Raw genomic sequence first — 53313 nt, 5'->3', positions numbered from 1 at the left:
GCGGCAATGGCTTTCCGATTCGGGGGAATCGATGTCCGCGACGGGGCCGCGCACCTGCGCCTGGCCCCGCCACTGAGGGGGAACACGTGGCCGTCCCAGGGGACGGCACGACGAGACCGACAGCGCCGGACGACCGAGCAGCGGTCCGCGAGCGCGGTCGACTGACCATCCTCCACAGGCCGGGCCCCGTGACGACGACCCCGTCCGGGCCCCGGCCCGCCGTCGCCGCCGAGCCGCAGCCGTCCCCCGCGGCCGGCTCGGCGGCGGCGCGCCTCCATACCACTGACTGCCGATTGGCCCGTGCTTCGCAGCGCCGCAGCAGTGAGGATGGTGGTCTCATCGACGCCGAGCTGGGGAGATCTGTGATGCAGGTGGCCGTGGTCACGTTCGACGGGTTCAACGAACTCGACAGCTTCATCGCTTCCGCGCTCGTCAACCGGTGCCGCAAGGACGGCTTGGAGGCCTTCATCACGACGCCGACGCCGCGCGTCACTTCGATGAGCGGCGTCGAGGTGGCCGGGCAGCGCCCCATGGAGTTCGTCGCCGAGGCCGACGTCGTACTGATCGGCAGCGGGGTGAAGACGCGGGACGTGGTCGCCGACGACCGGCTGATCTCCCGGCTGTCGCTGGACCCCGGGCGCCAGCTCATCGGCTCGCAGTGCTCCGGAGCGCTGGTGCTCGCCCGGCTCGGGCTGCTGGCAGGCATGCCGGCCTGTACCGACACGAAGTCCCGGCCCTTCGTCGAGGCCTGCGACGTCACCGTGCTGGACGCTCCGTTCCACGCCGAGGGGAACATCGCCACGGCGGGCGGCTGTCTGGCCTCCCAGTACCTCGCGACCTGGGTGATCACCCGAACGCTCGGGCAGGACGCCGCGCGTGCCGTCCTCGACTACGTGGCTCCGGTCGGCGAGAACCAGGAGACCGTCGAGCGTGGCCTGCGCGCGGTGCACATGGGCGGGCCCGTCTTGCGCTGACGCGCCAGCCGCGTACTGGCGAGTGGCACTCAGCCGCCCGGGCCAGGCGCGATCCGGCCGTCCGCCCTTCAGGAGAGTGGGGTGCTGCCGTCGGCCTCCCGCCAGAAGGTGTCGACCCGTGCGTTGAACGCTTCCGGGGACTCCTGGAACGGTTGGTGCGCCTCGAGCGGCAGGACCTCGAAGCGGGCGCCCGGCACGGCGTCGGCCACGATCCGCCCCAGTCGCGGTGGTGTGGCGATGTCCCGTTCACCGGCCAGGACGAGGGTCGGCGCCGTGATTCCGGGCAGCCGGTCGAGCGTGTCGTGCCGCATGAACGCCTCCAGTTGGCGCTGGAAGGCCTCGGCGGTCTGCGGGTGGGCGAAGGCGAGCGTTTCCTCGATGATCCGCTGCACCGTGCCGTCGGCGTGGGCGCGCGGCGAGTAGATCCACAGGAAGAACGCCTCCAGCAGGGCGCGCTCGTCGGGCGCCTCCGTCACCAGCCAGTGCCAGAAGCGGGTCATGGAGGTGACGTAGGCGTCGGGCCGCGCCCAGGTACTGACGAGGACGAGGCTGCGCACGGCCCCTGGGTGACGCAGCGCCAGTTCCTGTGCGACCGCGCTGCCGCCCGAGAAGCCGACGACGTGCGCCCTGTCGACGTGGAGCGCCCGCAGCAGTTCCGCGGCGTCGTCGGCCATCGCGGCCATGGTCAGGCGCTCCTCGGGCAACGGCGTCCGCCCGGCCCCCCGGTTGTCGAAGGCGATGACCCGGTAGCGGTCCGACAGCCCGTCGAGCTGCGCCTGCCACGCCTCCGCGGGGTCGCCGAGACCCGCGATCAGCAGCACGTCGGGCCCTTGGCCGCGGCTCTCGGTCCAGATCGTGGTCCCGTTGGCTTCGACGTACTCACCCATGGAATGCCCTCCGCCCCTCGCCTCCACCGCCGGTCCGCGATCGGATCCTGCCGTGCCGCACGCGCTCCTGAAAAGGGCCCGGTCGTACGACCGTCCAGAAGAGGTACTTCAGGGAGCAGGGCTCGTCCTCACTCCGCCCCGGCCGGAGGCGGGGCGGTGTTCTTCGCCGCGTCCGGATGGACGGCGTCGCGGATCGTCCGCAGGTGGGCGAGCAGATCGTCCAGCTGTTCCGGGGTGAACAGGCCGGTGAACCAGCGCTCGATGCCGTCGAGGTGATCGCCCAGCACTCCGCGCAGCCGCTCCGCGCCCTCCGGGGTCAGGACGGCGTAGGTGCTGCGCCGGTCGTCGGGGCTTGATTCGCGGCGGACGAGGCCGCCGCGTTGCAGACGGTCAACCGCCCGCGTGACGCCGCTGGTCGACAGGGAGAGCTGGGCGGCCAGGTCGGTCATCCGCAAGCGCCCGCCGGGGGTGCGGCTCAACCGCGTCAGGGCACCGAAGTCCAAGGGCGAAAGGCCTGCCTTCTCCAGGGTGGGCGCCAGCTTCGCGGCCAGCCCCTCCTGGGCTTCGAAGAGCAGACCGGACGCGGTCAGGCGGGGGTCGTCGAAGACGTCGGGATCCATGGTCCGCATCCTAGCCCCATGTACTTGCCTTGCGGATAGTTGACGTGCGGAATATCTCTACGGTAGACATCTGCTTGCTGCGCGGATATTCCTCGCAGCAACTACATGGGCTTGAGGCGGGGCCACCGACGCCACTGGACCACCCAGCCCTCCCAGCGCACCACGACGAGGAGTTCACCACCATGACCACCACCTGGGTCGCAGGCTTCCGCTCCGCCGTACTCAGCCCCCGCGAGGCCACGCAGCTCAAGCCGTCCCGCGGGTTCCACGACCACACGCTGCGCCAGATCCTCCACCTCGACGGCGGAGGCGAGGCGCTACGCGTCCTCCTCAGCAACGAATACGGCAGAGAACCCCTGGTCATCGCGGCGGCACGGCTCGCAGTCCGCACCACGGGCAGCGCCGTCGACCCCGCCACCGACACCGCGCTGCGCTTCGCAGGCGAGACACGGGTGGTCATCCCCGCAGGCGAGCGGCTCCACAGCGACCCGGTCGCGCTCGAGGTTCCCGCCGGGACCGATCTGGCGCTGACCCTCCACCTCCCCGAGGACACCGGCCTCGCGACCTACTCCCACACCCCGTCGCAGAACGCCTACCTGCTGCCCGGCGACGCGGTCGCCGCGGACTTCACCGACGCCGAGGAGATCGACGGGCGCTACTACGTCACCGGCGTCGACGTCCTCGCCCCCGAAGGCACCGCGATCGCCGTCGCGTTCGGAGACTCCTGGTTCGAGGGCGTCGGCACCTCCACCGGCACCAACACGCGCTTCCCCAACCAGCTCAACCGGCGGCTCGACCGCGGCTGGGTGGTCAACCAGGGCATCGGCGGCAACCGTCTGCTGACCGACGAGGTCGGCCTGCGCGGCAGCGCCCGCTTCGAGCGCGACGTCCTGGGCGTGCCCGGCGCCACCCACGTGCTCTTCCACTTCGGCCTCAACGACGTGGGCCTGCCCGGCACGGTCGGCGAGCCCCCGGCCACCGCCGAGGACCTGATCGAGGGCTTCACCGCGCTCGCAGGCCGCGCGCGCTCGCACGGCCTGCGCACCATCGGCATGACGATGGGCCCCTACGCCGGCACCATCTACCCCGGCGTCGACACCCCCGAGGGCCGCGCGGTGCGACGCGAGGTCAACGCGTGGATCCGTACCTCCACCGTCTTCGACGCCGTCGTCGACGTGGCCGCGGCCGTCCAGGACCCCCAGGCACCGGACGCCATCCGCGCCGACCTCGACAGCGGCGACCACCTCCACCTCAACGACGCGGGCACACACGCGATGGCCGAGGCCGTCGACCTCGCACAGCTGCGCCTGTGACTGATCGCCGTCGTACGGGCCTCCGGCGGCGGAGCGGGGCCCGTCGGGCCCGCGTGCTGCGGCACCGGCTTCTTGGTCAGCGGCTCCGTAGTTGGATCAGTTCGGCGATACCGGCCGCCGCGGGCGCTGTGGCGGCCGGGGAGAGCAGCGCGCGGATGGCGCGCGTGGTGAGGCCGACGAGATGTCGCGTGCCGGCGCGGGATCGTGCCTTGTGTGGGCTCCCGTGCTTCTTCGTCGGCACTGGTGTGCTTTGCATGGCATTGCCCCCTCGCATTCGCTCCGCATGGCGGCGGGCCGTCCGTTGCGGCAGCTGGCCTCGATCGTGCCGGGTACCAGCACCGGCCTGACCGTCGCCGAGACCGACCGCGCCGTGATCATGTGCGGGGTCCTCGGCGAGGTCGACGAGATCCTCTCCTGCGGCCCGGGCACACCGCTGCCGCCCGGCTCGGTAGCCGAACAGATCATGTCCATCGACACCCCCCGAACAGAGCCGCCATCGCCGTACTCCGCCCGCGAATGGGGACGTCTCCTCACCCGGGCCCGCGATCACGGCCTCGCCGTCGGCCACCTCGACGCGCTGGGGGTGCACACCGCGGCCGCACCCGTGCACGCACCCGACGGGATCATCATCGCCGCGGTCGGCGCCTCCGTGCTCGACGCCGCACGCATCACCGCCCTGGCCGACAACGTACGCCGTGCCGCGGACATGACCAGCGCCACGCTGCTGCAACTCCACCGCCGCACACCCGGAACACGCTCCACGCGGCTCCCGCGCCCACCGCTGCCCTGACCAGCGAAATCCACGCGAGGCGCTACATCACGACCTGATGCCCTCGCGCGCTCAGGCTCACCCCGGGGAAGGGTTCGTCACTCCCCCAGTCGATGCCCCGCAGCACCGACCAGGCGCCGTATCCCAGGGCGACGCACAGCAGTACGGCCACCACCGCCACGATCAGGACCCGCGAGCCACGCAGGCCGGGCGGTGGGCCGTGCGTGTCCCGGACCCATTCCTGTCGGCCGGGGTCCCACTGCGCCCGTCCGGCCGTCCCCTCCGGCCTCACCCGAGCAACCCGTTGACTGTCTGTGCCACGGCCGCCGCGGAGGCCAGCCCCGCCAGGGCCGTGGCACCGACGTTCAACCGTGCTGCCAGCAGTTCCAGATGGCCTCGCCCTGCCTTGCCCGTGCTTTCGAGGTCGTCTTCCAGGGTGGCCAGGGCCTCATCGACCGCGGCCGTCTCGTCGGTCGGGGTCAGTACGCGCAGGTGCTCGCGCAAGGTTCGTACCGTCGCCAGCAGCTCCGGCGGGGCGTCGAGGGTGTCGCTCGGCTGTCCCACCGCCGTCCGTGCCGAGATGTCGACGGCGCGGGCACCTTGCCCCGCGGCCACGGCGCCACCCGTCATCACCCCGATGGAAATGCTCCCTCGGCCACCTGATGCGCTGCCCGTGTCCGGACCGGTCGTCATGGCCTGTCCCCCTCCTCCCTCCGGGTTTCCGCCTTCGCCCCGCTGCCGACGGCAACGGCGCCGCCGCTCATCGCGCCGATGAAGACGCCGCCGCTGACATTGACGATCTGCTGCTCGAACTCACCCGTGTCGTAGCCTTCGGCACGCAGCGCGTCGAGCACCCCGCTGGCGATCCGGTCCTGCACCGTCTTCACGTAGCGGCTGACGTCCATCTCCTGGAACAGTGAAATCTCCCCCACGCTGCCCAGCTCCCGCACCGAGGTGACGGGCCCGTCCGGCAGCGCGCGTTGCGGATCGGCGAGCCAGGTCCGCAAGACCGCGACGGTCGTGCCCATCGCGGACACCCCCGAAGCGAAGGTGGCGGTGGGGCTGGTGAGCAGCGCCCGCAGAGCGTCGCGCAACACCAGGCGGGCGCGCGCCACGATCACGTCGACGGCCGTGAACTCCGGCCGGATCGGGGTGAGGACGTGCGGGGCCACTTCCAGCACGAGCATCCCGCCCTGGGTGTGCACCCGCACCATGAGGGTCACCACGATGTGCTCGTCCCATGCGCCGATCCGGATCCGCAGGAAGTGGCGGCGCGCCTCACCGCCCTCGTCGACAGCGTTACGGAGGTGCCACGCGACCGCGGCGGGGTCGTAGGACACACTCGTGCGGGGCACCACCCCGGCGGGCAGGTAGACGATCTCGTCGATCTCCAGGTCTCCCAGCCGGTCGCGGCTGGTGGTTTCCAGGGACTGCCGCAGCGCCTCCAGCCGGGGCCGGACCAGATCGACGATGGCGGCGGTGCCCAGGGGGCCGCCGCTGAACCCGACCCCGTGCTTCGGCTTCAGCTCGATCGCGAACGACCACGGCTGGTAAGGCTTTCCGGCGCCCACGAAGGGGCGGAAGGGTTCGTACAGGGCCAGCCCGGCATACTGCTCGCGCGTGATGGCTTCGCCGATGCGGCGATAGGTCCGGGTGTTCGGCAGCGGGGCGGGCGGCAGCAAGGGGAAGGTGCTCCGGCTCAGTTGATGGGTCATGATCCACGTCACCCGGGTGCGGTGCAGCCACACGAGACCTGCCATCAGCAGGGGGAAGACCATGGCGTACAGGTTCCGCCCCCTGGTGAACAGGACGAACAACACGGTGACCCAGTACGTGATCATGAGCATCCGCGGGAACAGCGGCAGCAGCATGTTGAGCCGCCTGAGCCCGTGCGTTGCCCTTCTCAGCGTGGCCCGGTCGAGGGTGTACACGGCGATGCTGCGTCCCGTGGCCACCCGCCCGGCCCACAGCAGCAGACACACCGCCCCGTACGCCGGAGCCCAGAGCACCGGCATGTCGAGCCACCTGCCGTCGGCGAAGTCGATGTGCAGGCCGCCGCTCTCCACTTCGATCGCGAAGAACGCACCCCAGGCGATCAGCATGACGCACGCGACCTGGACTTCCTGGGAGCGAGCGCGCACCGCGTGACTCAACACCGCGGTGGCGTCCACGCCCAAGGAGGGGGCGACCGGGCGCTCCTCGTGCTCGACCAGTTCCTCGATCACCCTGCGCCGGAAGTCGGTGTCGAGGTAGACGCCGGCACAGAGCAAGCGGGTGGCTTCAGTGTGGGAGCGGCTTGGCACGCGAAACCCCCGACCCTTCGAACTCCCATGCAACATATGGCGAGTTGGCAGGCTTTTTCCGGTCCAGTATGAGGTATTCGGCCAGTCACGCACCGTCGTTTGGCCAAGATTCTCGTACGCGGCTCGGGGTGCCCGCGGAGCGTCCGCGCACGTGACCTTCGCCGCCGCAAGGTCAATACTGCCGATGACGGCACTCGTACCGACCCTCATCCGACCGCTTCACAACAGCTGGAACGCTGGTTGAGGGCCCACGTTTCAGGCCCACAGGAGGTACCCGTGAAGATGCTCATCAACGTGGCGGAGAACGTGGTCGCGGACGCGCTCAGGGGGATGGCGGCCGCGCATCCGGAGCTGGCCGTGGACGTGGAGAACCGGGTGATCGTCCGTGGGGACGCGCCGGTCGCGGGGAAGGTCGCGCTCGTGTCCGGCGGCGGTTCGGGGCACGAGCCGTTGCACGGCGGGTTCGTGGGGCCGGGGATGCTCTCGGCCGCGTGCCCCGGTGAGGTGTTCACCTCGCCCGTGCCGGATCAGATGGTGCGGGCGGCGGCCGCGGTGGACAGTGGTGCGGGCGTGCTGTTCGTGGTCAAGAACTACACCGGTGACGTACTGAACTTCGACATGGCGGCCGAACTCGCCGAGGACGAGGGCGTGCAGGTCGCCAAGGTCCTCGTGAACGACGACGTGGCGGTCACCGACAGCCTCTACACCGCGGGGCGGCGCGGCACCGGCGCGACCCTGTTCGTGGAGAAGCTCGCGGGCGCGGCGGCCGAGGAGGGCATGCCGCTGGAGCGCGTCGAGGCGATCGCCCGGCGCGTCAACGACCACTCCCGCAGCTTCGGTGTCGCGCTCAGCGCCTGCTCCACGCCCGCGAAGGGCTCCCCCACCTTCGACCTGCCGGCCGGCGAGCTGGAGCTGGGCATCGGCATCCACGGCGAGCCGGGCCGTGAGCGGCGTTCGATGATGACGTCCGGCGAGATCGCCGACTTCGCCGTGCACACCGTGCTCGAAGACCTCAAGCCGCGCAACCCCGTGCTCGTCCTCGTCAACGGCATGGGCGCCACCCCGCTGCTCGAGCTGTACGGCTTCAACGCGGAGGTGCAGCGCGTGCTCCGCGAGCGCGGCGTGGCCGTGGCGCGCACCCTCGTCGGCAACTACGTGACCTCGCTCGACATGGCGGGCGCCTCAGTGACGCTATGTCAGATCGACGAGGAGCTGCTGCGCCTGTGGGACGCGCCGGTGCGCACGGCGGCGCTGCGCTGGGGCATGTGACTCCCCCGCGCCCGCAGTGGTCCGCGCCCTCACGAGAGCCCTTCAGGCACCCCCGACGCAAGGAGACCCCGTGCTCGACGCCGACTTCTTCTGCCGCTGGCTGGCCGCGGCCGCGGCCGCCGTGGACCGCGAGGCGGACCGGCTCACCGAGTTGGACTCGCCGATCGGCGACGCCGACCACGGCAGCAATCTGCGACGCGGCTTCACCGCCGTCGTCGCCCTGCTGGAGAAGGAGGCCCCCGACACCCCGGGCGCCGTCCTGACGCTCGCCGGACGGCAGCTGATCTCCACGGTGGGCGGCGCGTCCGGCCCCCTGTACGGCACGCTCCTGCGCGGCACGGGCAAGGCGCTCGGCCAGGCGCCGCAGGTCAGCGAGGCGGAGTTCGCCGACGCGCTGCGCGCGGGGGTGGACGCGGTGGCCGCGCTCGGCGGCGCCGCGCCCGGCGACAAGACGATGCTGGACGCGCTGGTGCCGGGCGCCGACGCGCTGCCCACGTCGTTCGCGGCGGCCCGGGAGGCGGCCCACCAGGGAGCCCTGGCGACGGTCCCGCTCCAGGCCCGCAAGGGCAGGGCGAGCTACCTGGGCGAGCGGAGCATCGGCCACCAGGACCCGGGGGCGACCTCGTCGGCCCTGCTGTTCGAGGCCCTCGCCGACACCGCGGAAGCCGCCGGGGAGGCGCTCGATGACGCGTCCGGTGAGGCGTCCGGGGCGGCCTCCGGTGAGTGACGGCAGCCAGCACGTCGGCATCGTGCTCGTCTCGCACAGCGCCACCGTCGCGGAGTCCGTCGCGGCCCTCGCCCGGGGCCTCGCGGGCGGCGGCACGGCCCCCGTCGCCCCGGCGGGCGGCACCGCGGACGGCGGCCTCGGCACCAGCTCCGAGCTCGTCGCGGCCGCCGCCCACCGGGTCGACCAGGGGGCGGGCGTGGCGATCCTCACCGACCTGGGCAGTGCCGTGCTCACCGTGAAGGCCCTTATCGCAGAGGGCGACGAACTCCCCGCCGGGACCCGCCTGGTGGACGCTCCCTTCGTCGAGGGCGCGGTAGCGGCGGTCGTCACGGCGGCGGCGGGCGCGGACCTCACCGCCGTGGTGGCGGCGGCCCAGGAGGCGTACTCCTACCGGAAGGTGTGAGGTGCGGCGGGCTCAGGTGACCGATGTGCGCACCACCTCCCGCGGCTGGGCGGAGAAGCCGTCGCGGGCGAGGAGCGCGGCGCCGACCCACCCCGCCTCCGGGCCGCAGCGGGTCAGCCTGAGGTCCGGCAGGGTGCGGTGGGCGCGCGCGGTGACGTACTCCTCGAAGCTCTCCCGCACCGGGGTGAGCAGGGGTTCGCCGGCACCGGCCACGCCGCCGCCGAGGACGATCAGCTCGACGTCGAAGAGGTTCACGAGGGTCGCGATGCCGATGCCGAGCCAGTGGCCGACGCGGGCCAGCTGCGCCCGCGCGGCGGGGTCCCCGGCCTGGGCTGCGGCGGTGACGTCCTCGCCCGTGACCCGGCGGCGGCCCGCGGTGCGGGCGCCCGGTCCGCCCGTCGGCCGCCCCGCCTCAGCCAGCGCGGCGTAGCGCGCCAGCGCCGGGCCGGAGGCCAGGGGTTCCAGACAGCCGACGGTGCCGCAGCCGCAGCGCTCCGTCCCGTGCGGGTCGACGATCATGTGCCCGATCTCCGTGCCGACGCCGCTGCTGCCCCGGAAGAGCCGGTCGTCGAGGACGAGGCCGCCGCCCACACCGGTGCCGACGGTGACGAAGGCCATGTACGAGGCGCTGTGCCCGAGGCGGTACTCGGCCCAGCACGCGGTGTTCGCGTCGTTGTCGACCACGGTGGGCAGGCCGGTGGCGTCCCGCAGCAGCCGACGCAGCGGAGCGTCGCGGAAGGCGCTGTTGGGGGCCGTGCGGATGCGTCCTTCGGGCCAGTCGACGAGCCCGGCCACCCCCACCCCGACGCCCGCGACATCGGGGTGACGGGACCGCAACGCCTGGATCAGGAGGACGGCCGCCTTCAGCATCGCTTCCTGATCGGCCGCGGGACACGGCACCGAGGGCATCTGTTCGACGATGTGCCCGTCCGCGTCGACGACTCCGGCGGCGATCTTCGTACCGCCGACGTCGAGCCCGAGGAAGCGGGGGGCGGAAGGGCCGAGGGAAGGGAGGGAGGGAAAGGGATCCATGCGGTCTTCTCCTGGTGGGATGGGAGCGGCGCTCAGTGGAGTGAGATCGACGGTCAGTGGAGCGAGAGCGACGGTCAGTGGGGTGGGAGCCGCACTCCGAAGCAGTGCTGGAGCGCGATGAGGGCCGCGCCGTGCGCGCCCCGGTCGGCGACGAGCGGCTTCGTGACGAGGTGGCAGTCGCGGTTGTCGTGGAAGGCGTACGAGCGGTACGTGCCGACCGCGCTCAGGAACGCGTTGGCCGCGCGGTGCCCGCGGCCGCTGATGAGCAGGCTGTCGGCGGCGTACAGGACGATGTGGCTCGGCCCGAACAGGGTCAGCAGATGGGCGAGTCCACGGGCGACCGAGGTGCCCGCCTTGCGGAAGGCGGCGACCGCGGCCAGGGCGTGGGGGTCGTCGCCGTCGGCGAGGTCCACCGCCGCTTCCAGGCCGTCCAGTTCGCGTCCGGTGATGTCCTTGATCGCCCCGGTCAGCGCCCGGTTGCCCACCTGGCTCTCGATGCAGCCGCGCATGCCGCAGTCGCAGACGCGCCCTTGCGGCCACACCCGCAGATGCCCGAACTCCATGGGTACGCTGAGGCGTTGGCGCCGCACCACCATGCCGGCGCCCACGCCGTCGCGGACGAGCACGACGCCGAAGGTGTCCGCGTGGCGTCCCGCCCCCAGCGTCTGTTCGTACGCGGCGAAGGCGTGCGCGTCGTTCTCGACGACGGTGTCCCAGCCGGTGGCGGCCCTGAGTCTGGGGCCGAGCGGGAACTCCACCCACTCGTAGGGCGGCGGCTTCTCCTTCCCGTGGTCGTCGGGCCCGTTGACCAGGTGGCGCACCAGGCCCGTGTCCGCGTCCACGGGCCCGCCGACCTGGACGCCCACGCACACCCGGTTCCTGGGGAAGGAGCGCCCCAGCTTGCTGTCGGCGAGGGAGCGGATCAGGGCCGCCGCGCGCTGGACGACCGCCTCGGGCTCCATGTCGGACAGGTCCGTCCGGGACCGGGCGGTCACCATGCCCTCGCTGGTCACGATGACACCGGCGAGTTTGTAGGGGAGTACCTCTATCCCTATCGCGTAGTGTCCGTGGTCGAGTTCGTACGACCGCCGAAGGACGCGCCGCACCTTCGCGTCGTATCCGTCCATGTTCCGGTCCCCCCGGGTGGTCTCTCCGTGTGCGGTCGGATCACGGCGGGAAGCCGGGACCGACGATGTCGGGGTAGCGCTGGACCGCGGTGCGGACCGCGCGCCGGGTCAGCTCGACCACCTCGTCCAGGTCGTACTCCTCGACGCCTCCGACACGGCGCAGTCGCGCTCCGTCCTCGGCGGTCGCGGACGCCCCCACCCGCTCGACGAGGCGCGGCTCGCCCGCCTCCTGGAAGGCGTCGTCCGGCGCCCCGATGTCGACGAGCCGGCTCGCCCGGTAGGCGTAGGGCAGATGGCGTACGCACTCGGTGAGGAACGCGGCCCTCGCCTCCGCCCCCGCGGCGCTGGGCCGGGGCGCGCTCTCCGGCCGCTCCAGCTGGTCGCGGAAGGTGTTGACCGCCCGCGCCACCGTCTCCACGACGAGGTCGTCGACCTCGTCACGGCGCGGACCCGCCTCCGTGTACCCCGTCGTCGCGATCGCCGTCAGCCACAGCTGGACGACTTGCAGGCCGTAGACCACCCAGTCGGCGCGGGTGCCGAAGTCGGACGTGTAGGCCTCCAACTCCCCCGCGCCGCCGCGGCCCCGCGCGTGCGCGTCGAGCACCGTCCGCAGTCTGGCCTCCACTTCGTCCGCCGTGAGGTCCGTGTCGACCTCGGACCGGACCGCCCGGAGATACCGCTCGAACGCCGGATGCACCTTCAGTTCGGCGCCCGTCCTGGGCGGCGGGCTGACCCGGATCGACGTGGGATTCCGGCTGTCCCCCATGGTCATGTGAGCCTTCTCCTTCTCGTCCCTCGCGGGCACACTGGTCCCTCGCGGACACACTGGTCCCTCGTGGACACGCTCGTTCCTCGTGGACACGTCGTTCCTCGTGGGCACGGCGGTCACGGTCCGGCTTCCGGCTGATCGCCCTCCAGGCTGTGCCGCAGCGCGATGCGGGCGTGCCGCAAGTTGCTGCGCACCGTGCTCACTTCCGTCTTGAGCAGCTCGGCGATCTCGTCCGTGGAGTACCCGTCCACGTACAGGGCCATCACGGCCCGCTGCCGCGGCGGCAGTTCGAGGAGCCGCTGCCGCACCCAGGCCTTCTCGTCCGGGTCGTCGCAGTCCTGTACGACCTGGGGGTGCAGGCAGGCCTGCCACTCGCCGTTGGTCCGTTTCCGGTCGCGTTCGGCGATCTTCAGGTACTTGTGCCAGGCCACCTTGCGGACCCAGCCGTAGGGGCGGCGGCAGTTCGGCCAGATGCCCGCGAGTTCGAGCATGGCTTCCTGCGCGACGTCCTTGGCCTCCTCCACTGTGGCCCCGGCCGCGGCGAGGCCACGGACGAGGCGGGGGTATTCCGCTCTGAAGAACTCGGAGAACTCCGGTGTGACGGCCCCGTGGACACCTAGAGGGCTCACGCAGCCACCTCCTTGGGTCGGTCTCCCTATAGGTCCCTCCGGAGGCCGTTCGCGTGCAAGGGCGGCGGCACTTTTCCCCGCCGGGGCGGGAGTTGCACGCCGACGGCTCGAAAACGCCCCCTTCGTACGAGCACGAAGGAGGCAGAGCACTCATGAAGCGGAAGATCGGTACACGGCGTGAGGACGACACGGGGGAGCGGCGGTTCCACCGCCCCTCCCCCGCCGAGGTCGTCAAGCTCGTCAACGGGACGGCGATGGGCGTGGGCGGGGCCTACGTCCTGACGTCGTCGGCGCTGATCGCGGTCCTGGCGGGCGTGCTGGCCGTGGTGTTGGCCACGCTGTACTTCCTCTAGGCCTCAAGGGTCCGGGCCCGCTCCGGCCAAGGGTCCGTGGGAGCCGCGCCCTAGGCGTCCCGGTAGCGGTCCCGGACCTCGGGCAGCGGCCGGAATCCGCCCGACGTATAGGTGGCGACGGCTCCGACGTTGGAGCTCGGGGTGAGGACGAGCGCGCTCGACGAGCCGAGCCGCCGGAGCGCGGCCGCCGCGGCCACGGTGATCGCCTTGCCGTGGCCGTGGCCGCGGTGGTCCCGGTGCACGCCCATCGGCTCAAGGATCCCGGGCCTGCCCGGTCCCGCCGACCACACCGTCACCGTCGCCACCGCACTGCCCCGGTCGTCGTACGCGACCAGGCAGCGGGCGGCGGCGTACGGCGATCCGGCCGCCATCGCGTGCCAGCGCTCGGCCGCGAACGTCGACCCTTCGAACGCCGCCCGCAGGACGGCGGCGTACACGTGCGCCCGCTCAGGGCCGATCTCCTCGATCCGCACGGCCGGTTCCTCGACCGGCTGCGTGAGGTCGCGGCGCAGTGGCGTCCACGGCTCGTCGGTGCCCCAGCCGTGCTCGCCCAGCAGGTCGTGGAAGAGCGCGTCCATCGGCGCTTCGATGTTGGCCTTCCCTGCGGGCAGCACGCCGCGCTCCGGCGCGGTCACGTCCTCGACCAGCTGCCGCGCCAGTTCCTCGTCCCTGCGGGCGTCGGGCGCGGTGGTCAGGCGGAGCAGCCCGGGGCCGTCGAGGAGCCCGACGGCGAGGACGCGGCCGTCCCGGCTCCACGTCCGGACCGCCGCGGCCGTCGCCTGCGCGCCTGACCGCCAGAACCAGCCGATGTCCCCCGGGTGCAGCTGCGCCGGCACCCCCTCGTGCTGCCACTCCCGCAGCGCACCCACGGCTTCGCCGAGGCCGTCGACTTCCGGTTTGCCCATCACGATTGCCATGCCCTTGATCACACACCGCCGAGCGGGCCTCGCGCACCTGGTTTTCGCCGGGCCACGGCCTGGCTCTCCAGGGCTACGAACCGGGTTGGCTCTCCGGCGTGATTCCTTTCGGTTTCGGCCTTTCTACGGTGGTTTCACCGAGGCCGGAGTCGCCGGACGCGGTCACCGAGAGAAAGGTCGTGGACATGTCCTCACGTCGTCGTGGAGCCGTTGCGGTCCTGCTGGCCGGAGCGGTCGCCGGGGGCGCGGTCACGCTGACCGCCTGCGGTTCCGGGGAGGCGGCCGCCGCGTCCCGGGAGCCGGAGAGGCTCGCGCTCCCCGCACCCACCGGTGCGCACGCGGTGGGCCGGGACTCGCTGCACCTCGTCGACATGGACCGCCGTGACCCCTGGGTGCCGAAGGCGGGCGCCCGGGAGCTGATGGTGTCGATGTACTACCCGGCGTACCACCCGGCGCGGAAGGCGTCCCGCGCACCGGCCCCGTACATGAGCACCGAGGGCGCCCGGGCCTTCCTGAAGGAGATGAAGCTGGAGCTCCCCGCCGAGGTGCTCGGCTCCACCCGCACCCACACGTATGAGGGCGCGAAGGCCAGGCACGGGAAGTTCCCGCTGGTCGTCCTCTCGCCGGGGTTCCGGACGCCGGGGGCGACCCTCACCGGCCTGGCCGAGGACCTGACGAGCCGCGGCTACGTCGTCGCGGTGGTCGACCACGCCTACGAGGCCGCGGGCGTCGCGTTCCCGGGCCGGGGCATCCTGCCGTGCACGGCGTGCGGGAAGGTCGGCCCCACCACGTTCGGGCCCGCCGCGAAGGGCCGGGCCAAGGACCTCCGCTTCGTCCTGGACCGGCTGGTCGGCAGGAAGTCGCCCTGGAAGCACGCGGACCTGATCGACAAGAGCAGGGTCGGCACCGGCGGGCACTCCCTGGGCGGCGCCGCGGCCGCGGCCACCATGGCGGAGGACCCGCGCGTACGGGCCGGGGTGAACATGGACGGCCCCTTCGTCGACAGCGGCGACAAGTCGGGCCTGTCCGGCCGCCCCTTCCTGATGATGGGCACCGAGGCCGACCACAGCCCCGGCGGCGAGGACGCCAGCTGGGACGCGACCTGGAAGCGGCTCGAAGGCTGGAAGCGCTGGCTCACCCTGTCCGGCGCGGACCACTTCGCCTTCACCGATCTGGCACCGCTGGCCGGGCAGTTGGGCGAGGACGACCCCGAGGGCCTGCCGGGCAGGCGGGCCGCGGAGATCACGCGTGACTACGCGGGGGCGTTCTTCGACGAGCAGCTGCGCCACCGGCACACGCCGCTGTTCGACGGCCCGAGCAAGGCCAACCCGGAGGTCATTTTCCAGCACGGCCCGCGCTGAGACCCACGCACCGCCGGTCCCGCTCACCCTCGACCATGGCGGAGAAGGAGGCGCGGGCGACGTCACCGAAGTCGAGGCTCTCGGCCAGGAGCCGCAGGAGCGCCGGTTCCGCCAGATCCACGCGCCCCGCTTCGATCAGCGCCGTGACGAACGGCCCCGTCACGAAGTCCTCCCTTCACCTCACTGCGGTACGTACGGCAGCAGCTCGACAGCCTCGCGAGTGCCTCGGCCCGGCGTGCGACAGGCCGTCCCCGCGCAAGGGCGGCCTCGCAGAGCGGGACACCTTCGGTGCGGTGGAGCACCCCCGCACCGTCACTTCGGTGACGGCGCCCAGGCCCCCGCCCGTGCCGCGGTGGTCGCCGCGCGTGCGGCCGCGTCCGCGTCCGCTTCGGTCAGGGTGCGCCCCCTGTTGAGGAGGGCGTAGTACAGCGGTGCCGAGACGGCGGCGACGACGGCGTGCGGGTCGGTGCCGGTGGGGAGTTCGCCGCGCGCGATCGCGTCGCGGACACAGCCCGCCCACTCCTCGATGCGCACCTCGTAGAAGCGGTGCAGGGCCCGCGCGGCCTGGTCGTCGCAGAGGGAGGCGGCGATCAGCGCCTTGAAGAGGCGGCCCTGCCGGGAGTCGGTGAGGGTCTTCACGACCAGGCGCGCGTTCGCCCGGAGGTCGTCGTCCAGGCTGCCGGTGTCGGCGCGCCGCAGCGACTGCTCGGCCATGTCGGCCAGCAGGTCGGCGGCGAGTGCGCCGGGGGTGCCCCAGCGGCGGTAGACCGTGGTCTTGCCGACGCCCGCGCGGGCCGCGATCTCGGTGAGGTCGAGCGCGTCGAACCCGTCGGCGGCCAGCGCGTCACCGGCCGCCCGCAGGACGGCCTCACGGACGCGGGCGGTGCGTCCGCCGGGACGGACGGTGCCGGGGGCCGGGGTGCCGGGCATGGGTCCCCTCCTAGGGGTGTCGGACTACGGATGTCGGATTACGGGCGTCGGACCACGGGCCTCTGGCTACGGGCGTCGAGCGGTTCGAGCCGAGTAGTTCGAGCCGAGTAGTTCGAGCCGAGTCAAGCGGTACGAGTCGAGCGGTTCGAGCGGTGCTTCATGGTGCGCACACCATCGTATCGGGACTCCAGTTCCCTTACCGCCTTCCGCGTGCTAACTTCTCAGCCGTAACGGAACGACAGACCCATTAGGGAAGATCGCTCCGGGGCTTCTCCGTCCTGCCCCGGCGCCCGGCGCCCCTGGCACGTCCCGCACCACCGCTTCCCGCGCCACCGCGGCGAAGCCGAAAGGAAGCCCTCCCATGTCCGCAACCGAGCTCGCGGCCCGCCCGGCCCCGCGCCACCCCGACGCCGCCGCTCCCCCGGCCCGACCGCAGCGGCTCACCGGCGAGTTGAAGCTGGTCCTGGCCGTCCTGCTGGTCGCCCAGTTCATGCTGGCCGTCGACTTCTCGATCCTGAACGTCGCCCTGCCCGCCATCGGCGACGGCCTCGGCTTCTCGCTCTCCAACCTCCAGTGGATCGCCACCACGTTCGCCCTGAGCGCGGCCGGCTTCACCCTCTTCTTCGGCCGCATCGGCGACCTCATCGGCCGCAAGAAGATCTTCATCGGCAGCCTCGCCCTGCTGGGCGTCGCCTCACTCGTCGGCGGCCTGGCCACGAGCCCCGAGGTGCTGCTCGCCGCCCGCGTCGCCCAGGGCCTCGCGACGGCCGCCGCCACCCCGGCCGGGCTCTCGCTGCTCACTACCTCCTTCCCCGAAGGGCCGCTGCGGCAGAAGGCGCTGGGCATCAACGGCGCCCTGATGTCCGCCGGGTTCACCACGGGCGCGATCCTCGGCGGCGTCCTGACCGATCTGCTCTCCTGGCGCTGGGCCTTCTTCATCAACGTCCCCGTCGCCCTGGCCGTGATCCTGATCGCGCCGAGGGTCATCAAGGAGTCCAAGCCCGCCGTCCGGCCGAGACTGGACCTGCCCGGCGCCCTCACCGTCACCCTCGGCCTGCTCGCCCTCGTCTACGGCCTCACCCAGGCCGGTGAACACGGCTGGACGAACGCCCACGCCCTGACCGGCCTCGCCGCGGGTGTCGTCCTGCTCGCCGTGTTCTTCGTCGTCGAGCGCACGGTCGCCGAGCCGCTCGTCCCGCTCAGGACGCTGGGCCGCCGCACCGTCGCCTGGGGCAATGTGCTCGGGCTGCTCGCCTTCGTCACCGAGACCTCGCTGGTCTACCTCCTCACCCTCTACCTGCAGAAGACCCTCGGCTTCACCCCGCTCACCGCAGGCATCTCCTTCGGCGTCCTGGGCGTCGGCACCGTCGTCGGCGGGCTCCTCGCCCCCAAGGTGATCGCCCGCTACTCGACGCTGACGGCCCTGGTCGCGGGCGGCGTCGTCCAGACGGTGTTCACCGCCGCGCTCCTCTTCCTCGGTACGACGACGGGGGCGTCCCTGGCCCTGCTGCTGCCCGCCACCTTCTTCGGCGGCATCGGCAACATGCTCGTCATCGTCGGCTTCATGGTGACCGCCACCAGCGGGCTCCCCGACGCCGAACAGGGCCTGGCCACCGGGCTCGCCTCGATGTCCCAGCAGGTCGGCATCACCATGGGCACCCCGATCATGTCCGCGGTCGTCACCGCGAGCGGCGCGGGCGCGGCCACCGCCTCCGCCGTCCACCACGGCGTGACCGTCGCCATCGCCGTCAACGCGGCGCTCGTACTCCTCGGGGTCGTGTTCGCGGCCGTGTTCCTCCGGCCGAAGCGGGGCGCCGACGCCCCGGCGACGGCCTGACTCCCGGGCCCCGCAACCCGCCCACGCAGCCCTGCTCACCACCCGCCAGCCACCACCCCGCATCCCCCAAGGAGTAGATCCATGGACCTCCAGCTCACCGACAAGGTCATCGTCGTCACCGGCGCCACCAGCGGCATCGGCCACGCCACCGCCCACCTGCTCGCCGACGAGGGCGCCCACGTCATCGCCGTGGCCCGCGACACCTCCGGTTCCGGCGCCGACGCCCTGCCCGCCAAGGCCGACCTCGTCGCCGCCGACCTCACCGACCCGGCGGCCGCCGAGCGGATCGCCGACCACGTACGCACCGCCCACGGCCGCCTGGACGGCCTGGTCAACAACGCCGCGGCGCTGATCTCCCAGCCGTCCTTCGCCGCCATCGACGACGACCAGTGGCACACCACCTTCGAACTCAACCTGCACGCCGTGGTCCGCCTCACCCGCGCCGCGCTGCCCCTGCTCCAGGCCAACCCGCACGGCGCGGGCATCGTGCACGTCGCCAGCGAGGCCGCCCGGCTGCCCGACGCCACCATCGCCGACTACGCCGCCTCCAAGGCCGCCCTGCTCTCCGTCTCCAAGTCCCTCGCCAGCAGCCTCGGCGACTCCGGCGTCCGCTCCAACGTCGTCTCGCCCGGCCCCACCCGCACCGCCCTCTTCGACGCACCGGGCGGCTTCGCCGAGCAGCTCGCCGAGCGCTTCTCCCTCCCCGCCGACGAAGCCGTCGACCACTTCATCCGCCACGAGCGCCGCCTGCCCACGGGCCGCATCGGCGCCCCCGAGCAGGTCGCCGACCTCATCGCCTACCTCCTGTCGCCCCGCGCCGCGCAGGTCACCGGGGCCGAATGGAGCGTCGACGGCGGGGCCCTGCGCCAGCTGTGACCGCGTCCGCCGCACACCGGTACGGGCACCGAGCCGCACACCGAGAGGATCCCCCGCCATGGTCACGAGCAGCGCCGCCGTCCGCACCGACGAGGTCACCTGGCGACCCCTGACCGTCCCGGCGCCGAGCCCCGTCCCCGTCCGCGTGTACGAGCCCGGCGCGGGCACCGGCACCGGCACCGGCGGCTGGCTCGTCTGGGCGCACGGCGGGAGCTGGCAGTACGGGTCCGCCGCCGACTGGCACCCGGTCACCCGCCGCCTGGCCGCCCTGACCGGCTGGAACGTGGTCAGCGTCGACTACCGCCTCGCTCCCGCCCACCGCCACCCGGCCGCGCTCGAAGACGTCCTGGCCGTACTGGACTGGGCCGGCGAACGCGTCGGCGCCGGGGCCGGGATCGCCGTCGGCGGGGACAGCGCGGGCGCCACCCTGGCCGCGAGCGCCGCCCTCGCGCAACGCGACCGCGGCCGCCGTCTGGACGCCCAGCTCCTTGCCTACCCGCCTCTCAACCCGGCCTGCGCCGCCCCCAGTTACCAGCGGGACCCGGCCGCCTTCCCCGAGGCCGCCGCGCTGCGCCGGGCCTGGCGCACCTGGCGCGGCACCGGGCCCGCCACGGCCGTCGCGCCCGACGGCACGGCCCTGCACAGCACCCCGTTCGACGCCGCCGACCTACGCGGCCTCGCACCCGCCGTGCTCGCCGTGGGCACCTCGGACCCCGTGGCCGACGACGTCCTCGCCTACGCCGGACTCCTCAAGGCCGCCGCCGTCCCCACCCGCCTCATCCACACGCCCGACACGGCCCACGCCGACCTCCTGGACCCCCACAGCCGCCTCCTGCCCCGCCTGGCCACCGCCCTGCACGACCTGCCCTGACCACCACGCCCGGGAACGGACACCCCGCCATGACCACCACGCCGCCCGCCCCCATCGAGGCCCTGCTCCGCCACTTCACCGACCTGCGCGAAGGCACGCACGCCGGGCACGCCGAACGCCCCGCGAAGGAGGCCGTGTTCGCCAAGACCACCGACCTGCTCGACGCCCCCGCCCGCCAGGCCCTCACCGAGTTCGACACCCACCTGCTGCGCGGCACCGGCACCCTCCAGGCCACGGGCCTGCGCCGCGACGAGCACGGCGGCAGCTTCGCCACCTGGCGCCTGACCTGGCCCGAGCAGCGCCGCTCCGGCATCCCCGCCCTCTCCCTCCACGCCTACTACGGCGCCGGGTTCCTCCACCCCCACCTGCGCGGCACCACGGTCGCCGACTGGCCCCTCAACGTCTTCACCCCGGCCCAGGCCGCCGAACTCCTCCCCACCTTCCGCGCCATCATCGCCGCCGACCTGCACAACCTCGTCTTCCAACGGGACTGGCGCATCGTCCCCGCCCTCCGCACCACCACCCGATGACAGCCGCGACAGCCACGGCAACCGCAAGCTACGCGGCCCGGATCGCGTCCGCCGGGACCTCGAAGACGAGGCTGCCCCCCTCGCTCTCGTCCCCCTTCTCCCCGACCCGCGTGAAACCGAAGCCCGCGATGGTGGCCAGGGAGGCCTCGTTGTCGGACCGGATGGTGGCCCGCACGGTCCTGACCCCGGGCTCGGCGGCGGCCCTGACGAGCAACTCCCGCAGCATCGCGCGGGCGTAGCCCTGGCGGCGGAATCCGGCCACGACGGTGTAGCCGACCTCGACCGCACCGGCCTCGCCCGGCGGCCCGTGGAACCCGGCGTCGCCGACGACGGCCCCGTCCGGCACGGACACCGCGGCCCGTGTCGTCCAGGGCGCGACGGACGGGTCCTCGGCGAGCTGTTCCGCGCGATAGCCGAAGATCCAGCGGGCCCGTTCGGAGAGGAGGGCCCTCAGCCCTTCAGTTCCCCGGGTGGTTCGGGCAGCCAGTCGCGGGTCGGGTCGTACTCCAGCCATCGGCTCCGCCCGGCTTCCTCAGCGCAGGCGGCGGCGAGGCCGGTCAGGCCCGGGCGTCCGTCGCCGGTGCGCCAGAGCAGCGACCAGGCGTACAGCGGAGTGGGATCGACCAGGGGGACGGAGCGCAGCCCGGGGACCTCCGGCAGGGGCACGTCGGCGGGCAGCAGCGAGAAGCGCCGCGGCTCCCGCGCCACCTCGGCGAGGAAGTGGGCGAGCCCCAGATTGACGCTCGTGGCCGTGTTCCGGATGCCGAACCGGTCGGCGAACCGGTGGAGGAAGTCGAGCCGGTTCAGCGCACCGGGTGCCCACAGCACGCTGTCGCGCAACCGGTCCGGCCGCAGCGCCGGTTCGGCCGCGAGCGGATGGTCCGCGCTCAGGACGGCGTCCACCGGTTCGAGGCGGACGAGGCGGTGGGCGAGCCCGGCGGGCAGCGGCGGGTGGGCCCGGCCGAAGGCCGCGTCGATGTCACCGTGCAGCAGTGCCGTCGTCACCGACGGCAGATCGCGCCCGTGCCCCAACGCCAGCTCTCCGGCCCGCCCGGCGATCCGGGCCAGCGTCCGCATCGGCGCGTAGAGGTGCCCCCAGACGTCCACGCGCAGCGGACGGTCCTCGCCGACCGCCGCCGCGACCGCGGCGTCGGCGGCGGCCACGGTCTGCCGGGCCGGCGGCAGGAAGCGCCGACCGGCATCGGTGAGCCGTACGCCGTTGCCGCCGCGGTGGAACAGCGCGGTGCCGAGCAGGGATTCCAGCCGCGCGATCCTCTTGGACAGCGCCTGCTGGGAGATGGCGAGCGTCCCGGCCGCCCGCCCGAAGTGCAGTTCCTCGGCGGTGCGCACGAAGGCGCGTACCTGCGCCACGTCGAGATCCATGGCTCTCACCATAGGTGACAACCAAAGGTTGTCGGCTTCGCTCGTTCGTTGTTGGATCGCGGGGCGGCCGGGAGGGTTGCATCCTCTCCATGCACAGACTGATTCCCACGGGGGAGGCGGCGCGCCCGGTCGTCTTCGCCGAGTTCCCCCAGCCCGCGCCGGAGCCCGGTGAGGCACTGATCAAGGTCGAGGCGTTCGCCCCGAACCGGGGAGAGACGTTCCTTCTGGAGAACCCCCGGCCGGGGGCTCTGCCCGGCAAGGACGTCGCGGGGCTCGTCGTACAGGCGGCGGCCGACGGGTCAGGACCCGGCATCGGCACCCGCGTGGTCGGGCATCCGGCGCAGGGCGGCTGGGCCGAGTACGCCACCGTGCCCACGCACTCGCTCGCGGTACTCCCGGACAGCGTCGACAGCGTACGGGCGGCCGCCCTCCCCCTGGCCGGGATCACTGCCCTGCGGCTGCTGCGTACCGCCGGTTCCCTGGCGGGCCGGCGGGTGCTGCTGACCGGCGCCTCGGGCGGCGTCGGCCACTACGTCACCGAGCTGGCCGTCGGCGCGGGCGCCGAGCTGACCGCGGTGACCGCCACGCCGGCGCGCGGTGAACGGCTCGCGGAGCTGGGTGCGCACGTGGTGCACGAGGTCGAGGCGGCACAGGGGCCGTTCGACGTCGTGCTGGAGTCCACCGGCGGGCCGGATCTGCCCCTCGCCCTGTCGAAGGTGCGCCCGGGCGGCACGCTCGTCTGGTTCGGCCAGGCGAGCCGCACCCCGGTGACCCTCGACTTCTTCCAGCTCCTCGGCGGGCCCGAGCGCGTCACGATCCAGCACTTCCACTACGCCGGCGCCCCGTACGGCTCCGATCTCGCAGCGCTGGTGAGCCTCATGGAGCAGGGGCGGCTGCATCCGGAGATCGGCCGCGTCACCGACTGGGCACACACCGCCGACACCCTCGTCGACCTCCGGGAGCGCCGGATACGCGGCAAGGCCGTCCTGCTGACCGGAGGAACACGATGAACACCACCGACTTCGCCGCCGCCCAGTGGACCCGCGCCACCGGCGCGGGCGTGGACCCGCACGAGTACCGGCGCGTCACCGACGGCCTCACCTCCGTCGCCGACTGGGGCCCGTCCTTCCTGCGCACGGGACACGGCTACCTCCAGCGCGCCCAGGACGCGGGCTCGTCCCTCTCGGCGGGTGAGCACCTGCTGACGGCGGCCCGGTGGTTCCACCTGGCCACCCTGGCGCCGTACGCGGACGCACATCAGGCAGCCGCAGCGGCGGACCACGCCCTGGGCAGGGCGCTCGCGGTGCTGGAACCCGGTGCGCGGCGGGTGAGCGGCGAGGGGTTCACCGGCTGGCTGCGCGGCCCCTCCGACGCGCCGGGGACCGTGGTCGTCGTCCCCGGCCTTGACTCGGCCAAGGAGGAATTCCTCGATCTGGTCTCCGCGCTCCTCGCCAGAGGCCTCGCGGTGTTCGCGATGGACGGCCCCGGACAGGGCGTGCTCGCGGCCACCACGACGTTCGTGCCGGACTACGAGCGGGTCGTGGGCCGGGTCGTCGACGCCCTCGGCGCCGCCCGCGTCGGACTCGTCGGCCTGAGCCTGGGCGGCTACTTCGCGGCCCGGGCCGCGGCCCTCGAGCCGCGCGTGGCGGCCGTCGCCACCGTCAGCGGTCCCTTCCGCCTCGACTGGGAGGAACTGCCCCCGCCGGTAAGAGAGATCATGGCCCGCCGCGCGGGAGGCACCGATGCCGCCCACGCGTTCGTACGGCACGTGGACCTCGCCGCCCTGGCACCCCGCATCGCGGCACCGCTGCTGGTCGTGGACGGAGAACAGGACGTCATCCCCGGCGTGACGAACGGCGAGGCCCTGGCCCGCCTCGCGCCGCACGGCAGCTACCTGTCCGTCCCGCACGGCGACCACCTCCTCGGCAACGCACGACCCGACTGGCTCCCCCACCTCACCGACCACCTGACGCACGCCCTGACGGGCCCACCGGCGTGAACCGTTTCACCGGCGAGACCGTCCTTGACCCCCGGCGGCCCACCCCGGGTCTCGACGAGGTGGACGGGGGAGAGACTCAGCCAATCCTCCGCCGAGCGCACATGGCCGGGCCCGGTGCGGGCACACTGGAGGCCGGGCCCGCCGCGCTCCCCCGTCGCGGCGGGCCCACCTGGCAGCGGGCCGTGCCGGGGCGGCCTCAGCCCACCAGGTCGGGCGCGAAGTAGTCGCGCAGTCGAGCGATCTTGCCGTCGCGGACGCGGAAGATCTGCACCAGGGAGACGGCCACGCCGTCCCCGCTCCCGTCCCCGTCGAAGACCGTGTCGATCTCGGCGATGAAGACGTCGGGATCCGAGGTGGTGTGCAGCACGTAGCCGGACTTCTCGAGGTTCGGCGAGCGGTCGTCCCGCGTCTGCTGCTCGTAGTACGCCGCCATCGCGGTGCGGATCTCCTCGCGGCCCACCAGTCTCCGGGGGAAGGCGGCGCCGGGAGGCACGAGCGGTGCCTCGAAGACGCCGTCCTCGGTGAAACTCTCGGCTACAGCGTCGGCGTTCCGGGTCATGGTTCCGGCGTGGACGTACCGCTCGAAGATCTCCTGCGGCGTTCGGGGCATGGGGCCTCCCTGGGCTCGGACGCGGACGCGGCCGGTGTCGTCGGATCGGACGCTTCCCGCTCGTCGTCGCCGGTATGCGCGATCGCCGCCCGCCCGCGCAGGCGTGCGCCGGTCCCACCCCCGCGCCGTAACCCGCCGCGCTCGGCGAGGCGTCCTGACGGAGACTGTTCGGGACCTGGTAGATCAGTGCACGACGGCCCGTCCCCCGCACATCCGGACCGGAGGAGAGAGCACTCCATGAAGATTCACCTGACCAGTGTCTTCGTCGACGACCAGGCGAAGGCCGAGCACTTCTACACCGAGATCCTCGGCTTCGTGAAGAAGCACGACGTGCCGGTGGGCGAGACGGACCGGTGGCTGACCGTCGTCTCGCCCGACGAGCCCGGCGTGCAGCTCCTCCTGGAGCCCGCCGCCCACCCGGCCGTCAAGCCGTACCGCGACGCGCTCGTCAAGGACGGCATCCCGCTCGCCCAGTTCGCCGTCGACGACGTGCGCGCGGAGTACGAGCGACTGCGCGGCCTCGGCGTCCGCTTCACCCAGGAGCCCCTGGACATGGACGAGGTCACCTTCGCCGTCTTCGACGACACCTGCGGCAATCTGATCCAGATCGCGACGGAGCCGCAGTAGGCGGTCCGCCTCGCGCGAGGCAAGGAGAACGCCGCTGTGTCCACCTTCGTGATGTTCGACCTGGAGTTCACGTCGTGGCCGGGAGCGCTCGAGGCGGACTGGTCGGGCCCCGGGCAGCTGCGCGAGATCGTGCAGATCGGGGCCTTGCGCCTGGATGCGGACCTGTCGGTCGTGGAGGAGTACGAGGCGCTGGTGCGGCCGGTGGTCAATCCGCGCCTCTCCGCGTTCTTCACCGAGCTCACCGGCATCGAGCAGGCAGAGGTCGACCGGGAAGGGCTCGCTCCCGCCCGGGCACTCGGTGACTTCCTGGGGTTCTGCAAGGGCCGGACCGTGCTCTCCTACGGCAACGACATGGTCGTCCTCGGGGAGAACGTGGGCTGGGCGCGAGCGCGCGGCGAGCGGATCGAAAGCAGCTACCTGGACGCCCACTTCCTGAACGTGCGGCCCTGGCTCAACACGCTGGCGCCCACGACGACCGGCGTGAACGTGGGGCGCCTGTGGCAGGTGCTCGGTCTGCCCAAACCCGCCGCAGGGCAGGAGCATTCTGCCCTCTTCGACTGTTACTCCTTCGCTGCGGCCGTCAAGCACCTCCGTGCCTCCGGGGCCGCCTTGCCGGAAGGGTGTCTCTGAGCCTTCGGCCCGCACCTGATCCGCCGCACCTCTTGATGTGCCCCGGTCACGCCTGACAAATTGGTCCGGACCAATTGCCGTCGAGTGGAAGGCACACCCGTGCGACGGACCCCCCACACACGTCACCTGCCGCCCGTCTGCCTCACCGTCACCGTCGCCTGTCTGCTGAGCGCCTGCGCCTGGGGCGGTGAGGAGGGCGGCGGCGCGGCGCCGCCCGACGCGCCGCGCGGGGTGACCGTGCAGGCGGGCAGTGCCACGTCGGTGCACGTGATGTGGAACCGGTCCACCAGCCGCACCGGCATCGACGGGTACGAGGTGTACCGGGGTGCCACCCGGGTCAAGCGCGTCCCGGCCGCCCAGCACATGGTCGACATCACCGGGCTCGAGCCGTCCGCCACGTACACCTTCTCCGTCCGGGCCCGCGACGCCGACGGGAACCTCAGCGCCGACAGCAAGAAGCTGACGGTCACCACGCCCGCCGCGGCCGCGGCCGACACCCGGGCCCCCTCGCGCCCGCGCGAGCTGCGCGGCGAGGCCGAGGGCGGGCACGCCGCGACCCTGTCGTGGGGCGCGTCGAAGGACGACCGGAGCGTGGCCTCGTACGAGATCTACCAGGGCACGACGAAGATCCACAGCGTGGGCGGCGGCACCACCGACACGCTCATCACGGGGCTGCGGCCGGGCAGGACGTACACGTTCACGGTGAAGGCGCGGGACGCCGCCGACAACTTCTCGCCCGCCAGCCCCGCCGCGCGCGTGCGGACCTCGGGCAGCAAGGACAGCGGGCGCGGCACCGCGCCCGCCGACCTCCGCGCGACGTCGCGCCAGAAGGACGGGGCGTACTACGTCGACCTGTCCTGGAAACCGCCGCACACCGGTGGCGCGGTGACGGAGTATCAGATCCATCTGGACGGCGAGAGCGCCACCTCGCTCGTCTTCGGCGGCACGGTTCCGCAGGGCCGGATGAAGCACAGCTTCTACGTGGGCAAGGAGCCCGGCGTCACCCACCGGGTGCGGCTGCGCGCCAAGCTGCCCGACGGCACGTGGGGCGGCTACTCGGCCGAGCGCACGGTCACCACGCGGTGAGGAGCGCGCGGTCGCCACACGTGGGGTGGCGACAGCACGGTCAGCGGTCTCAGCGGGTGCTGCCGGTGCCGGTCGTCGGCAGGTAGCGCGGGGCTCGCCAGGCCTGCAGGCGCTGCTCCACCGCGGCGCCCAGGGACAGCAGTTCGGCGTCCTGGTGGTGTCCGGCCGTCAGGAGCACGCCGACGGGCAGCTCCCGCACGGACCCGGCGGGCACCGAGAGGGACGGGTAGCCGGCGACGGCCGCCGGGGTGGAGGACGGGATGACGTCGTTGTCGCCCCGCTTGCAGTCGGTGGTCCAGGCGGGCGGGTTCGTCGGCGCGGCGATGGCGTCGAGGCGGTGGGCGGCCATGGTCTCGTCGATGGAGCGCCGCGAGAGGTCCTTCAGCTCGGCGCGCATGGCCTTGTAGGCGGGGTCGGTGGTGGACGGCGCCTCGAGCGCCTGCTCGAACAGCTCCTGCCCGGCGAAGCAGGTCTGCTCCTCGGGGTGCGTACGGTTGAACTCGATCAGCGCGGCGAGGTCCCGCGGGCCCTTGCGGGTGGCGAGGTACGCGTCGATGTCGCGGTGGAACTCGCTGAGCAGCGCCGGGAATTCGAGTTCCGCGAGGCGCTTCTGGTAGGGCGGCGTCACCTCGACGACCTCGGCCCCGGCCGTCCGCAGCTTCCGGGCGGTGCGCGTCATCACGGCGTCCACGTCCGGGCCGAGCTCGGGCAGCCGCCACAGGCCGATGCGCTTGCCGCGCAGGCTGCCCGGGCGCGGCTTCGCCTCAGCGCCGGGGTGCGTGCCCTCGCCGCCGCTGAGGACCGCGAGCGTGAGCGCGGTGTCGACGACGTTGCGCGCCATCGGCCCCGCGGTGTCCTGCTCGGCGGAGATCGGGACCACGCCGTCCTGGCTGACCACGCCGAGGCTGGGCTTGAGGCCGACCACGCCGTTCATCCCGGCGGGGCACACGATGGAGCCGTCCGTCTCGGTGCCGATGGCCACCTGTGCGAGGGACGCGGCGAGCGCGGCGCCCGATCCCGCGGACGACCCGCACGGGTTGCGGTCCAGGACATACGGGTTGTGGGTCTGGCCGCCCACCGCCGACCACCCCGATGTCGGCTTGGCGCCGCGGAAGTTGGCCCACTCGGAGAGGTTGGTCTTGCCGAGGATCACCGCCCCGGCCTGCCGCAGCCGCTTGACGAGCAGGGCGTCCGCGTCCGGCGGGCTCCCGGCGAGCGCGAGCGACCCGGCCGTGGTCGGCATGGAGCGCGTGTTCACGTTGTCCTTGATGAGCACGGGGATGCCGTCGAGCGGGCCGCGGGCGCGGCCCTCGCGGTGCCTCTCGTCGCTCGCGGCCGCCTGGCGCAGAGCCGTCGGGTCCGTCAGGAGGACCGCGTTGATCTTGGAGTCGACCGTGTCGATCCGCCGCAGATAGGCGGAGGTCAGCGCCTTCGAGGTGAGTGAGCCCTTCGCCATCCTGGCTTGCAGTTGCGGGATCGTCACCGTGTCGAGGTCGACGCCCAGGCCCGCGGCCGCCGCCGGTGCGCCGGTGCCGTCCTCGGCGCGCACGTCGGGCGTCCCCGCCCAGAGCGCGCCCGCGACGAGAGCGGCGGCCACCGCGGCAACGCCGCTCCTGCGCACGGTTCTTGAGCTCACCGCCGTCACTGCGGCCCGCGCGCTTCTCGTACTCCTCGTGCTTCGCATGGTCCTCATGCGCCCTAGCCGACTACAGGGCTACGGACCCGCGCAAGGGCATCGCGGGCCGGATGCACGCCCTCTCGGGCAGGGGCCGCGCGCCGCGAGGGAAACCCGGGCAGGGCTCCTGCGGGCGGCTCCTCACGCCTCGGCCCGGCCGCTCCCCCGCCGCACGGCCCCGTCGCGCCGCGCCGCCAGCAGGTCCGCCGCCCGCTCGCACCACTCACGCGTCTCCCGCTCGAAGGCGAGCCCGCGCAGACACGTCAGATACGGCCCGATCCGCTGGCCCGTGCGCAGGAACTCCGCCTCGTCCAGGTCGCCGCGCAGCCGTCGCAGGAGCGCGCCGAGGACCTCGGTCTTGGCCGCGGCGACCTGCGCGCGCTCCCTCAGCTGCGCGATCACCGGTGTCGCGTCGACGCCGTCCACGGCCTGCACCTTGACCAGCAGGTCGTCACGGATGAACGAGGGCTTGGCGGTCTCGGCCGCGAACCGCTCCAGCTCGGCGACGCCCGCGTCCGTCACCGTGAAGAGCCGCTTGTTCGGCCGCCCTTCCTGCACCACCTCGCGCCCGGCGACCAGGCCTTCGCCCTCCAGGCGCGACAGTTCGGCGTACAGCTGCTGCGGCAGCGCGTGCCAGAAGTTGGCGACGCCGATGTCGAACCCCTTGGCGAGCTGATAGCCGCTGAACTCGCCGTCCAGCAGCGCCGCGAGCACCGCGTGCCGCAAGGCCATGAGCCACCGCCTCCCCTTCTCCTCGCCGCCTCTTCCCTTTGCCGACCGGTTCCCCCATCATAGTCATCGATCTGACTAGTCAGATTCTTGACTATGGATCCGATGAACCCTCGGCTCCCGCGCCACTGGCTCACAGCCGACACCGCAGCCCCTCAGGAGGTTCCCCCGTGACCGCGATCCGTCTCGCCGCCGCCGACCGCTTCCGTGCCGCCGTCGAGAAGGGTGAACTCGCCTCCCTGGAAGAGCTGTTCACCCCCGACATCCGCTTCTACAGCCCGGTGAAGTTCCGGCCCTTCGAGGGCCGGGAGATGGTGCTCGGCCTGTTCGGCGTGCTGCTGCGCACCTTCGAGGACTTCCGGTACGTGGGGTCCTACGACGGCTCCTGCGAGACGAGCGCCGACGGGACTGAGGCCCCGTCGGCCGTGCTGGTCTTCCGGGCGACCGTCGGCGGCAAGGAGATCCACGGCATCGACCTGCTGCACGTCGACGAGGACGGCCGGATCAAGGAGTTCACGGTGATGGTGCGGCCGCAGTCCGCCGTGGAGCACCTCGGGAAGGCGGTGTACGCGGGGCTCGTCGCCGACGGACTCGTACCGCCGCTGCCCGAGGGGCGCTGAGCCCCCCCGGCAGCGGGCCTCAGGAGCCGAGCGGGACGTCCAGGCGCGCCTTGCGGTGGCTGAAGACCGCGATCGAGTGCGGGCCGTGGTAGGCGCCCATGCCGCTCTCGCCGACCCCGCCGAACGGCAGCTCGGGGACCGAGAGATGGGCCATCGGCAGGCCGAAGCCGAGGCCGCCCGACGACGTCTGCGCGGCGATGCGCTCGCGCGTGGCCGCCGATTCGGTGAAGGCGTACAGGGCCAGCGGCTTGTCCCGGTCGTTGATGAACGCGATCGCCTCGTCCAGGTCCGCCACCTCGACGATCGGCAGGACGGGCCCGAAGATCTCCTCCCGCATGACTGGCTCGTCGGGCCGCACCCCGGCGAGCACGGTCGGCGCGATGTACTTCGCGGCCCGGTCGGTCTGCCCGCCGGTGACGACGCGGCCCGAGCCGAGCAGCCCGGACAGCCGGTCGAAGTGCCGCTCGTTGACGATGCGCCCGTACGCGTCCGACTTCGCCGGGTCGGCTCCGTACAGTTCCTCGACCGCCTGGGCCAGGTCGGCCGCCAGGGCGCGGGCGGTGTCCGGGTCGGTGAGGACGTAGTCGGGCGCCACGCAGGTCTGGCCCGCGTTCGCGAACTTGGCGCGGGCCAGGCGCCGCGCGGTCTCGGCGGTGTCGACGCCCGCGTCCACGAACACCGGTGACTTGCCGCCGAGTTCGAGCGTGACCGGTGTGAGGTGCTCGGCGGCGGCCCGCATGACGATGCGGCCCACGGTGCCGTTGCCGGTGTAGAAGATGTGGTCGAAGCGCTGCGCGAGCAGGGCCGTGGTCTCCGGCACCCCGCCCTCGACGACGGCCACGGCGTCGGTGTCCAGATAGCGCGGCAGCAGGTCGGCGACCAGCGCGGAGGTGGCGGGGGCCAGCTCGCTGGGCTTGACGACGACCGCGTTGCCCGCGGCGAGCGCCCCGGCGACGGGGACGAGGAGGAGCTGGGCGGGGTAGTTCCAGGGCGCGATCACCAGGACGACGCCGAGCGGGTCGTACTGCGTACCGGCGCTCGCCGCGTCGCCGAAGACGCCGCGCACGTCGACGTGGTGCGGGCGCAGCCACTCCTCCAGGTGCTCCAGGGTGTGGTCGATCTCGCGGATCGAGAAGTCCACCTCGGAGCGGTAGGCCTCGGCCCGGGGCTTGCCCAGGTCCGCGTGGAGCGCGTCGGCCAGGTCGTCGCGGTGCTCGCCGAGCAGCGCACGCAACTGGGTGAGCTGCCGCTTCCGCCAGTCGAGAGGGCGGGTGCGGCCCGTGCGGAAGGTCGCGCGCAGCCGGGCGACGAGGGCCGCGGGATCGGTGGGGGCGAGGTCGTTCATGAGGTCCTCTGAAGAGTTCGCGAGGGGGTGGTGTGAGGGGGCAGCAGCCCCGTGAGCAGGGCGTCCGTGGCGGGCCGCAGCAGGCGGGCCGCGTCGGGCGCGGTTTCGAGGCCGATGACGAGGGCGAGGCAGATGTCGGCGCACTGCGCGGGCGTGGGCCCCGCGGCGGCCGGGCCGGGCCCGCCCGGCTCCGTTCGGGCGCTGTCAGGCTCCGGCTCGGTCCGAGCGCCGCCAGGCTCCGGATCCGGACGGGCGCCGTCAGGCTCCGGATCCGTCCGAGCGCCGTCAGGCCCCGGATCCGTCCGAGCGCCGTCAGGCCCCGGATCCGGACGGTCCGCCGCGCGGTCCGCCGCCGTGAACTGCTCCGTCAGGAGCGTCCGCAGCCGGGCCGTGAACGCGTCGCAGATGTCGCCGGAGAGCCGGGCGCTCGGATCGAGGAGTTCCACCGCGTGCGGGGAGCGCCCTGTGAGGTCGAGGACCAGGTCCAGCTTCGCGGCGAGGATGCCGTGGACGCGCTCGGCGGGCGGAGCTCCGGCGACTGCGGCGGCCTCCGCCCGTGCCAGCGCCCGGTCGTGCAGCCGCAGGGCGAGCCTGCGGACCGCGTCCTCCTTGCCGCGCACGTACTGGTAGACCGCCGACCGCGACACCCCCATTTCGCGGGCTATGTCGTCCATCGTGGTGCGCCGCACGCCGTACCTGCTCAGGCACGCGTACGTGGCGTCGAGGACTTCGGAGAGACGGTCGGCGGCCACGGTCAGCCCAGCGCCTTCACGATGTCGGCGGCGAGCGGCGCGGCGGACGCCGGGTTCTGGCCGGTGTACAGATTGCGGTCGGCCACCACGTACGGGGCCCACGGCTGCCCCTCCTGGAAGTCGACGCCGAGCGCCACGAGCCGGTCCTGGAGCAGCCACGGGGCGCGGTCCGCGAAGCCGGACTGGGTCTCCTCGGCGTTCGTGAAGGCCGTCACGCGGTAGCCCGCGAAGGGCGATCCGCCCCCGGCCTCGGTGGCGAGCAGCGCGGCGGGGCCGTGGCAGACGATGCCGAGCGGCCTGCCGGAGGCGAGGGCGGCGCCGAGCAGGGCGCCGGACGCGGCGTTCACCGCCAGGTCCTCCATCGGGCCGTGGCCGCCCGGGTAGAAGACGGCGGCGTACTCGTCGAGGCGCACTTCCTCAAGGGCGACGGGCTGCCGCAGGGCGGTGACGCGCTCCAGGTCGGCGGCGATCGCGTCGGCGTTCTCCTGGCCGCCGTTCAGCTCGGGCGCGAGGCTCGCGGGGTCCATCGTCGGCACGACGCCGCCGGGCGTGGCGACCACCACCTCGTGGCCCGCCCCGGTGAAGGCCAGGTAGGGGGCCGAGACCTCCTCGGCCCAGTAGCCGCTCGGGTGCGCGGTGCCGTCCGCCAGCGTCCATACGGCGGAGCCGGTGACCACCATCAGGATCTTCGCCATGTCTGTCTCCTCCACTGCCGGGCTTCCTGGCATGCGCTGCTGCACGTACTGACGTTTCGTACGCGAACTGTCAGCGCGTCTCGCCCTCGACGGTAGACCCGCCTCCCATAGAGATCCAATAGGATCTCCGGCATGCCCCATAGGGAATCCAATGGCTCGGACGTCGTGGGCGCGGGTGCCGCGCAGGGCCCCCGCGCGCCGCTCGACCTGTCCCTGCTGCGCACCTTCCTCGCGGTGCACCGCTCTGGTTCGTTCACCGCGGCCGCGCGGCTGCTCGGTCTGTCACAGCCGACGGTGACGACGCAGGTCAGGTCCCTGGAACAGCAGTTGGGCCGGGAGCTGTTCGAGCGGCGGCCGCGCGGGGCCGTGCCCACGTCGGTCGCCGACGAGCTGGCCACCCAGGTGGCGGGCCCCCTGGACGCCCTCGCCGAGGTGGCCGACCGCGGCCCGCTGGCCACCGAGCGGACGCCGGACCCGGTGCACCTCGCGGGCCCCGCCGAGCTGGTGTGCACCCGCGTCCTGCCCGCGCTCGCCCCGCTCACCGACCAGGGGGTGCGGCTCCGGGTCACCATGGGCCTCACCGACGAGCTCCTGGACGGGCTGCGCGGCGGCCGCTTCGACCTGGTGATCTCCACGATGCGGCTGCGCGGCCGCACGCTCAGCGCGGTGCCGCTCGCCGACGAGGAGTTCGTGCTCGTCGCCTCGCCCGCCTGGGCGCGGCGGATCGGCCCGGAGCGGGTCGCCACCGAGGGTGCCGCCGCGCTGCGCGGGGTGCCGCTCGTCGCGTACGCCGACGACCTGCCGATCGCCCGCCGCTACTGGTGGCACGTCTTCGGCGAGCGCCTGACCGCCCGGCCCGCGCTCACGGTGCCGGATCTGCGCGGGGTGCGCTCGGCGGTCGCGGCCGGGGCGGGGATCGCGGTCCTGCCGCGCTATCTGTGCCTGGCGGACCTCGCGTCGGGCGCCCTGGTGCCGCTGCTGCTGCCGGAGGACCCGCCGATCAACACCGGCTATCTCGCACAGCGCCCGGGCACGCCGCGGAACCCGCACGTCCTGCTCGTGCGCGACCGGCTCCTGCAGGCGGCCCCGTCCTGGTGACGCCCGGTCAGCCGTCGGCCGGACGAAGGATCCCGTCACCTGCCCGGAGGCCGTCCGCATGCGGTGCGGCCTGACGGCACGTTGGCTCGACGTCAGGCAGCACGGGCGATCCCCCCTTTCGGCGGCGCATGGGACGTACCGCCTCCCGTGCCGCCGGAGGGCAGATTCATGCGTATTACCCAGATATCTCTCCGCTCCGGCCTGACCGTCGCCGCCATCGCGCTTCCCCTGGCCCTGAGCGCCCCCGTGGCGCTCGCGGCACCGGGGATCACCGTGACCGTCAACGGCACCACTGTGCAGGCCACCACGACCGCCTGCCCCAACGGCGGCAAGGCCGCGCTGCTCAGCAACGGCGCGGCCAACTTCGCCCAGGGCCGGCAGGTGACCCTGGCGGGCGGCAGCGCCTCCTGGCAGAACGTGACGGCCGGCACCCATACGGTCGTGGTGATCTGTCAGGACGGTTCGGCGGCGGGCACGCAGACCGTGACGGTCGCGGGTGCGCCGACGACCTCGTCGACGACGGCTCCCGCGCGCGGTGTGCGCGGCGGCTTCGGCGGCGCGGTCGAGGACTACGGCACGCTGACGCTCGCCGCGGGCGGCGCCCTGGTGGTGACCGCCGTGGGCGGCGGCGCGTGGTACTTGCGCCGCCGCACCGTCCGCGGTCACCTCTGACACCCCTTCCTCCCCCGGAGCCGGACAGCCGGTCCTGCTCCCCGAACCAGGCCGGGCCCTCGGGCCCGGCCTCCCGTCGTTCCGGGCCGCGGCGGTCCCGCCCGTGCCCGCCCCTTGTTCCCTTCGCCCGCGCGCCTTACCGTCCTCCCAGCCGACTGGGAGGGCCCGCCATGCCACGACCGCTCAGCGTCCAGCTGTACTCCGTGCGCGACGAGCTGGCCGCCGACCGTGCGGGCACCCTGGAGCGCCTAGCGGCGATGGGGTACGGCGCGGTGGAGGCCTTCGACGTGACCGACGACGCGCCGGGGCTCGCCCGGCTCGCCGACGGCCTGGACCTCGCCGTCTCGGGCGCGCACGTCGCGCACGCCCTCGCCGGGGACCCGGGCCCCGTCTTCGACGCGGTCGCCGCGCTCGGCACCGGGCTCGCCATCGTGCCCGCGGGCTTCCCGCACGAGGACTTCACGACGCGCGACGGCCTCGCCCGGGTCGCCGAACGCCTCAACTCCCTCGCCCTGCGGGCCGCCCGGCACGGGCTGCGGCTCGGCTACCACAACCACTGGTGGGAGGTGGAGCCACGACTCGGAGGGCGGCACGCCCTCGACGTGCTCGCCGGGCTCCTCGACCCGGACGTGTTCCTGGAGGTCGACACCTATTGGGCGGCGGTCGGCGGCGCGGACGTGCCCGCACTGCTCGGCCGCCTCGGCGACCGCGTGGAGGCCCTGCACCTCAAGGACGGCCCCGGCACCAAGGACGATCCGAACGTCGCCGTCGGCGGCGGCACCATGCCGGTGCCCGAGGTCCTCGCGGCGGCGCCGGACGCCTGGCGGGTCGTCGAGTTCGACGCGTGCGCGGACGACCTGCTCGGCGAGCTGGCCGCGAGCCGCCGCTACGTCAGCGCCCTGGAGGCGACGTGAGCGGCGTGGGCGCGGGCCCGGTGGGTGTCGCGGTCGTCGGCGCGGGCGTCATCAGCGCGGAGTACCTGCGGACCCTGGGCCGCTTCCCCGACGTGCGGCTCCTGGCCGTCGCGGACCTCGACCGGGAGCGGGCGGCCACCGCGGCGCGCGCCCACGGCATACCGCTGCACGGGGACGTGCCCACCGTGCTCGCCGAGCCGGACGTCGAGCTGGTGGTGAACCTGACGGTGCCCGCGGCGCACGCCGCGGTCGCGGCCGCGGCGCTGCGCGCGGGCAAGCACGTGTACGGCGAGAAGCCCCTCACGCCGACGCCCGCGGAGGCGGAGAAGCTGATCGCCGACGCGTCCGAGCGCGGGCTGCTGCTGGGCGGAGCGCCCGACACGTTCCTCGGCGCGGGCCTCCAGTCGGCGCTCCGCGCCGTCCGGGCGGGACACATCGGCGCCCCGGTGGCGGCGACGACGGCGGTGCAGAGCCTGGGCCCCGAGTCCTGGCACCCGGACCCGGCGATCTTCTACAAGCCGGGCGCGGGGCCCCTGTTCGACCTCGGCCCGTACTATCTGACGGCCCTGGTGGCGCTGTTCGGCCCCGTGTCGAGGGTGGCGGCCACGGCGGCGCGGGCCCGCGCGCGGCGCACGGTCGGCTCGGGCGCCAAGGCCGGGCAGTCGTTCCCCGTCGACGTGCCGACGCACGTGAGCGCGCTGCTCGCGTTCTCCTCGGGCGCGAGCGCCAACGCGACGTTCAGCTTCGACAGCGCGCTGCCGCGCATCCGCTTCGAGGTCACCGGCACGGAGGGCACCCTGGCCGTGCCGGACCCGAACACCTTCGGCGGCCCACTGCGGCTGCGGCCGAACGGCTCCGACGACTGGCACGAACTGCCCGTCCACGGGCGTACGGACGGCCGCGGCCTCGGCGTCCTGGACATGGCCCGCGCGATCCGCGCCGGGGCCGGGCGGATCACTCCCGACACCCAGAGCACGCACCGCGCTTCGGGCGCCCTGGCCCTGCACGTCCTGCAGACCATGACGGCGATCACCGAGTCCGCCGCCCGGTCCGCGTTCATCCCGCTCGCCACCCAGGTCGTGCCGCCGGCGCCGCTGCCCGACGGCTGGGACCCGACGGCGGCGACCCTCACCGGGGCCTGAAGGCCGGTGGGACCTGACGGGGTCAGGCCTCACCCGCGCGGTCGTGGACCTCGACCGCGAGGGCTTCGCCGCCCTCGGGCCGGGGCGCGGCCAGTTCGTCGAGCGCGCGGGCCAGCCAGCGCGTCCAGAACGTCTCCAGGTCGATCCCGGCCCGCAGCACCACGTGCCGCAGCCGGTCCTCGATCGCGTCGCTGCCGGGCGGGAAGTCGCGGCGCTCGATCTCCTCGTACTCCGCCAGCCGGCGCCGGTGGAGCGCGAGGTGGCGGTGCAGGTCCTCCTCGATGCCGTCGGTGCCGACGACGGCGGCCGCCCGCAGCCGCAGGAGCAGCGCGTCGCGCATCGGCTTGGGGTCCTGGCCCGCCGCGGTCCAGCGCGACAGCTCGGCGCGGCCCTCGGGCAGCACCTCGTACTGCTTCTTCTGGCCGCGGCTCGCGGTCGCGGACGGCAGGGCGCGGATCAGTCCGTCGCGTTCCAGTCTGCCCAGCTCGCGGTAGATCTGCTGGTGCGTGGCCGACCAGAAGTAGCCGATCGACCGGTCGAAGCGCCGGGTCAGCTCCAGGCCCGACGACGGCTTCTCGAGCAGGGCGGTGAGGATCGCGTGCGGCAGTGACATGCGGGCATCCTAGGGACGCGGCGCGGCCGGGCGTCCGGCCGCGCCGTGGCCGCTCACAGCGCGGCGGCCAGTTCCGTGCCCTGCTTGATGGCGCGCTTGGCGTCCAGCTCGGCCGCGACGTCGGCGCCGCCGATGAGGTGCGCGGCCACGCCCGCGGCGAGCAGGCCGTCGTACAGGTCGCGCCGGGGTTCCTGGCCGGTGCACAGCACCACCGTGTCGACGGGGATCGTGCGCGCGGTGCCGTCGACGGTGAGGTGCAGGCCCTCGTCGTCGATGCGGTCGTAGCGGGCGCCCGCGACCATCTCGACGCCCCGGTGGCGCAGTTCGGCGCGGTGGATCCAGCCGGTGGTCTTGCCGAGGCCGCTGCCGACCTTGGACGTCTTGCGCTGGACGAGGTGGACGGTGCGCGGCGACAGCGGCCGCTCGGGCGCGGCGAGCCCGCCGCGCTCCCGGTAGTCCATGTCGACGCCCCAGTGCTTGAAGTACGTCGCCGGGTCGAGGCTGGCCTTGTCGCCGCTGTCGGTGAGGTACTCGGCGACGTCGAAGCCGATGCCGCCCGCGCCGACGATCGCGACCCGCTCGCCGACGGGCGCGCCGTCGCGCAGCACGTCCAGGTAGCCGACGACGCTCGGGTGGTCGACGCCCGGGATGTCCGGGGTGCGGGGCGTGACGCCGGTGGCCACCACCACGTCGTCGTACCCGGCCTCTGCCAGGCGGTCCACCGTCACGCGGGTGTTCAACCGCACGTCCACGCCGTGCAGTTCGAGCTGGGTGCGGTAGTAGCGCAGCGTCTCGTCGAACTCCTGCTTGCCGGGGACCTTGCGGGCCACGTTCAGCTGGCCGCCGATCTCGGCCGCGGCGTCGTAGAGCGTCACGTCGTGGCCGCGCTCGGCCGCGGAGACGGCGCAGGCGAGTCCGGCGGGGCCCGCGCCGACCACGGCGACGCGCTTGACGCGGCGGGTCGGCGCGAGGACGAGCTCCGTCTCGTGGCAGGCGCGCGGGTTCACCAGGCAGGAGGTGATCTGGAGGTTGAAGGTGTGGTCGAGGCAGGCCTGGTTGCAGCCGATGCAGGTGTTGATCGCGTCGGGCTGCCCCTGCCGCGCCTTGGCGACGAAGTCCGGGTCGGCGAGCAGCGGGCGGGCGAGGGACACCATGTCGGCGGCGCCGTCCGCGAGCAACTGCTCGGCGAGCTCGGGGGTGTTGATGCGGTTGGTCGTCACCAGGGGCACGGACACCTCGCCCATGACCTTCTTGGTGACGAAGGTGTAGGCGCCGCGCGGCACCGACGTCGCGATGGTGGGCACGCGGGCCTCGTGCCAGCCGATGCCGGTGTTGATGATGCTGGCGCCCGCGGCCTCGATCTCCTTGGCCAGGTGGACGACCTCGTCGAGCGTGGAGCCGCCGGGCACCAGGTCCAGCATGGACAGGCGGTAGACGATGATGAAGTCGTCGCCGAGGCGCTCGCGCGTGCGGCGCACGATCTCGACGGGGAAGCGGACGCGGTTCTCGTAGGCGCCGCCCCAGCGGTCGGTCCGCCGGTTGGTGGGGGCCGCGATGAACTCGTTGATCAGATAGCCCTCGGAGCCCATGATCTCGACGCCGTCGTAGCCCGCGTGCCGGGCGAGTTCGGCGGTGCGGACGAAGTCCTCGATGGTCCGCTCGACCTCGTCCTCGGTGAGCGCGCGGGGCGGGAACGGGCTGATCGGCGCCTGGATCGCGCTCGGCGCGACCAGGTCCGCGTGGTAGGCGTACCGGCCGAAGTGCAGGATCTGCATCGCGATCCGGCCGCCCTCGCGGTGCACGGCGGCGGTGATCGGCGCGTGCTGCTCGGCCTCCGCCTCGGTGGTCAGCTTGGCGCCGCCCTCCCAGGGGCGCCCCTCCTCGTTCGGCGCGATGCCGCCGGTGACGATGAGGCCGACGCCGCCGCGCGCCCGGGTCGCGTAGAACTCGGCCATGCGCGCGAACCCGCCCGGCGCCTCTTCGAGGCCGACGTGCATGGAGCCCATGAGGACCCGGTTGGGCAGCGTGGTGAAGCCCAGGTCGAGCGGGCTGAGCAGGTGCGGATAGCGGCGCGGGGAGTCCATGCGGCCTCTTTCGTACGCGGGGCGCGAAGTCGTCAGGACAGTTGTAGGCCAGCCCCACCCCTTATGCAACTAGTTGCACAATGGGCGGGACGTAGCTCACACCGGCCGGACAGGCGTGGGGCGCGTGGGGCGCGCCCCACGCCGTCACTCCCCCTGCGCCTTGTCCTGGAGGAACCGCTCCACCTCGCTGGCCACCCCCGTCTTCGCCGTCGACGCCCTGGCGCCCACGCGCGTCGACGCCTCGTGCACTCCGAGGCCGCCCACCCACACGTAGCCGAACGACGGTTCGCCGTCGAGCCGGGGACTGACCTGCACGTCGACCTGCTTGAGCTTGGCCACGGGCGCCGCCGCGTAGAGGGTCGCCGTCACGCGGCGCTGCGGGTAGAGGTTGAAGTCCCGGATGACGACCGAGCCGTACTCGTCGACGAACGCGCCGTGCCCGTCCCGGCCCACGCGCACGTCGAAGTGCCACGGATGGTCGTGCAGGTCGATGGTGACGAACTCGGAACCGCGGTTCTCGAAGGTGACGTCGAAGGCGATGTAGGTCAGGCCCTTGGCGTCCTCGTCCCGGCCGCGCTTGGGAGTGGCCCGCTTGAGGCCGTGCACCCGCACGCGCAGCCCTGCCAGTTCGTCGGACTGGTACTCCTGCCAGTCCCCGACGACGTTCGGTACGTCCATCTTCCCCACCCTTCGGTCGGCACAAGGCTAGAACGAGCTGCCTCTCTGACCTTTCCCCACTTGATCACTACCGGCCGGAGCGGCTAGTTATCCCCGGGCGCACGCGTGACCGATGACTTCTCGCCGCCGCGCGGGGCCGCCGCGACCCCCGCGGCCGCCCGCGCCGAGCGGGTCCCGGGCACCGCGTTCGGCCGCCGGCCCGCCGACGTGCGCGGGACGCCGTCAGAGCCATGTCCGAAAACCGCCAGCCGCGCCCTCGCGCGCGACGCAGACTGATCAGGAAGACACGCTCCCCCGATCCCCCGCCGGGACCGGGAGGGAATCCGGAACCCTCGGAGAGGACAGGCGCGATGACCGTCTACACCACCCTCGACAGCCCGCTGGGCGACCTGCTGCTCGTCGGCGAGCCCTCGGCCACCGCCAAGGGCGGCACAGCGCTCGCGTCGCTCTCGATGCCCGGGCAGAAGGGCGCGGCGGCCGTCCAGGACGGCTGGGTCCGCGACGACGAGGCGTTCACGGCGATCGCCGACCAGCTGCGGGCGTACTTCGCGGGCGCGCTGACCGGGTTCGACATCGAGTACGCCACCGGGTCCGGCACGGACTTCCAGCGCAAGGTCTGGGACGCCCTTGACTCCGTGCCGTACGGCACCACCACCACGTACGGGGCGCTCGCCGCGCGGCTCGGCCTGTCCCGCGCCGCCGTACGCGCCCTGGGCACCGCCATCGGCCGCAATCCGCTGCTCGTGGTGCGCCCCTGCCACCGCGTGATCGGCGCGGACGGCTCGCTGACGGGCTACGCGGGCGGCCTGGACCGCAAGCGGCAGCTCCTGGACCTGGAGGCGGCATGACCACGACCGCGCCCGCCGACCGGGTGGCCGCCGCCGACTGGCCCGGCGTCGCCGCCGAGCTCGACACCCACGGCTGCGCCCTGACCCCACCCCTGCTCGACCCCGACGCGTGCCGGGCGATCGCCGCCCTGTACGACGAGGCGGACCTGTTCCGGAAGACGGTCGACATGGCCCGGCACCGCTACGGCTCCGGTCAGTACCGCTACTTCGGCCACGAGCTGCCCCGCCCCGTCGCCGAGCTGCGCGCCGCCCTCTACCCCCGGCTGCTGCCGGTCGCCCGGGACTGGGCGGCCCGCCTCGGCCGCCCCGCCCCGTGGCCCGACGGCCTCGACGAGTGGCTCGACCGGTGCCGCGCGGCGGGCCAGACCCGGTCCTCGCAGATCCTGCTGCGGTACGAGGCCGGCGACTGGAACGCGCTGCACCGCGACCTGTTCGGCGACCTGGTCTTCCCGCTCCAGGTCGTCATCGGCCTCGACGTCCAGGGCGAGGACTACACCGGCGGCGAGTTCCTGCTCGTCGAACAGCGCCCCCGGGCCCAGTCCCGCGGCACCGTCACCGTGCTTCCGCAGGGGCACGGCCTGGTGTTCACCACCCGCGACCGCCCGGTGCGCTCCGCCCGCGGCTGGTCGGCGGCCCCGGTCCGGCACGGCGTGAGCACGGTCCGCTCGGGCCTGCGGCGCTCCCTCGGCCTGGTGTTCCACAACGCGTAGTCACCGCCCCGGCCGCGCCTGATCACCGCGTTCGGCTGCGCGCGGCTCCGGTTCGTCCCGCGCGTCCGGGACCCGGGGCGCGCCGTCCTGCCGCTGCCAGGCGGCGTACAGGCTGGAGAGTCCGATCGCGACGGTCGACACCGTCTCGGCCTTCACCCCGCACAGGATGAGGACGACTCCGGTCACCAGGACCGCGAGGAACGCGGCGAGGTCGGTTCGCCGCCGTGGAAAGTGCATCGTTCGGCCTCTCTGCATCTCTTGCTGCATCTCTTGCTCTGCCTGCCGCCTGATGTCTTGTCAGGCGGCAATCAGACTGATGAAGGTGCGAAGTGTTGCGGTAGGCGGCACAGTTGCCACGTGTCGCAACACCGAGCGGCAGGAGCGGACAAGGAGTGGACATGGGCAGCCTGGTGCCGCTGGGCGGGGAGCTTCCCGACGAGTCACGGGCGCTCGCCGAGGCGCTGCGCGGTCTCTTCGACGGGCTCGGGCTCAGCGTCCGCCGGTACGCGGCCCGACGGAGCTGGGACGCCGGGTCGCTGTCCCGCTTCCTCAACGGCACCCGCATCCCGACCTGGGAGTTCGTCAACTCCCTCTGCCACGACGTGGCCGAGCGGCAGGGCAGGCCGCCCACCCCCGAGGCCATGGAGCTGCTGCGCCGGCTGCACCGCGAGGCGCTGGCCCGCAGCGGCTCCCCGCTCCACCGGATGCAGCTCCTCGAAGACGAACTGGCCGAGGCCGACCGGCAGTCGACCCGCTCGGCGGCGCTGGTCCGGGCGCTCGAAGGGGCGTTGGTCGACGCGCAACACCGCGCGGCGGACCTAGAGGTGCAGATCGGACAACTGCGGGCGCACCAGGGCCGCGAGCACGCCGACGCGGACAAGGTGCTCCAGCTGTACGAGGACCAGCTGGCCGGGCTCCGCAGGGAGCGGCAGTCCCTCATGGAACAGGTGGAGGCGCTCGGCGGGGAACTCCGCGACGCCCACGCCCGCCGCATCGAGGCGGAGCGGCGCTGCGAGGAGCTGGAGCGCCAGCTGATCGCGGCCGAGGAGCACTGGCGGGACGACTACGCAGAAGACGACTACGCAGAGGACGGCACGGCAGACGGCACACCGGACAGCCCAGGCGACGGCGCTGCCCTCCGGCCCGAGGACGGCGGCCCCCGAGGCACCGCCCCGGCCGGGCCCTCCGCGACCGCGCCCCGCCCCTCACCACCCCGGGCACGCCCCGGTCCACCCGGCGGGCACCCGCACGCGGAAGTGCTCAACCCCGGCTACGTCTTCGACGCCTTCATCGTCGGCGAGTCCAACCGCTTCGCGAACGCGGCCGCCTTCGCCGCCGCCAAGCGGCCCGGCCGGGCGTACAACCCCCTGTTCATCTACGGGATTTCGGGGATCGGCAAGACGCACCTGCTGCACGCCACCGCGCACTGCGCGCGCGACCTCCACCCCGGCCTCCACATCCGGTACGTGCACGCGGAGGACTTCTCCAAGTCCCAGGGGGCCTACCGGAAGGCCGACCTCCTGCTGGTCGACGACCTCCACTTCCTGGCGCACAACAGGTCGACGCAGGAGGAGTTCTTCCACACCTTCAACGCGCTCCACGAGGCCGGGAAGCAGATCGTCCTGTCCTCGGACCGGCCGCCCAAGCAGCTGACGAACCTCGAGGAGGGGCTGCGCAGCCGCCTGGAGTGGGGCCTGATCACCCACATCCAGCCGCCCGAGCTGGAGACGCGCGTCGCGCTCCTGCGGCGCAAGGCCGCCGCGGACGGGCTCGACACCCCGCCGGAGGTGCTCGAATTCATCGCCACCCGCACCTCGCGCACCATCCGCGAGCTGGAAGGCGCGCTGAACCGGGTGACCGCGCTCGCCAACCTCAACCGGCAGCCGGTGGACCTCGGCCTGACGGAGATCGTCCTCAAGGACCTGGTCCCCGACCGCGGGCCGTCGCGCGGGGAGCGGGTCGGGCAGCTGATCATCGCCGAGACCTCCGACTACTTCGGCTTGGCGGACGGCGAGCTGAGCGGCACGTCCCGGAGCCGGGTCCTGGTGACGGCACGTCAGATCGCCATGTACCTGTGCTGCGAGCTGACGGACATGCCGCGGTCGAAGATCCGCGAGCTCTTCAAGCGGCACGACCCGGGCACCGTGGACCACGCGGACCGCAAGATCCGCGCGCTGATGGCGGAGCGCCGCTCCATCTACAACCAGATCACCGAACTCACCCTGCGGGTCAAGGACGCCGCCGACGAACTGGCCGACTGAAGTGCCCCGGGGCCCTCAGCCGAGCCCGCTCACCCGCAGCGTGACGTTGAGGCGTCCCGTCAGGCCGAGTTCCGGCGGCGCCGTCCCCGCGTGGATCCGTGGGACGCCGTGGTACGCGAGGCGGGAGGGGCCGCCGAACACCATCAGGTCACCGCTGCGCAGCTCGACGTCCGTGTACGGGCGCGAGCGCGTCCCGGTGTTGCCGAACCGGAAGACGCACGCGTCCCCGATGCTCAGGGACACCACCGGCGCGCCGGACTTCTCGTCGCTGTCGCGGTGCATGCCCATGCGGGCGTCGGCGTCGTAGTAGTTCACGAGCGCGATGTCGTACGCGGGCGTCTCACCGCCGTCCGCGGGCGTCTCACCGCCGTCCGCACCGACGGCCCCGTCCGGGTCCCCGTAGGCGTCCCGCACCGCGGCGCGCCCCAGCTCCGCGAGCCACGCGGGCATCGGCTTCACCGGCGCGCCGTCGCCGTCGACGACGGTGCGCGCGTAGCCGTACGGGTACCAGTGCCAGCCCAGGCACAGCTGCCGGGCGGTCATCGTGCCGCCGCCGGGCAGGTGGACCGTGCGCAGGCCCGCGGGCGGGCGTGCCCAGTCGCGGCAGGCGGCGAGGAGCTCCCGCTGCCGGTCCGGGCCGAGCCAGCCGGGCACGTGCACCGCGCCCGGGGCCACCTCGCCGCGCTCGCGCGGGAACAGCTCGTCGGTCATCGGCGCAGGACCGACCGGAGGATCACGAACTTGCGGTTGCTGGCGGCGACTTCGACGTTGCCGAAGAGCCGCTTCAGGCGTACGTGATAGCCGAGGTGGCGGTTCCCGACGACCCACAGCTCGCCGCCGGGCCGCAGCGCGGCGCGGGCGCCGCGGAACATCCGCAGGGCCGCCGCGTCGGTCGTGGCCTGGTGGCTGTGGAAGGGCGGGTTGTTCAGGACGAGGTCCACGGAGGCGGCGGGCATCGCCGTCAGCGCGTCCCCGGCCAGGAACTCCGCCTTCTCGGCGGCCGAGTTGGCCAGGTACGTGGCCTCGGCCGACGCGACCGCCTGGTACGACTCGTCGACGAACGTGACCCGGGCCTCGGGGTTGGCGACCGCCGCGGCCGTGCCGAGCACGCCGTTGCCGCAGCCCAGGTCCACGACGTGGGCGTCGCCGTGGCTCGCGGGCAGGTGCTGGAGGAGGAACCGCGTGCCGATGTCGAGGCGCTCTGCGCAGAAGATGCCCGCGTGGTTGACGGCGGTCAGGCCCGCGCCCGCCCCGGAGTCGGCGGGCAGCACGTACCGGCGCGGCCAGGGGCTGGGCTCGCGGACCCGCTCCGGGTCCGGCGTGGTGAAGATCAGCCGGGCCTTCTGCCGGGCCAGCGAGGTGCGGGTCGGGCCGATGATCCGCTCGAAGAGTTCGAGCGTGGAGGTGTGGATCTCGGTGACCATGCCGGTGCCGACGACGACGGTGCCCGCGTGCAGGGCGGGGGCGACCCGGTGCAGCTGGTCCTCCAGGAGCGCGAGGCTCTTGGGCACCCGCACCAGCAGCACGTCGATCCGCTCCGGCGGGGCGTCCCGCGTCGTCAGCAGACGTGCCGGGTCCGGCGCGTGCCCGGCCCGCTCCAGGTTGGCGAGGGTCGCCTGCCGACCGAGGAAGGAGTCGGTGATCTGTACGGGCCGGTGCGCGGCGAGCACCGTGGTCAGGGCTCCCCAGCGGTCGCCGACCACGGCCACGGCGCCGTCGAGGGCGACCGGCGCACCGCCTTCCTCCCCCGCCAGGTGCCGCAGCAGATAGGCGTCGGCCGCGGACCAGGCCCGCAACTGCTCGCGGGGGTCCTCCGGAAAGCGTGTGAGGTCGTACGCACCCCATGACGTGCTCAAACGGTTCATCGTGCCCTCAGGCTACTGGTAGCCGCGGCCGGGCCGCGGCCCCAGGTCGGCCCGCGCGCGACGGCGCGGGGCAGAGGTGCGGCGGAGGCCGCGGCTCACGAGAAGCGCAGCAGGCCCTGGCGGGGCACCGCGACGCGGGTGCGCTCGGGGTCGGCCGGGCGTTCGGGGTCGTACACCGCGAGGACGGGCCGGTCGAGGGCGACGCGGTCCACGACCACCGGCACGGCGTGGCGCGTGCCCTGCTGGTCGTGGAAGACGACGGTGACCTCGCCGCGTCTGCCGCGCAGCGGCCGCCAGCCCTCCACATGGGCCTCGGCCGTGACGAACCCGGTGCGCACCCGGCGCAGCGCGGCGGTCCTGCGCAGGCTCACGACGGCGCCCCACACCGCGACGAGGCCGCCGACGGCCGCCACCGACCAGGAGAACACCAGCCAGGCCGTCACGGAGTACCGCCCGACCGGGGCGAGCAGCATGAAGTCGGTGACCGTGTCGTACGAGACACGGCCGTCGGCCATCGCGTCGTACCAGCCCGCGACGGCGGCGAGCGCGCTGAGGGCGATCACCGCGCCGACCGTCGCCCGGTGCAGGAACCGGGCGGCGACGAAGCCGAGCAGCACGGCCGCGCCGATGCCGATCTCCGGCGCGAGCGCCACCAGCTGGTCGCTGCCGCAGCCCACGTCGTCGTAGCAGGACCATCCGGCGCTGGCGGCGTCGTATGTGCTCAAGTGCCACACGAGCCAGACCAGCCAGGCGAGGAGCGCGCAGACGAGCCCCCGCAGCACGGCGCCATAGGTCTTCCGGCTCAACTCCCGTCCCTGCCTCAGTGGTTCGGCGGCGCCCCCAGGGACGCCGCGCGGACAGCATTCGTCGATATCCGTGCAGGCTACATGCTGTCCGGGACGGACACCACGGGGCACCGCCCGGCTCAGCCGCGGGCGAACCAGGTGGGCCCGTCCGCCATGGCCTGCTTGATGCGGAACAGGCCGGTCTCGTGCAGCTCGGGCAGCCGGTCCAGCGGGAACCAGCCGACCTCGAGGGACTCGTCGTCGTTGACGCGGGGCTCCCCGCCCACCGCCCGGCAGCGGATGGTGATGTCCATGAACTGGCAGACGTCGCCGTTGGGGTAGGTGACGGGCTCCAGGGTCTCCACGAGGACCACCCGCTCGGCCACGCACCGTACGGCGGTCTCCTCGAAGACCTCCCGCTCGGCGCACTCCGCGGGCTGCTCCCCGGGCTCCGGGATGCCGCCGATCACCGACCACTTGCCGTTGTCGGCGCGCCGTCCGAGCAGCACCCGGCCCTCGTCGTCGAAGACGATCGCGGTGATTCCGGGGAGCCACAGCAACTGGTGGCCCACGTCGGCACGCAGGGTCTTGATGAAATCCGGAGTAGCCATGATCAGCACCCTAACTGCCGGTGCCCGCCCGCCTGCGCGCGATCACCCAGCCGATTCCGGCCACTCCCAGACCGGCCAGAAACACCTCGGGCCACACCCCGAGCCGCGTCGCGGGCGTCTTCGAGCTGCGCTTGGGCACCTCCGCGACCAGCGACTCCGCGGTGAACATCCCGGTGCGCTGGGCGACCGTGCCGTCCGGGCGGATCACGGCGCTCACGCCGCTGGTCACCGGGACCATGACGGCCCGGCCGTGCTCGACGGCGCGCACCCGGTCGATGGCCAGCTGCTGGTACGTCATCTGGCTGCGCTCGAACGTGGCGTTGTTGCTCGGCACGGACAGGATCTGCGCGCCCTCGTTCACCTGGTCCCGCACCACGTCGTCGAACGCGGCCTCGTAGCAGGTCACGGGCCCGACCTCGGTGCCCGCCATGTCGAACACGACCGGCTTCGTACCGGGCTCGAAGACACCGGCGCGGTCGACGTCGGAGCTGAAGATCCGGAAGAAGCTCCGGTAGGGCATGTACTCGCCGAACGGCTGGAGGTGCCGCTTGTCGTACGAGGCGCCGGGGCCCGTCCTGGGGTCCCAGAGGATCTGCCGGTTGCGGGGCTTGCCGTCCCTCGCCCCGACGACGGCGCCGACGGAGACGGGGGCGCCGATGGCCTTCGCCGCCTTGTCGATCTCCGCATAGGCGTCGGCGTTGGTGAACGGGTCGATGTCGGAGGAGTTCTCCGGCCACAGGACCAGGTCGGGCTGCTCGGCCTTGCCGGCCTTGACCTCGGCGGCGAGGCGCAGCGTCTCCCGGACGTGGTGGTCGAGCACGGCCCGGCGCTGGGCGTTGAAGTCCAGGCCCATGCGCGGCACGTTGCCCTGGATGACGGCGACCGTGGCGGTGCCGTGCTCCGCCGCCGTGGACACCAGCGGGGTCGCGGCCGCCCCGGCGACCACGGGCGCGACGGTGAGCGCGGCCGCGGTCAGCACGGCGCGGTCCCGGGCCCGGGGCGCGGCCCGCAGGCGGCGCACGACGTCGGCGAGCCCGAAACCGCTCAGGACCACCGCGAAGCCGAGCAGCGGCGTCCCGCCGAGGGCGGCCAGCGGCAGGAACACACCGGTGGGCTGGCCGAAGGCGACCTTGCCCCACGGGAAGCCCTCGAAGGGGAAGCGCGCCCGCGCCGCCTCAAGGAGGAGCCACACCCCGGAGGCCCACACCGGCCACGCCGGGAGCCGCGACACCGAGGCGATGCCCAGGCCCGCCAGGCCGATGAAGAGCGCTTCGGCGAAGGCGAGGGCGAGCCACGGCAGCGGCCCCACGTCGACGCCCGTCCACGACAGGAGCGGCACGAAGTAGCCGAGCCCCATCAGCAGGCCGAGGCCGAACCCGGAGCGGGGCCGCCGGCCGTGCAGGACGAAGCCGAACAGCGCGAACGCGAAGGGCGCGAGCCACCACAGTTCGCGCGGCGCGAAGCTGAGGTAGAGCAGGACGCCGGAGAGCACCGCGGCGACGGCCGGAATCAGCCGTCGCCGCACCCGCTCCGCGCGGGTTTCCGGGCCGGGCTGCGGTTCGGTCTGCTCCGACGTCTCGGTGGGAGCGGTGGTGGCGGTCACTCGGGGAGTCTACGGCTCGCCACCTGGGCGCGGACAGCGCGGTCGGCGCCCGCGCGCGGGTGCCCCAAGTGCCCTGTCCACACATTTGCTAGATCGTTTCTGCGCAAGACATCCACAACCGCCGTCGTCAGCCGCTACGGTGTCCCGCAGTCCCTGACGTACGGCTGGAACGCGCTGCCGCACGGTGGGGGCGCGCGGACATTCGGGGGGCGGGTTGGGGTCGACGGGGGCGGTGACGGCCGAGCGGACCGGGGAGCGGCCCGGGGTGGCCGACGCGAGCGGTCTTGCGGTCCTCGCGGCGTGCGCGGCCTGGGCGCTGATCACGTCTGCCCTCGGCGGCGGGCGCCCCGACGGCGTGCTGCTCGCGATCCTCGCGGTCGCCGCCGGGTACGCGGGCGGGCGCATCGCGGGAGCGCTCCTGCCGGTGGCGGCCCCGTGCGCCGGGGCGCTCGCGGGGGTCTGCCTCGCGGCCGCGGCGCCGCACGTCACCCCCGGCCCCGCCAGTTCCTCGCCGCTCGGCCCCATCGGCGCCACCGCGGCGCTCCTGAGCCTGTCGGCGGGCGCGGTCTGCTGTGCGGCGTGGGCGGCGCGCGGACCCGCGCTCCGGCTGTGTCTGCGCCTCGCCGCCGTCGGTGTCATGGGCTGCGCCGCGGCCCTCGGCTCCACGGCGGGCTTCCTCGCCTGCGCCGGGATCGTGCTGTGCTCGCTCGCGGCGTCCCTGACCCGCAGGGCGCTGGGCCTCGCGGGCTTCGCGCTCGCCGCCGTGCTGGTGGCCGGGGCGTCCTGGGCCGTCGCCGAGGACGCGCTCCCGCGCGGTCTGACCGAGTCCCTGGAGGGCCAGCTCGGCGCGCACCGGGTGCGGCTGTGGCGGGACGCCGGGGGTCTGGCGGACGCGCATCCGGCGTTCGGGGTGGGCCCCGGGCGGTTCGGGGACGCGTCACCGTCCGTGATGGAGGGCCTGCTCACGGACGGCAGACCGCACTCGGCGCTGCTCCAGCAGGCGGCCGAGCAGGGCTTCACCGGGGTGGCGCTGCTCACGGCGGCCTTCGCCTGGCTCCTGTTCGCGCTGTGGCGCTCGCCGCGCTCCACCGCGGTCGTCCTGACGGCGGGGGCGGCCCTGACCGCCGTCGCGGCGGTGGCCACGCTCGGCAACGCGCTGAGCGTGACGTCCGTGACGGCGGGCGCGGGCCTGCTCGCGGGCATCGCCACGGCACGGCCGCTGCACGAGAGCAGAGAGCCCGAAGGCGGGTAGGACGCCGAGCGGCGCGGGTCAGACGGTGGGCGCGGGCGGCGTCAGGCGCAGGTGGTCGCGGATGACACGGACCGCGCTCTCGGCGTTGTCCACGGTGACCGTGAACTTGTGGCCGTCGCCGAGCTGCAGGACGACGCCCTCGCCGCGCCGCACGATGACGGCGGTGCCCTGCTCGGGCCGCCAGCGGTAGCCCCAGCCGCCCCAGTGCCGCGGCGTGACGGCGGGCGCGAAGTCGGCGCCGACGACGTGCGAGAGCGGGATGCGGCGGCGCGGCACACCGATGTGGCCGCAGCGCACTTCCAGGCACTCCTTGTCGACCTTCACGGCGACGTGCACGAAGGCCAGCGTGCCGAAGAGCATCAGCAGGCCGACCGCGATGCAGCCGACGATGGACATGACCAGCGGCAGGATGCCCGAGGGCCACAGGGACTCCACGGCCAGGTCGATCCCCAGCGCGAGGCAGGCCGCGCCGGCGCAGGCCAGCAGCCACTGGACGCGGTTCGACGCGCGTCCGGTCCAGATCTCGGGCTCATCCTCGGCGGCAGCCCGCTCGCCGTGGGCGTGGTCCGTCATGCAGTCGAGGTTACTCACGATCCGCGGCGAAGGCACCGCGTCGCGGAGAGTTACCTCTCCGGCCGGACACTCCGAACACCAGGATTCCCGGGCTGAGGCACCAGGACGGCCCGGCCGGACGCCGGAATTCCCGGGCCGACCGCCGGGACGCTCGGAGCCGGGGCCCGGCTCAGCCCTTCAGGGCCGGGCTCGCCGACGCCAGGAGGCGCCCCTCGGCGTACGTGAGGGCGGCGGGCGGCAGCGTGGCCTCGCGCCCGCTGAGGAGCACCCGGACGCTGCCGTGGCGGTCCCCTGCCGCCGCACGCGCGCCCGGCACCTCGCCGATGCGGCGCAGCGTCTGGGCGGCGACCGCTCCGGCCGAGCCGTGCAGGACGAGCGGCGCCCGGTCCGCCCGCTGGACGGCGGCGCGGATGCGCTCGGCGACCAGCTCGTAATGGGTGCAGCCCAGGACGACGGCCTTCACGTCGGGCGGTGTGAGGGCGGCGGCCGCCGCGATCGTCCGGCTGATGGCCGCCTCGTCGGCCCACTGCACGGCGTCGGCGAGGCCCGGGCAGGGCACCTCGGTGACGTCGACGCCGTCGGCGAACTCCTCGATGAGGCCACGCTGGTAGGGGCTGCCGGTGGTCGCGGGCGTGGCCCAGATGGCGATCGGGCCGCCGCCTGCCGCGGCGGGCTTGATCGCGGGAACGGTACCGATGACCGGCAGGTCCGGCTCGAAGCGGGCCCGCAGGGCGGGCAGCGTGTGCACGGTCGCGGTGTTGCAGGCCACGATCAGGGCGTCCGGGCGGTGCGCGGCGGCCGCCGCGGCGACCGCGAGCGACCGCTGCGTGAGGTCCGCCGTGTCACGGGGTCCCCAGGGCATGCCGTCCGGGTCGGAGGAGAGTACGAGATCGGCGCCGGGGGCCAGGCGCCGTACCGCGGCCGCCGCGGCGAGCAGTCCGATACCGGAGTCCATGAGCGCGATCTTCACCCGGTCACCTTAGACGATGAGCCGCACGACCCGGTCACCGTGGGGCAGACTGCGGCGGATGAGTGCCGTTGCGTGGATCTCCGCCGCCTCGCTCGCCGCGTGGCTGTGGCTGCTGGTCGGACAGGGCTTCTTCTGGCGCACGGACCTGCGCCTGCCGCCTCGGCGCGAGCCCGAGCGATGGCCGGCCGTGGGTGTCGTCGTCCCCGCGCGGGACGAGGCCGAGGTGCTGCCCGACAGCCTGCCGTCGCTGCTCGCGCAGGACTATCCGGGGCGCGCCGAGGTGTTCCTCGTCGACGACGGCAGCACCGACGGCACCGGGGAGGTCGCGCGGGAGCTGGCCGGGCGGCACGGCGGGCTGCCGCTGACCGTCACCTCGCCGGGCGAGCCCCCGGCGGACTGGACGGGCAAGCTGTGGGCGGTGCGGCACGGCATCGGCCTGGCACGCGCGCGTGAGCCGGAGTACCTGCTGCTCACGGACGCGGACATCGCCCACGAGCGCGACAGCCTGCGGGAGTTGGTGGCCGCCGCGGAGTCCGGCGGCTTCGACCTGGTGTCGCAGATGGCACGGCTCCGGGTGGCCAGCGTCTGGGAGCGGCTGGTCGTCCCGGCGTTCGTCTACTTCTTCGCGCAGCTGTATCCGTTCCGCTGGATCGCGCGCAAGGGCGGGCGGACCGCCGCCGCGGCCGGTGGCTGTGTGCTGCTGCGTGCGGACGCCGCCGCGCGGGCGGGCGTGCCGGACGCCATCCGGCACGCCGTGATCGACGACGTGGCCCTCGCCCGGGCGGTCAAGCGCGGCGGCGGGCACATCTGGCTGGGACTCGCCGAGCGCGTCGACAGCGTGCGCCCCTATCCGCGCCTCGCGGACCTGTGGCGGATGGTGGCGCGCAGCGCGTACGCCCAGCTGCGCCACAACCCCGCGGTGCTCGTCGGGACGGTGGCGGGGCTCGCGGTGATCTACCTGGCGCCGCCGGTCGCCGTGGCCGTGGGCCTGGCGGCGGGCGACACCTCGGCCGCGGTCATCGGCGGCCTCGCCTGGCTCGTCATGACGGCGACGTATCTGCCGATGCTGCGCTACTACCGCCAGCCGCTGTGGCTCGCGCTCGCGCTGCCCGCCACCGCCTTCCTGTACCTGCTGATGACGGTGGACTCCGCGGTGCAGCACTACCGGGGGCGGGGCGCGGCGTGGAAGGGCCGGACGTACGGGGCCGTGCCCGAGGCGCGGCCCGAAGCCGCCCCCGACTCCCGGCCGTGACCGGCGCCTTGGCCGTGCCGGCAGGCGGGGACCGCTCCGCGGGGCGCGGTCACTTCCTGCCGGGCGTCCAGTTCATGCCCCAGCCGTAGGCGTAGTCGATGGTGCGCTGCGGGCTCACGCCGCGCTCGGGCACCAGATACCGGGCCTCGCGCTGGACCACGAGCTCACCGCCCTGGTTGGTGATGAGCGCGAGGGCGCACACCGTCGACGGCACCGTGCACTCGTCCAAGGAGAACTCGATCGGCGCGCCGTGCTGCGGCGTCAGCGTGACGGTCGCGTTGAGGTCGGCGAAGCTGCGCGCGCCCTCGTAGATGGTCACGAAGATGACCATGCGCTTGAAGTCCCGCGTGTGGTCGAGGTTGACGGTGAGGTTCTCACCGGTCGACACGGCTCCGGTGCGGTCGTCGCCGTCCAGGAGCATGTACGGGGGCTGGTTCAGGGCGCCGAAGGCGTTGCCGAGGGCCTGGACGACTCCCTTGCGGCCGTCGGCCAGTTCGAACAGCGCGCACAGGTCGAGGTCCAGGTCGGCGTGCATCGCCACGGCGCGCCCGAGCTTGCTGGCCCAGCCCTTGAACTGCTTGCGCACCTCCCAGTTGAGATTCACGCGCAGCGCGCCCGACGTGCCGCCCTGCTTGGTCAGGGAGACGGTGGGCGCCTCCTTGGTGAGCGTGACCTTGGTCAGGCGCACCGGCTGCGCGGGGGCGGCGGGCGGCGGGGGCGGCGAGGCCGGGGCG

At 73.5% G+C, this 53313-nt stretch carries 60 protein-coding genes; 27 read left to right on the top strand and 33 right to left on the bottom strand.

Going from position 1 to position 53313, the window contains the following annotated elements; translation table 11 throughout:
• Positions 1-365 precede the first annotated feature (365 nt).
• Complete coding sequence (locus tag IG74_RS0132235; protein WP_037826391.1) at positions 366-974, top strand: DJ-1/PfpI family protein; 609 nt, start codon at positions 366-368, stop codon at positions 972-974.
• A 68-nt stretch (positions 975-1042) separates the two neighbouring features.
• On the opposite strand, the gene IG74_RS0132230 is transcribed toward IG74_RS0132235, so the two are convergent.
• Together IG74_RS0132230 and IG74_RS0132225 are read right to left on the bottom strand one after the other, a co-directional pair.
• Positions 1043-1861, bottom strand: a complete 819-nt coding sequence (locus IG74_RS0132230; protein ID WP_030684482.1) for an alpha/beta fold hydrolase — start codon at positions 1859-1861, stop codon at positions 1043-1045.
• A 128-nt stretch (positions 1862-1989) separates the two neighbouring features.
• Positions 1990-2481, bottom strand: coding sequence for a MarR family winged helix-turn-helix transcriptional regulator (locus tag IG74_RS0132225; protein WP_030684481.1), 492 nt, complete (start codon positions 2479-2481; stop codon positions 1990-1992).
• A gap of 182 nt (positions 2482-2663) precedes the next feature.
• Between IG74_RS0132225 and IG74_RS0132220 the strand changes: the two genes are divergently transcribed.
• Positions 2664-3794 (top strand): GDSL-type esterase/lipase family protein, encoded by a 1131-nt coding sequence (locus IG74_RS0132220; RefSeq protein ID WP_030684480.1) that lies wholly within the window; start codon positions 2664-2666, stop codon positions 3792-3794.
• A 76-nt stretch (positions 3795-3870) separates the two neighbouring features.
• On the opposite strand, the gene IG74_RS52315 is transcribed toward IG74_RS0132220, so the two are convergent.
• Positions 3871-4050 carry a hypothetical protein gene (locus IG74_RS52315; RefSeq protein ID WP_158857853.1) on the bottom strand — a complete coding sequence of 60 codons (180 nt, stop codon included), beginning with the start codon at positions 4048-4050 and terminating at the stop codon, positions 3871-3873.
• 27 nt (positions 4051-4077) lie between these two features.
• On the opposite strand from IG74_RS52315, the gene IG74_RS0132215 reads away from it, so the two are divergent.
• Positions 4078-4584, top strand: coding sequence for a hypothetical protein (locus tag IG74_RS0132215; RefSeq protein WP_051855766.1), 507 nt, complete (start codon positions 4078-4080; stop codon positions 4582-4584).
• 22 nt (positions 4585-4606) lie between these two features.
• Here the strand turns inward: IG74_RS0132215 and IG74_RS54255 are convergent, their stop codons facing one another.
• From IG74_RS54255 to IG74_RS0132200, 3 genes are all read right to left on the bottom strand, one after another.
• Positions 4607-4735: a hypothetical protein gene (locus tag IG74_RS54255; protein ID WP_267885618.1), complete on the bottom strand. Its 129-nt coding sequence runs from the start codon at positions 4733-4735 to the stop codon at positions 4607-4609.
• 116 nt (positions 4736-4851) lie between these two features.
• Entirely contained in the window at positions 4852-5256 is a 405-nt protein-coding gene (locus tag IG74_RS0132205; protein WP_158857851.1) for a hypothetical protein, read from the bottom strand.
• Complete coding sequence (locus tag IG74_RS0132200; RefSeq protein WP_234334517.1) at positions 5253-6734, bottom strand: hypothetical protein; 1482 nt, start codon at positions 6732-6734, stop codon at positions 5253-5255. Before IG74_RS0132200 ends, IG74_RS0132205 begins: the two co-directional genes overlap by 4 nt.
• A gap of 408 nt (positions 6735-7142) precedes the next feature.
• On the opposite strand from IG74_RS0132200, the gene dhaK reads away from it, so the two are divergent.
• The 3 genes from dhaK (at position 7143) to IG74_RS0132185 (ending at position 9265) form a co-directional block, all read left to right on the top strand.
• On the top strand, positions 7143-8135 hold the full coding sequence (gene dhaK, locus IG74_RS0132195) for a dihydroxyacetone kinase subunit DhaK (RefSeq protein ID WP_030684473.1): 993 nt from the start codon (positions 7143-7145) through the stop codon (positions 8133-8135).
• A gap of 70 nt (positions 8136-8205) precedes the next feature.
• Positions 8206-8862: a dihydroxyacetone kinase subunit DhaL gene (gene dhaL, locus IG74_RS0132190; RefSeq protein ID WP_051855756.1), complete on the top strand. Its 657-nt coding sequence runs from the start codon at positions 8206-8208 to the stop codon at positions 8860-8862.
• A complete protein-coding gene (locus tag IG74_RS0132185; RefSeq protein WP_420709975.1) occupies positions 8819-9265 on the top strand; it encodes a PTS-dependent dihydroxyacetone kinase phosphotransferase subunit DhaM in 447 nt (148 codons plus the stop codon). Before dhaL ends, IG74_RS0132185 begins: the two co-directional genes overlap by 44 nt.
• A 12-nt stretch (positions 9266-9277) precedes the next feature.
• Here IG74_RS0132185 and IG74_RS0132180 read toward each other — a convergent pair whose 3' ends face one another.
• The 4 genes from IG74_RS0132180 to IG74_RS0132165 all read right to left on the bottom strand — a co-directional run bounded on the left by IG74_RS0132180 (position 9278) and on the right by IG74_RS0132165 (position 12822).
• Positions 9278-10297, bottom strand: coding sequence for an ROK family protein (locus IG74_RS0132180; protein ID WP_037826388.1), 1020 nt, complete (start codon positions 10295-10297; stop codon positions 9278-9280).
• 74 nt (positions 10298-10371) lie between these two features.
• Positions 10372-11424: an ROK family protein gene (locus IG74_RS0132175; protein ID WP_030684467.1), complete on the bottom strand. Its 1053-nt coding sequence runs from the start codon at positions 11422-11424 to the stop codon at positions 10372-10374.
• Positions 11425-11464: 40 nt separating this feature from the next.
• Positions 11465-12196 (bottom strand): hypothetical protein, encoded by a 732-nt coding sequence (locus IG74_RS0132170; protein ID WP_030684466.1) that lies wholly within the window; start codon positions 12194-12196, stop codon positions 11465-11467.
• 113 nt (positions 12197-12309) lie between these two features.
• Positions 12310-12822 (bottom strand): RNA polymerase sigma factor, encoded by a 513-nt coding sequence (locus IG74_RS0132165; RefSeq protein WP_030684464.1) that lies wholly within the window; start codon positions 12820-12822, stop codon positions 12310-12312.
• A gap of 152 nt (positions 12823-12974) precedes the next feature.
• Between IG74_RS0132165 and IG74_RS0132160 the strand changes: the two genes are divergently transcribed.
• On the top strand, positions 12975-13175 hold the full coding sequence (locus IG74_RS0132160; protein WP_030684463.1) for a hypothetical protein: 201 nt from the start codon (positions 12975-12977) through the stop codon (positions 13173-13175).
• Positions 13176-13225: 50 nt separating this feature from the next.
• On the opposite strand, the gene IG74_RS0132155 is transcribed toward IG74_RS0132160, so the two are convergent.
• A complete protein-coding gene (locus IG74_RS0132155) occupies positions 13226-14092 on the bottom strand; it encodes a GNAT family N-acetyltransferase (RefSeq protein ID WP_030684462.1) in 867 nt (288 codons plus the stop codon).
• Positions 14093-14277: 185 nt separating this feature from the next.
• On the opposite strand from IG74_RS0132155, the gene IG74_RS0132150 reads away from it, so the two are divergent.
• Positions 14278-15453 (top strand): alpha/beta hydrolase family protein, encoded by a 1176-nt coding sequence (locus IG74_RS0132150; RefSeq protein WP_030684461.1) that lies wholly within the window; start codon positions 14278-14280, stop codon positions 15451-15453.
• On the opposite strand, the gene IG74_RS0132145 is transcribed toward IG74_RS0132150, so the two are convergent.
• Both IG74_RS0132145 and IG74_RS0132140 read right to left on the bottom strand, forming a co-directional pair.
• Entirely contained in the window at positions 15428-15616 is a 189-nt protein-coding gene (locus tag IG74_RS0132145) for a hypothetical protein (RefSeq protein WP_030684459.1), read from the bottom strand. The genes IG74_RS0132150 and IG74_RS0132145 overlap by 26 nt on opposite strands.
• 149 nt (positions 15617-15765) lie before the next feature.
• Positions 15766-16383, bottom strand: a complete 618-nt coding sequence (locus tag IG74_RS0132140; protein ID WP_030684458.1) for a TetR-like C-terminal domain-containing protein — start codon at positions 16381-16383, stop codon at positions 15766-15768.
• 361 nt (positions 16384-16744) lie between these two features.
• Here IG74_RS0132140 and IG74_RS0132135 point away from each other — a divergent pair, with 361 nt between their 5' ends.
• From IG74_RS0132135 to IG74_RS0132120, 4 genes are all read left to right on the top strand, one after another.
• Complete coding sequence (locus tag IG74_RS0132135; protein ID WP_037826386.1) at positions 16745-18220, top strand: MFS transporter; 1476 nt, start codon at positions 16745-16747, stop codon at positions 18218-18220.
• Positions 18221-18301: 81 nt separating this feature from the next.
• The gene (locus IG74_RS0132130) at positions 18302-19096 is read left to right on the top strand and encodes an SDR family NAD(P)-dependent oxidoreductase (RefSeq protein WP_030684455.1); all 795 of its coding nucleotides are present in this window, start codon (positions 18302-18304) and stop codon (positions 19094-19096) included.
• Positions 19097-19154: 58 nt separating this feature from the next.
• Positions 19155-19967: an alpha/beta hydrolase fold domain-containing protein gene (locus IG74_RS0132125; RefSeq protein WP_051855754.1), complete on the top strand. Its 813-nt coding sequence runs from the start codon at positions 19155-19157 to the stop codon at positions 19965-19967.
• Between the two features lie 29 nt (positions 19968-19996).
• A complete protein-coding gene (locus IG74_RS0132120) occupies positions 19997-20497 on the top strand; it encodes a hypothetical protein (protein WP_030684453.1) in 501 nt (166 codons plus the stop codon).
• Positions 20498-20525: 28 nt separating this feature from the next.
• Here IG74_RS0132120 and IG74_RS0132115 read toward each other — a convergent pair whose 3' ends face one another.
• On the bottom strand, positions 20526-21011 hold the full coding sequence (locus tag IG74_RS0132115) for a GNAT family N-acetyltransferase (protein ID WP_078869184.1): 486 nt from the start codon (positions 21009-21011) through the stop codon (positions 20526-20528).
• On the bottom strand, positions 20948-21880 hold the full coding sequence (locus IG74_RS0132110; protein ID WP_030684451.1) for a LysR family transcriptional regulator: 933 nt from the start codon (positions 21878-21880) through the stop codon (positions 20948-20950). The genes IG74_RS0132115 and IG74_RS0132110 overlap by 64 nt, the downstream gene beginning before the upstream one ends.
• 89 nt (positions 21881-21969) lie before the next feature.
• On the opposite strand from IG74_RS0132110, the gene IG74_RS0132105 reads away from it, so the two are divergent.
• Together IG74_RS0132105 and IG74_RS0132100 are read left to right on the top strand one after the other, a co-directional pair.
• Positions 21970-22890, top strand: coding sequence for a zinc-binding dehydrogenase (locus IG74_RS0132105; protein ID WP_030684450.1), 921 nt, complete (start codon positions 21970-21972; stop codon positions 22888-22890).
• A complete protein-coding gene (locus IG74_RS0132100) occupies positions 22887-23879 on the top strand; it encodes an alpha/beta hydrolase family protein (RefSeq protein ID WP_030684449.1) in 993 nt (330 codons plus the stop codon). The genes IG74_RS0132105 and IG74_RS0132100 overlap by 4 nt, the downstream gene beginning before the upstream one ends.
• Positions 23880-24075: 196 nt before the next feature.
• Here the strand turns inward: IG74_RS0132100 and IG74_RS0132095 are convergent, their stop codons facing one another.
• Entirely contained in the window at positions 24076-24489 is a 414-nt protein-coding gene (locus IG74_RS0132095) for a nuclear transport factor 2 family protein (protein WP_030684448.1), read from the bottom strand.
• Between the two features lie 237 nt (positions 24490-24726).
• On the opposite strand from IG74_RS0132095, the gene IG74_RS0132090 reads away from it, so the two are divergent.
• The 3 genes from IG74_RS0132090 to IG74_RS0132080 all read left to right on the top strand — a co-directional run bounded on the left by IG74_RS0132090 (position 24727) and on the right by IG74_RS0132080 (position 26832).
• A complete protein-coding gene (locus tag IG74_RS0132090) occupies positions 24727-25116 on the top strand; it encodes a VOC family protein (protein ID WP_030684447.1) in 390 nt (129 codons plus the stop codon).
• Between the two features lie 36 nt (positions 25117-25152).
• Positions 25153-25746: a 3'-5' exonuclease gene (locus IG74_RS0132085; protein WP_030684445.1), complete on the top strand. Its 594-nt coding sequence runs from the start codon at positions 25153-25155 to the stop codon at positions 25744-25746.
• Between the two features lie 99 nt (positions 25747-25845).
• Positions 25846-26832, top strand: coding sequence for a fibronectin type III domain-containing protein (locus tag IG74_RS0132080; RefSeq protein ID WP_107059077.1), 987 nt, complete (start codon positions 25846-25848; stop codon positions 26830-26832).
• A 49-nt stretch (positions 26833-26881) separates the two neighbouring features.
• On the opposite strand, the gene IG74_RS0132075 is transcribed toward IG74_RS0132080, so the two are convergent.
• Together IG74_RS0132075 and IG74_RS0132070 are read right to left on the bottom strand one after the other, a co-directional pair.
• Positions 26882-28468 carry an amidase gene (locus tag IG74_RS0132075; RefSeq protein ID WP_420709974.1) on the bottom strand — a complete coding sequence of 529 codons (1587 nt, stop codon included), beginning with the start codon at positions 28466-28468 and terminating at the stop codon, positions 26882-26884.
• Between the two features lie 180 nt (positions 28469-28648).
• Positions 28649-29239 (bottom strand): PadR family transcriptional regulator, encoded by a 591-nt coding sequence (locus IG74_RS0132070; RefSeq protein WP_051855751.1) that lies wholly within the window; start codon positions 29237-29239, stop codon positions 28649-28651.
• Positions 29240-29406: 167 nt separating this feature from the next.
• Here IG74_RS0132070 and IG74_RS0132065 point away from each other — a divergent pair, with 167 nt between their 5' ends.
• Complete coding sequence (locus IG74_RS0132065; RefSeq protein WP_420709973.1) at positions 29407-29856, top strand: nuclear transport factor 2 family protein; 450 nt, start codon at positions 29407-29409, stop codon at positions 29854-29856.
• 19 nt (positions 29857-29875) lie between these two features.
• On the opposite strand, the gene IG74_RS0132060 is transcribed toward IG74_RS0132065, so the two are convergent.
• The 3 genes from IG74_RS0132060 to IG74_RS0132050 are packed head-to-tail and all read right to left on the bottom strand — an operon-like array spanning position 29876 to position 32648.
• Complete coding sequence (locus tag IG74_RS0132060) at positions 29876-31201, bottom strand: aldehyde dehydrogenase family protein (protein WP_030684440.1); 1326 nt, start codon at positions 31199-31201, stop codon at positions 29876-29878.
• On the bottom strand, positions 31198-31953 hold the full coding sequence (locus IG74_RS53640) for a TetR/AcrR family transcriptional regulator (protein ID WP_037826385.1): 756 nt from the start codon (positions 31951-31953) through the stop codon (positions 31198-31200). The genes IG74_RS0132060 and IG74_RS53640 overlap by 4 nt, the downstream gene beginning before the upstream one ends.
• Before the next feature lie 2 nt (positions 31954-31955).
• Positions 31956-32648, bottom strand: coding sequence for a type 1 glutamine amidotransferase domain-containing protein (locus tag IG74_RS0132050; RefSeq protein WP_030684437.1), 693 nt, complete (start codon positions 32646-32648; stop codon positions 31956-31958).
• 132 nt (positions 32649-32780) lie between these two features.
• Here IG74_RS0132050 and IG74_RS0132045 point away from each other — a divergent pair, with 132 nt between their 5' ends.
• From IG74_RS0132045 to IG74_RS0132030, 4 genes are all read left to right on the top strand, one after another.
• The gene (locus IG74_RS0132045) at positions 32781-33746 is read left to right on the top strand and encodes a LysR family transcriptional regulator (protein ID WP_030684435.1); all 966 of its coding nucleotides are present in this window, start codon (positions 32781-32783) and stop codon (positions 33744-33746) included.
• 168 nt (positions 33747-33914) lie between these two features.
• Positions 33915-34418 carry a hypothetical protein gene (locus IG74_RS0132040; protein WP_030684434.1) on the top strand — a complete coding sequence of 168 codons (504 nt, stop codon included), beginning with the start codon at positions 33915-33917 and terminating at the stop codon, positions 34416-34418.
• A gap of 170 nt (positions 34419-34588) precedes the next feature.
• On the top strand, positions 34589-35332 hold the full coding sequence (locus IG74_RS0132035) for a sugar phosphate isomerase/epimerase family protein (protein WP_030684432.1): 744 nt from the start codon (positions 34589-34591) through the stop codon (positions 35330-35332).
• Complete coding sequence (locus IG74_RS0132030; protein ID WP_234334516.1) at positions 35329-36474, top strand: Gfo/Idh/MocA family protein; 1146 nt, start codon at positions 35329-35331, stop codon at positions 36472-36474. Before IG74_RS0132035 ends, IG74_RS0132030 begins: the two co-directional genes overlap by 4 nt.
• Positions 36475-36496: 22 nt before the next feature.
• Here the strand turns inward: IG74_RS0132030 and IG74_RS0132025 are convergent, their stop codons facing one another.
• The 3 genes from IG74_RS0132025 to IG74_RS0132015 all read right to left on the bottom strand — a co-directional run bounded on the left by IG74_RS0132025 (position 36497) and on the right by IG74_RS0132015 (position 39849).
• The gene (locus tag IG74_RS0132025) at positions 36497-37087 is read right to left on the bottom strand and encodes a PadR family transcriptional regulator (RefSeq protein WP_051855750.1); all 591 of its coding nucleotides are present in this window, start codon (positions 37085-37087) and stop codon (positions 36497-36499) included.
• Positions 37088-37140: 53 nt separating this feature from the next.
• A complete protein-coding gene (locus IG74_RS0132020; protein ID WP_030684429.1) occupies positions 37141-39171 on the bottom strand; it encodes an NADPH-dependent 2,4-dienoyl-CoA reductase in 2031 nt (676 codons plus the stop codon).
• Between the two features lie 144 nt (positions 39172-39315).
• Entirely contained in the window at positions 39316-39849 is a 534-nt protein-coding gene (locus IG74_RS0132015; RefSeq protein ID WP_030684428.1) for a hypothetical protein, read from the bottom strand.
• Between the two features lie 350 nt (positions 39850-40199).
• Between IG74_RS0132015 and IG74_RS0132010 the strand changes: the two genes are divergently transcribed.
• Both IG74_RS0132010 and IG74_RS0132005 read left to right on the top strand, forming a co-directional pair.
• Positions 40200-40697, top strand: a complete 498-nt coding sequence (locus IG74_RS0132010) for a methylated-DNA--[protein]-cysteine S-methyltransferase (RefSeq protein WP_030684427.1) — start codon at positions 40200-40202, stop codon at positions 40695-40697.
• The gene (locus IG74_RS0132005; RefSeq protein WP_030684426.1) at positions 40694-41407 is read left to right on the top strand and encodes a 2OG-Fe(II) oxygenase; all 714 of its coding nucleotides are present in this window, start codon (positions 40694-40696) and stop codon (positions 41405-41407) included. Before IG74_RS0132010 ends, IG74_RS0132005 begins: the two co-directional genes overlap by 4 nt.
• On the opposite strand, the gene IG74_RS46415 is transcribed toward IG74_RS0132005, so the two are convergent.
• A complete protein-coding gene (locus IG74_RS46415; protein WP_037826382.1) occupies positions 41408-41644 on the bottom strand; it encodes a hypothetical protein in 237 nt (78 codons plus the stop codon).
• 161 nt (positions 41645-41805) lie between these two features.
• On the opposite strand from IG74_RS46415, the gene dnaA reads away from it, so the two are divergent.
• Positions 41806-43668 (top strand): chromosomal replication initiator protein DnaA, encoded by a 1863-nt coding sequence (gene dnaA / locus IG74_RS0131995; protein ID WP_051855747.1) that lies wholly within the window; start codon positions 41806-41808, stop codon positions 43666-43668.
• Between the two features lie 15 nt (positions 43669-43683).
• On the opposite strand, the gene IG74_RS0131990 is transcribed toward dnaA, so the two are convergent.
• The 5 genes from IG74_RS0131990 to lnt all read right to left on the bottom strand — a co-directional run bounded on the left by IG74_RS0131990 (position 43684) and on the right by lnt (position 48532).
• Positions 43684-44379: an alpha-ketoglutarate-dependent dioxygenase AlkB family protein gene (locus tag IG74_RS0131990; protein ID WP_030684423.1), complete on the bottom strand. Its 696-nt coding sequence runs from the start codon at positions 44377-44379 to the stop codon at positions 43684-43686.
• The gene (locus IG74_RS0131985; RefSeq protein WP_030684422.1) at positions 44376-45533 is read right to left on the bottom strand and encodes a methyltransferase; all 1158 of its coding nucleotides are present in this window, start codon (positions 45531-45533) and stop codon (positions 44376-44378) included. The genes IG74_RS0131990 and IG74_RS0131985 overlap by 4 nt, the downstream gene beginning before the upstream one ends.
• A gap of 95 nt (positions 45534-45628) precedes the next feature.
• Positions 45629-46339, bottom strand: coding sequence for a hypothetical protein (locus IG74_RS0131980; protein ID WP_158857849.1), 711 nt, complete (start codon positions 46337-46339; stop codon positions 45629-45631).
• 119 nt (positions 46340-46458) lie between these two features.
• Positions 46459-46929 (bottom strand): NUDIX hydrolase, encoded by a 471-nt coding sequence (locus tag IG74_RS0131975; protein WP_030684420.1) that lies wholly within the window; start codon positions 46927-46929, stop codon positions 46459-46461.
• A 10-nt stretch (positions 46930-46939) separates the two neighbouring features.
• Positions 46940-48532: an apolipoprotein N-acyltransferase gene (lnt, locus tag IG74_RS0131970; protein ID WP_030684419.1), complete on the bottom strand. Its 1593-nt coding sequence runs from the start codon at positions 48530-48532 to the stop codon at positions 46940-46942.
• A 265-nt stretch (positions 48533-48797) separates the two neighbouring features.
• Between lnt and IG74_RS0131965 the strand changes: the two genes are divergently transcribed.
• Positions 48798-49784, top strand: coding sequence for an O-antigen ligase family protein (locus tag IG74_RS0131965; RefSeq protein ID WP_030684417.1), 987 nt, complete (start codon positions 48798-48800; stop codon positions 49782-49784).
• An 18-nt stretch (positions 49785-49802) separates the two neighbouring features.
• Here the strand turns inward: IG74_RS0131965 and IG74_RS0131960 are convergent, their stop codons facing one another.
• Positions 49803-50357, bottom strand: a complete 555-nt coding sequence (locus tag IG74_RS0131960) for a hypothetical protein (protein WP_030684416.1) — start codon at positions 50355-50357, stop codon at positions 49803-49805.
• 169 nt (positions 50358-50526) lie between these two features.
• Positions 50527-51327: a glutamate racemase gene (locus IG74_RS0131955; RefSeq protein WP_030684415.1), complete on the bottom strand. Its 801-nt coding sequence runs from the start codon at positions 51325-51327 to the stop codon at positions 50527-50529.
• Between the two features lie 58 nt (positions 51328-51385).
• On the opposite strand from IG74_RS0131955, the gene IG74_RS0131950 reads away from it, so the two are divergent.
• The gene (locus IG74_RS0131950; RefSeq protein ID WP_030684414.1) at positions 51386-52579 is read left to right on the top strand and encodes a glycosyltransferase; all 1194 of its coding nucleotides are present in this window, start codon (positions 51386-51388) and stop codon (positions 52577-52579) included.
• A gap of 49 nt (positions 52580-52628) precedes the next feature.
• Here the strand turns inward: IG74_RS0131950 and IG74_RS0131945 are convergent.
• The coding region (locus IG74_RS0131945; RefSeq protein ID WP_030684413.1) for a Tellurium resistance at positions 52629-53313 on the bottom strand (685 nt) is incomplete at its 5' end.

The sequence above is a fragment of the Streptomyces sp. NRRL B-1347 genome (genome assembly GCF_000720325.1).
Lineage (GTDB): Bacteria > Actinomycetota > Actinomycetes > Streptomycetales > Streptomycetaceae > Streptomyces.
This window is presented reverse-complemented; position numbering and strand designations above follow the sequence as displayed.

Bases quoted from the DNA above. Each gene is read 5' to 3' on its own strand.
- IG74_RS0132185 (WP_420709975.1), top strand. From the start codon at position 8,819: ATGACGCGTCCGGTGAGGCGTCCGGGGCGGCCTCCGGTGAGTGACGGC.
- IG74_RS0132150 (WP_030684461.1), top strand. From the start codon at position 14,278: ATGTCCTCACGTCGTCGTGGAGCCGTTGCGGTCCTGCTGGCCGGAGCG.
- IG74_RS0132160 (WP_030684463.1), top strand. From the start codon at position 12,975: ATGAAGCGGAAGATCGGTACACGGCGTGAGGACGACACGGGGGAGCGG.
- IG74_RS0132140 (WP_030684458.1), bottom strand. From the start codon at position 16,383: ATGCCCGGCACCCCGGCCCCCGGCACCGTCCGTCCCGGCGGACGCACC.
- dnaA (WP_051855747.1), top strand. From the start codon at position 41,806: ATGGGCAGCCTGGTGCCGCTGGGCGGGGAGCTTCCCGACGAGTCACGG.
- IG74_RS0132135 (WP_037826386.1), top strand. From the start codon at position 16,745: ATGTCCGCAACCGAGCTCGCGGCCCGCCCGGCCCCGCGCCACCCCGAC.
- IG74_RS0132215 (WP_051855766.1), top strand. From the start codon at position 4,078: ATGGCGGCGGGCCGTCCGTTGCGGCAGCTGGCCTCGATCGTGCCGGGT.
- IG74_RS0132020 (WP_030684429.1), bottom strand. From the start codon at position 39,171: ATGGACTCCCCGCGCCGCTATCCGCACCTGCTCAGCCCGCTCGACCTG.
- IG74_RS0132225 (WP_030684481.1), bottom strand. From the start codon at position 2,481: ATGGATCCCGACGTCTTCGACGACCCCCGCCTGACCGCGTCCGGTCTG.
- IG74_RS0132230 (WP_030684482.1), bottom strand. From the start codon at position 1,861: ATGGGTGAGTACGTCGAAGCCAACGGGACCACGATCTGGACCGAGAGC.
- IG74_RS0132235 (WP_037826391.1), top strand. From the start codon at position 366: ATGCAGGTGGCCGTGGTCACGTTCGACGGGTTCAACGAACTCGACAGC.
- IG74_RS0132060 (WP_030684440.1), bottom strand. From the start codon at position 31,201: ATGAACGACCTCGCCCCCACCGATCCCGCGGCCCTCGTCGCCCGGCTG.
- IG74_RS0132105 (WP_030684450.1), top strand. From the start codon at position 21,970: ATGCACAGACTGATTCCCACGGGGGAGGCGGCGCGCCCGGTCGTCTTC.
- IG74_RS0132110 (WP_030684451.1), bottom strand. From the start codon at position 21,880: ATGGATCTCGACGTGGCGCAGGTACGCGCCTTCGTGCGCACCGCCGAG.
- IG74_RS0132005 (WP_030684426.1), top strand. From the start codon at position 40,694: ATGACCACGACCGCGCCCGCCGACCGGGTGGCCGCCGCCGACTGGCCC.
- IG74_RS0132025 (WP_051855750.1), bottom strand. From the start codon at position 37,087: ATGTCACTGCCGCACGCGATCCTCACCGCCCTGCTCGAGAAGCCGTCG.
- IG74_RS0132050 (WP_030684437.1), bottom strand. From the start codon at position 32,648: ATGGCGAAGATCCTGATGGTGGTCACCGGCTCCGCCGTATGGACGCTG.
- IG74_RS0132130 (WP_030684455.1), top strand. From the start codon at position 18,302: ATGGACCTCCAGCTCACCGACAAGGTCATCGTCGTCACCGGCGCCACC.
- IG74_RS0132175 (WP_030684467.1), bottom strand. From the start codon at position 11,424: ATGGACGGATACGACGCGAAGGTGCGGCGCGTCCTTCGGCGGTCGTAC.
- IG74_RS0132170 (WP_030684466.1), bottom strand. From the start codon at position 12,196: ATGACCATGGGGGACAGCCGGAATCCCACGTCGATCCGGGTCAGCCCG.
- IG74_RS0132095 (WP_030684448.1), bottom strand. From the start codon at position 24,489: ATGCCCCGAACGCCGCAGGAGATCTTCGAGCGGTACGTCCACGCCGGA.
- IG74_RS0131975 (WP_030684420.1), bottom strand. From the start codon at position 46,929: ATGGCTACTCCGGATTTCATCAAGACCCTGCGTGCCGACGTGGGCCAC.
- IG74_RS0132220 (WP_030684480.1), top strand. From the start codon at position 2,664: ATGACCACCACCTGGGTCGCAGGCTTCCGCTCCGCCGTACTCAGCCCC.
- IG74_RS0132100 (WP_030684449.1), top strand. From the start codon at position 22,887: ATGAACACCACCGACTTCGCCGCCGCCCAGTGGACCCGCGCCACCGGC.
- IG74_RS0132180 (WP_037826388.1), bottom strand. From the start codon at position 10,297: ATGGATCCCTTTCCCTCCCTCCCTTCCCTCGGCCCTTCCGCCCCCCGC.
- IG74_RS0131990 (WP_030684423.1), bottom strand. From the start codon at position 44,379: ATGACCGACGAGCTGTTCCCGCGCGAGCGCGGCGAGGTGGCCCCGGGC.
- IG74_RS0131985 (WP_030684422.1), bottom strand. From the start codon at position 45,533: ATGAACCGTTTGAGCACGTCATGGGGTGCGTACGACCTCACACGCTTT.
- IG74_RS0132040 (WP_030684434.1), top strand. From the start codon at position 33,915: ATGCGTATTACCCAGATATCTCTCCGCTCCGGCCTGACCGTCGCCGCC.
- IG74_RS0131950 (WP_030684414.1), top strand. From the start codon at position 51,386: ATGAGTGCCGTTGCGTGGATCTCCGCCGCCTCGCTCGCCGCGTGGCTG.
- IG74_RS46415 (WP_037826382.1), bottom strand. From the start codon at position 41,644: ATGCACTTTCCACGGCGGCGAACCGACCTCGCCGCGTTCCTCGCGGTC.
- IG74_RS52315 (WP_158857853.1), bottom strand. From the start codon at position 4,050: ATGCAAAGCACACCAGTGCCGACGAAGAAGCACGGGAGCCCACACAAG.
- IG74_RS0132205 (WP_158857851.1), bottom strand. From the start codon at position 5,256: ATGACGACCGGTCCGGACACGGGCAGCGCATCAGGTGGCCGAGGGAGC.
- IG74_RS0132015 (WP_030684428.1), bottom strand. From the start codon at position 39,849: ATGGACGTACCGAACGTCGTCGGGGACTGGCAGGAGTACCAGTCCGAC.
- IG74_RS0132035 (WP_030684432.1), top strand. From the start codon at position 34,589: ATGCCACGACCGCTCAGCGTCCAGCTGTACTCCGTGCGCGACGAGCTG.
- IG74_RS0132010 (WP_030684427.1), top strand. From the start codon at position 40,200: ATGACCGTCTACACCACCCTCGACAGCCCGCTGGGCGACCTGCTGCTC.
- IG74_RS0132125 (WP_051855754.1), top strand. From the start codon at position 19,155: ATGGTCACGAGCAGCGCCGCCGTCCGCACCGACGAGGTCACCTGGCGA.
- IG74_RS0132115 (WP_078869184.1), bottom strand. From the start codon at position 21,011: ATGGCTGGAGTACGACCCGACCCGCGACTGGCTGCCCGAACCACCCGG.
- IG74_RS0132045 (WP_030684435.1), top strand. From the start codon at position 32,781: ATGCCCCATAGGGAATCCAATGGCTCGGACGTCGTGGGCGCGGGTGCC.
- IG74_RS0132090 (WP_030684447.1), top strand. From the start codon at position 24,727: ATGAAGATTCACCTGACCAGTGTCTTCGTCGACGACCAGGCGAAGGCC.
- IG74_RS0131960 (WP_030684416.1), bottom strand. From the start codon at position 50,357: ATGACGGACCACGCCCACGGCGAGCGGGCTGCCGCCGAGGATGAGCCC.
- IG74_RS0132120 (WP_030684453.1), top strand. From the start codon at position 19,997: ATGACCACCACGCCGCCCGCCCCCATCGAGGCCCTGCTCCGCCACTTC.
- IG74_RS0132070 (WP_051855751.1), bottom strand. From the start codon at position 29,239: ATGGCCTTGCGGCACGCGGTGCTCGCGGCGCTGCTGGACGGCGAGTTC.
- IG74_RS0132155 (WP_030684462.1), bottom strand. From the start codon at position 14,092: ATGGCAATCGTGATGGGCAAACCGGAAGTCGACGGCCTCGGCGAAGCC.